51 protein-coding genes and 1 riboswitch (1 of these 52 running past the window's edge) are annotated in these 57,671 nt (G+C 52.6%); of the genes, 25 read left to right on the top strand and 26 right to left on the bottom strand.

Annotated features, from left to right (window positions below; all coding sequences use genetic code 11):
- The 4 genes from EC840_RS23235 to gpmM form a co-directional block, all read right to left on the bottom strand.
- On the bottom strand, window positions 1–1,192 hold the 5' portion of the coding sequence (locus EC840_RS23235; RefSeq protein ID WP_132967216.1) for a glycosyltransferase. It extends 32 nt beyond the left edge of the window; only the first 1,192 of its 1,224 coding nucleotides appear in the window; its start codon is at window positions 1,190–1,192; the stop codon falls past the left edge of the window.
- A 180-nt stretch (window positions 1,193–1,372) separates the two neighbouring features.
- Complete coding sequence (locus EC840_RS23230) at window positions 1,373–2,305, bottom strand: divergent polysaccharide deacetylase family protein (protein WP_113877626.1); 933 nt, start codon at window positions 2,303–2,305, stop codon at window positions 1,373–1,375.
- 2 nt (window positions 2,306–2,307) lie between these two features.
- The gene (gene envC / locus EC840_RS23225) at window positions 2,308–3,573 is read right to left on the bottom strand and encodes a murein hydrolase activator EnvC (RefSeq protein WP_243701117.1); all 1,266 of its coding nucleotides are present in this window, start codon (window positions 3,571–3,573) and stop codon (window positions 2,308–2,310) included.
- 172 nt (window positions 3,574–3,745) lie between these two features.
- The gene (gene gpmM / locus EC840_RS23220; RefSeq protein ID WP_132967212.1) at window positions 3,746–5,290 is read right to left on the bottom strand and encodes a 2,3-bisphosphoglycerate-independent phosphoglycerate mutase; all 1,545 of its coding nucleotides are present in this window, start codon (window positions 5,288–5,290) and stop codon (window positions 3,746–3,748) included.
- Between the two features lie 304 nt (window positions 5,291–5,594).
- On the opposite strand from gpmM, the gene EC840_RS23215 reads away from it, so the two are divergent.
- The 5 genes from EC840_RS23215 to cysE all read left to right on the top strand — a co-directional run bounded on the left by EC840_RS23215 (window position 5,595) and on the right by cysE (window position 8,808).
- Window positions 5,595–6,026 (top strand): rhodanese-like domain-containing protein, encoded by a 432-nt coding sequence (locus EC840_RS23215; RefSeq protein WP_015699203.1) that lies wholly within the window; start codon window positions 5,595–5,597, stop codon window positions 6,024–6,026.
- A 67-nt stretch (window positions 6,027–6,093) separates the two neighbouring features.
- A complete protein-coding gene (gene grxC / locus EC840_RS23210; RefSeq protein WP_013577603.1) occupies window positions 6,094–6,345 on the top strand; it encodes a glutaredoxin 3 in 252 nt (83 codons plus the stop codon).
- Window positions 6,346–6,409: 64 nt separating this feature from the next.
- Window positions 6,410–6,880: a protein-export chaperone SecB gene (gene secB / locus EC840_RS23205; RefSeq protein ID WP_013577602.1), complete on the top strand. Its 471-nt coding sequence runs from the start codon at window positions 6,410–6,412 to the stop codon at window positions 6,878–6,880.
- Complete coding sequence (gene gpsA / locus EC840_RS23200) at window positions 6,880–7,899, top strand: NAD(P)H-dependent glycerol-3-phosphate dehydrogenase (protein WP_113877623.1); 1,020 nt, start codon at window positions 6,880–6,882, stop codon at window positions 7,897–7,899. Before secB ends, gpsA begins: the two co-directional genes overlap by 1 nt.
- Before the next feature lie 87 nt (window positions 7,900–7,986).
- A complete protein-coding gene (gene cysE / locus EC840_RS23195; RefSeq protein WP_013577600.1) occupies window positions 7,987–8,808 on the top strand; it encodes a serine O-acetyltransferase in 822 nt (273 codons plus the stop codon).
- Between the two features lie 53 nt (window positions 8,809–8,861).
- On the opposite strand, the gene trmL is transcribed toward cysE, so the two are convergent.
- Genes trmL through cpxR form a run of 3 tightly spaced genes read right to left on the bottom strand, consistent with a single transcriptional unit; the run spans window position 8,862 to window position 11,441 of the window.
- Window positions 8,862–9,335: a tRNA (uridine(34)/cytosine(34)/5-carboxymethylaminomethyluridine(34)-2'-O)-methyltransferase TrmL gene (gene trmL, locus EC840_RS23190; RefSeq protein WP_112289331.1), complete on the bottom strand. Its 474-nt coding sequence runs from the start codon at window positions 9,333–9,335 to the stop codon at window positions 8,862–8,864.
- A 37-nt stretch (window positions 9,336–9,372) separates the two neighbouring features.
- Window positions 9,373–10,743, bottom strand: coding sequence for an envelope stress sensor histidine kinase CpxA (gene cpxA / locus EC840_RS23185; RefSeq protein ID WP_120509356.1), 1,371 nt, complete (start codon window positions 10,741–10,743; stop codon window positions 9,373–9,375).
- A complete protein-coding gene (cpxR, locus tag EC840_RS23180; protein WP_013577597.1) occupies window positions 10,740–11,441 on the bottom strand; it encodes an envelope stress response regulator transcription factor CpxR in 702 nt (233 codons plus the stop codon). Before cpxR ends, cpxA begins: the two co-directional genes overlap by 4 nt.
- Before the next feature lie 152 nt (window positions 11,442–11,593).
- On the opposite strand from cpxR, the gene cpxP reads away from it, so the two are divergent.
- The 3 genes from cpxP to EC840_RS23165 all read left to right on the top strand — a co-directional run bounded on the left by cpxP (window position 11,594) and on the right by EC840_RS23165 (window position 14,610).
- Window positions 11,594–12,103: a cell-envelope stress modulator CpxP gene (cpxP, locus tag EC840_RS23175; RefSeq protein WP_112289333.1), complete on the top strand. Its 510-nt coding sequence runs from the start codon at window positions 11,594–11,596 to the stop codon at window positions 12,101–12,103.
- Between the two features lie 347 nt (window positions 12,104–12,450).
- Window positions 12,451–13,437, top strand: a complete 987-nt coding sequence (gene pfkA, locus EC840_RS23170; RefSeq protein ID WP_112289334.1) for a 6-phosphofructokinase — start codon at window positions 12,451–12,453, stop codon at window positions 13,435–13,437.
- Between the two features lie 183 nt (window positions 13,438–13,620).
- Entirely contained in the window at window positions 13,621–14,610 is a 990-nt protein-coding gene (locus tag EC840_RS23165; protein ID WP_113877622.1) for a sulfate ABC transporter substrate-binding protein, read from the top strand.
- A 102-nt stretch (window positions 14,611–14,712) separates the two neighbouring features.
- On the opposite strand, the gene tpiA is transcribed toward EC840_RS23165, so the two are convergent.
- Both tpiA and EC840_RS23155 read right to left on the bottom strand, forming a co-directional pair.
- Entirely contained in the window at window positions 14,713–15,480 is a 768-nt protein-coding gene (gene tpiA, locus EC840_RS23160) for a triose-phosphate isomerase (RefSeq protein ID WP_112289336.1), read from the bottom strand.
- 127 nt (window positions 15,481–15,607) lie between these two features.
- Window positions 15,608–16,216: a DUF1454 family protein gene (locus tag EC840_RS23155; RefSeq protein ID WP_112289337.1), complete on the bottom strand. Its 609-nt coding sequence runs from the start codon at window positions 16,214–16,216 to the stop codon at window positions 15,608–15,610.
- Between the two features lie 158 nt (window positions 16,217–16,374).
- Here EC840_RS23155 and EC840_RS23150 point away from each other — a divergent pair, with 158 nt between their 5' ends.
- Window positions 16,375–16,797 carry a DUF805 domain-containing protein gene (locus EC840_RS23150; RefSeq protein ID WP_129637822.1) on the top strand — a complete coding sequence of 141 codons (423 nt, stop codon included), beginning with the start codon at window positions 16,375–16,377 and terminating at the stop codon, window positions 16,795–16,797.
- A 16-nt stretch (window positions 16,798–16,813) separates the two neighbouring features.
- On the opposite strand, the gene fpr is transcribed toward EC840_RS23150, so the two are convergent.
- Window positions 16,814–17,560, bottom strand: a complete 747-nt coding sequence (gene fpr, locus EC840_RS23145) for a ferredoxin--NADP(+) reductase (RefSeq protein ID WP_132967210.1) — start codon at window positions 17,558–17,560, stop codon at window positions 16,814–16,816.
- A gap of 308 nt (window positions 17,561–17,868) precedes the next feature.
- On the opposite strand from fpr, the gene emrD reads away from it, so the two are divergent.
- A complete protein-coding gene (emrD, locus tag EC840_RS23140; RefSeq protein WP_112289340.1) occupies window positions 17,869–19,062 on the top strand; it encodes a multidrug efflux MFS transporter EmrD in 1,194 nt (397 codons plus the stop codon).
- 64 nt (window positions 19,063–19,126) lie between these two features.
- Here emrD and glpX read toward each other — a convergent pair whose 3' ends face one another.
- From glpX to EC840_RS23125, 3 genes are all read right to left on the bottom strand, one after another.
- Window positions 19,127–20,137 (bottom strand): class II fructose-bisphosphatase, encoded by a 1,011-nt coding sequence (gene glpX / locus EC840_RS23135; RefSeq protein WP_132967208.1) that lies wholly within the window; start codon window positions 20,135–20,137, stop codon window positions 19,127–19,129.
- A 140-nt stretch (window positions 20,138–20,277) separates the two neighbouring features.
- Entirely contained in the window at window positions 20,278–21,801 is a 1,524-nt protein-coding gene (gene glpK, locus EC840_RS23130) for a glycerol kinase GlpK (RefSeq protein WP_112289342.1), read from the bottom strand.
- 45 nt (window positions 21,802–21,846) lie between these two features.
- Window positions 21,847–22,695, bottom strand: coding sequence for an MIP/aquaporin family protein (locus EC840_RS23125; RefSeq protein WP_112289343.1), 849 nt, complete (start codon window positions 22,693–22,695; stop codon window positions 21,847–21,849).
- A 577-nt stretch (window positions 22,696–23,272) separates the two neighbouring features.
- Between EC840_RS23125 and zapB the strand changes: the two genes are divergently transcribed.
- Window positions 23,273–23,512, top strand: a complete 240-nt coding sequence (gene zapB, locus EC840_RS23120) for a septal ring assembly protein ZapB (protein WP_013577585.1) — start codon at window positions 23,273–23,275, stop codon at window positions 23,510–23,512.
- Window positions 23,513–23,576: 64 nt separating this feature from the next.
- On the opposite strand, the gene rraA is transcribed toward zapB, so the two are convergent.
- The 7 genes from rraA to priA form a co-directional block, all read right to left on the bottom strand.
- Window positions 23,577–24,062, bottom strand: coding sequence for a ribonuclease E activity regulator RraA (gene rraA / locus EC840_RS23115; protein WP_104923992.1), 486 nt, complete (start codon window positions 24,060–24,062; stop codon window positions 23,577–23,579).
- A 120-nt stretch (window positions 24,063–24,182) separates the two neighbouring features.
- Complete coding sequence (locus EC840_RS23110; protein WP_132967206.1) at window positions 24,183–25,109, bottom strand: 1,4-dihydroxy-2-naphthoate polyprenyltransferase; 927 nt, start codon at window positions 25,107–25,109, stop codon at window positions 24,183–24,185.
- A gap of 98 nt (window positions 25,110–25,207) precedes the next feature.
- A complete protein-coding gene (hslU, locus tag EC840_RS23105; RefSeq protein WP_112289345.1) occupies window positions 25,208–26,542 on the bottom strand; it encodes an HslU--HslV peptidase ATPase subunit in 1,335 nt (444 codons plus the stop codon).
- A gap of 12 nt (window positions 26,543–26,554) precedes the next feature.
- Window positions 26,555–27,085 carry an ATP-dependent protease subunit HslV gene (gene hslV / locus EC840_RS23100; protein WP_015690599.1) on the bottom strand — a complete coding sequence of 177 codons (531 nt, stop codon included), beginning with the start codon at window positions 27,083–27,085 and terminating at the stop codon, window positions 26,555–26,557.
- A 115-nt stretch (window positions 27,086–27,200) separates the two neighbouring features.
- Window positions 27,201–28,151 carry a cell division protein FtsN gene (gene ftsN / locus EC840_RS23095; RefSeq protein WP_132967204.1) on the bottom strand — a complete coding sequence of 317 codons (951 nt, stop codon included), beginning with the start codon at window positions 28,149–28,151 and terminating at the stop codon, window positions 27,201–27,203.
- 100 nt (window positions 28,152–28,251) lie between these two features.
- Window positions 28,252–29,280, bottom strand: a complete 1,029-nt coding sequence (gene cytR / locus EC840_RS23090; RefSeq protein ID WP_112289347.1) for a DNA-binding transcriptional regulator CytR — start codon at window positions 29,278–29,280, stop codon at window positions 28,252–28,254.
- Window positions 29,281–29,483: 203 nt separating this feature from the next.
- Window positions 29,484–31,679, bottom strand: coding sequence for a primosomal protein N' (priA, locus tag EC840_RS23085; protein WP_120163789.1), 2,196 nt, complete (start codon window positions 31,677–31,679; stop codon window positions 29,484–29,486).
- Window positions 31,680–31,880: 201 nt separating this feature from the next.
- Between priA and rpmE the strand changes: the two genes are divergently transcribed.
- Window positions 31,881–32,093: a 50S ribosomal protein L31 gene (gene rpmE, locus EC840_RS23080; protein ID WP_112289349.1), complete on the top strand. Its 213-nt coding sequence runs from the start codon at window positions 31,881–31,883 to the stop codon at window positions 32,091–32,093.
- Between the two features lie 153 nt (window positions 32,094–32,246).
- Here rpmE and metJ read toward each other — a convergent pair whose 3' ends face one another.
- Window positions 32,247–32,564 (bottom strand): met regulon transcriptional regulator MetJ, encoded by a 318-nt coding sequence (gene metJ, locus EC840_RS23075; RefSeq protein ID WP_004392248.1) that lies wholly within the window; start codon window positions 32,562–32,564, stop codon window positions 32,247–32,249.
- 330 nt (window positions 32,565–32,894) lie between these two features.
- Between metJ and metB the strand changes: the two genes are divergently transcribed.
- The 3 genes from metB to metF all read left to right on the top strand — a co-directional run bounded on the left by metB (window position 32,895) and on the right by metF (window position 37,644).
- Window positions 32,895–34,055 carry a cystathionine gamma-synthase gene (metB, locus tag EC840_RS23065; RefSeq protein ID WP_112289351.1) on the top strand — a complete coding sequence of 387 codons (1,161 nt, stop codon included), beginning with the start codon at window positions 32,895–32,897 and terminating at the stop codon, window positions 34,053–34,055.
- A 2-nt stretch (window positions 34,056–34,057) separates the two neighbouring features.
- Window positions 34,058–36,493, top strand: a complete 2,436-nt coding sequence (locus EC840_RS23060; protein ID WP_132967202.1) for a bifunctional aspartate kinase/homoserine dehydrogenase II — start codon at window positions 34,058–34,060, stop codon at window positions 36,491–36,493.
- 242 nt (window positions 36,494–36,735) lie between these two features.
- Entirely contained in the window at window positions 36,736–37,644 is a 909-nt protein-coding gene (metF, locus tag EC840_RS23055; RefSeq protein WP_132967200.1) for a methylenetetrahydrofolate reductase, read from the top strand.
- 75 nt (window positions 37,645–37,719) lie between these two features.
- Here metF and ppc read toward each other — a convergent pair whose 3' ends face one another.
- Window positions 37,720–40,365, bottom strand: coding sequence for a phosphoenolpyruvate carboxylase (gene ppc / locus EC840_RS23050; protein ID WP_112289354.1), 2,646 nt, complete (start codon window positions 40,363–40,365; stop codon window positions 37,720–37,722).
- A gap of 290 nt (window positions 40,366–40,655) precedes the next feature.
- Complete coding sequence (gene argE / locus EC840_RS23045; RefSeq protein ID WP_041673179.1) at window positions 40,656–41,807, bottom strand: acetylornithine deacetylase; 1,152 nt, start codon at window positions 41,805–41,807, stop codon at window positions 40,656–40,658.
- A gap of 138 nt (window positions 41,808–41,945) precedes the next feature.
- Here argE and argC point away from each other — a divergent pair, with 138 nt between their 5' ends.
- The 3 genes from argC to argH all read left to right on the top strand — a co-directional run bounded on the left by argC (window position 41,946) and on the right by argH (window position 45,312).
- Complete coding sequence (gene argC / locus EC840_RS23040) at window positions 41,946–42,950, top strand: N-acetyl-gamma-glutamyl-phosphate reductase (RefSeq protein WP_132967198.1); 1,005 nt, start codon at window positions 41,946–41,948, stop codon at window positions 42,948–42,950.
- Window positions 42,951–43,081: 131 nt separating this feature from the next.
- Window positions 43,082–43,855 (top strand): acetylglutamate kinase, encoded by a 774-nt coding sequence (argB, locus tag EC840_RS23035; protein WP_112289356.1) that lies wholly within the window; start codon window positions 43,082–43,084, stop codon window positions 43,853–43,855.
- A gap of 83 nt (window positions 43,856–43,938) precedes the next feature.
- Window positions 43,939–45,312, top strand: a complete 1,374-nt coding sequence (argH, locus tag EC840_RS23030; protein WP_132967196.1) for an argininosuccinate lyase — start codon at window positions 43,939–43,941, stop codon at window positions 45,310–45,312.
- Window positions 45,313–45,429: 117 nt separating this feature from the next.
- Here the strand turns inward: argH and EC840_RS23025 are convergent, their stop codons facing one another.
- Entirely contained in the window at window positions 45,430–46,191 is a 762-nt protein-coding gene (locus tag EC840_RS23025; RefSeq protein WP_113877609.1) for a glutathione peroxidase, read from the bottom strand.
- Window positions 46,192–46,352: 161 nt separating this feature from the next.
- Between EC840_RS23025 and oxyR the strand changes: the two genes are divergently transcribed.
- Window positions 46,353–47,276, top strand: coding sequence for a DNA-binding transcriptional regulator OxyR (oxyR, locus tag EC840_RS23020; protein ID WP_112289359.1), 924 nt, complete (start codon window positions 46,353–46,355; stop codon window positions 47,274–47,276).
- Here oxyR and sthA read toward each other — a convergent pair.
- Window positions 47,259–48,659: a Si-specific NAD(P)(+) transhydrogenase gene (gene sthA, locus EC840_RS23015; RefSeq protein ID WP_113877608.1), complete on the bottom strand. Its 1,401-nt coding sequence runs from the start codon at window positions 48,657–48,659 to the stop codon at window positions 47,259–47,261. The two genes, oxyR and sthA, sit on opposite strands and share 18 nt — an antisense overlap.
- Before the next feature lie 212 nt (window positions 48,660–48,871).
- Between sthA and fabR the strand changes: the two genes are divergently transcribed.
- The 4 genes from fabR (at window position 48,872) to EC840_RS22995 (ending at window position 52,923) form a co-directional block, all read left to right on the top strand.
- Window positions 48,872–49,552, top strand: a complete 681-nt coding sequence (gene fabR, locus EC840_RS23010; RefSeq protein ID WP_112289361.1) for an HTH-type transcriptional repressor FabR — start codon at window positions 48,872–48,874, stop codon at window positions 49,550–49,552.
- Window positions 49,527–49,886, top strand: coding sequence for a YijD family membrane protein (locus EC840_RS23005; RefSeq protein ID WP_129637829.1), 360 nt, complete (start codon window positions 49,527–49,529; stop codon window positions 49,884–49,886). Before fabR ends, EC840_RS23005 begins: the two co-directional genes overlap by 26 nt.
- Before the next feature lie 286 nt (window positions 49,887–50,172).
- Entirely contained in the window at window positions 50,173–51,759 is a 1,587-nt protein-coding gene (locus tag EC840_RS23000; RefSeq protein ID WP_112289363.1) for an MFS transporter, read from the top strand.
- A 24-nt stretch (window positions 51,760–51,783) separates the two neighbouring features.
- On the top strand, window positions 51,784–52,923 hold the full coding sequence (locus tag EC840_RS22995) for a glycoside hydrolase family 88 protein (protein WP_113877605.1): 1,140 nt from the start codon (window positions 51,784–51,786) through the stop codon (window positions 52,921–52,923).
- Between the two features lie 83 nt (window positions 52,924–53,006).
- On the opposite strand, the gene trmA is transcribed toward EC840_RS22995, so the two are convergent.
- Window positions 53,007–54,107, bottom strand: a complete 1,101-nt coding sequence (trmA, locus tag EC840_RS22990; protein WP_132967194.1) for a tRNA (uridine(54)-C5)-methyltransferase TrmA — start codon at window positions 54,105–54,107, stop codon at window positions 53,007–53,009.
- Window positions 54,108–54,248: 141 nt separating this feature from the next.
- Window positions 54,249–54,515, top strand: a riboswitch (cobalamin riboswitch).
- Between the two features lie 70 nt (window positions 54,516–54,585).
- Here trmA and btuB point away from each other — a divergent pair.
- Together btuB and murI are read left to right on the top strand one after the other, a co-directional pair.
- Complete coding sequence (gene btuB / locus EC840_RS22985) at window positions 54,586–56,448, top strand: TonB-dependent vitamin B12 receptor BtuB (RefSeq protein ID WP_132967192.1); 1,863 nt, start codon at window positions 54,586–54,588, stop codon at window positions 56,446–56,448.
- Window positions 56,393–57,274: a glutamate racemase gene (murI, locus tag EC840_RS22980; RefSeq protein ID WP_113877603.1), complete on the top strand. Its 882-nt coding sequence runs from the start codon at window positions 56,393–56,395 to the stop codon at window positions 57,272–57,274. The genes btuB and murI overlap by 56 nt, the downstream gene beginning before the upstream one ends.
- The last annotated feature ends 397 nt before the right edge of the window (window positions 57,275–57,671 follow it).

The raw sequence follows: 57,671 nt of genomic DNA, 5'->3' as shown, positions 1-57,671 counted from the left end.
CGGTTTCCACGCCAGAGACATATTTTTCAATCGCAAATTTTTCGCGGACAGTGAGGTTTGCCTGCGTAGCGATTTCACTTCGCAAATGGGCGTTGAGATACAGCGTTTTCATATGGTTGAAGAGCATCTCAATATCGCCATACTCGAAAAGCATTCCGGTTTCTGCATTTTTAATCAGTTCGGCAGTTCCCGTGACATTGGATCCAATCACCGGCGTTTTCAGTAACATGGATTCCAGAACGACCCGCGGTAAACCTTCACTTTTTGAGCCTAATATAAAGGCATCAAAAGCCGCCAGATATTCCAGAGGATTGCTTTGAAAACCGGTGAAGATGACTTTATCCATTATATTCAGTGCGGCAGCCTGCTGGATCAGGCGGCGTAAATTCGGGCCTTCACCGACAAAGACCATTTTCCATTTTGCTTCCGGGAAAGCTCGGTTAAATTTATCGAGTGCCAGCAGGGTGAAGTGGTGGGCTTTACGATTAATCAGAGAACCGATACTGCCAAAGATGAAAGTATCTTCTGTTGCGCCGAGTTCTGCGCGGATCCTGATGCCATCAGGTAACGGCTGATTAATATCAATGCCGTTGAAGACGGTAAAACACAGTTCTTTCCGCACGCCGCGTTTGAGCAACTGTTCCTGAACACCCTGAGAAACAGAAATGATGCTGTGGCAAAAACGGTTAACAATGCCCACGACGTCTTTGTTCAGAACCGGTTCGATGCGGCAATGCTGCACGATTTCTGTTGGTAAGCCTGCGGTCGAATAATAGCCTTCCACGTTAGAACTTGGCTGATTATTCATATATAAAATATCAAACTGACCGAGCTCAAGCAGGGAATGGATTTTGCGGATATTGGGGTTTATACGCCAGATTTTATCGACAGAATAAATCGCTTTCTGGCGTAAATTGCCGCTAAAGAAAAACAGCGTTCGCAGGACTTCTTTGCTGATTTTTGCCCAGGAGGGCTGTCTGACCTGGGGAATGAAAAATACCGGCACATTGAGCGAGTTCAATATCTGACTGATGGTTTCCCCGTTATCCCGGGCGTAGTCATTGTAAAAGCAGCAACTGATTTCAAACTTTTCACGATCGATTCTTTTCAGTAACTCCAACATGCTGTTGGTGCCACCTCCCCATTCTTTGCCGCTGTCGAGCAGCAGAATTTTAGATCGATCTAGTCCCATCGGTTAGCGCCCTTGCTCAGCCCGGTTAAAAAAATATGCTACCCATTATAAGAGGCAAATTCTATAAGCTCTACTTATTTGATTCTGATACTAAAATCACTCATATCAATATGTTGTATGAATATTTCGAATCCATTTTTTAGAAAATGGGAACCTGGCACCCGTCAATGTCCGTGAATCCTATTTTTTAGGAAATGCGGTCCATGCTAGATATTGGCGTTCAACAAACTGTATTGCCGGCAATGCAGACAGGCTTTCGCCCAGCACTGTAAACATGCTGTCGGCATACACTTGCGGAACCGGTTGTTTCACGCGGCAGACGCTGATGCCTTTACGTGATGGTTTAGACGCCGTGATACTGGTCGCTTTCCCCGCCGGGGCGCTGCGCTGGGGTTCGTTGAGCAGATCGCTTGGCCGCACCAGAACGATATCGGAAGGCAAATTCGGCAGCATTTGTTGCAGCACTTTCACCGTGGTCGGATGGGGATGACCGATGGCGATGGCATAACCGTTCTTGCGGGCGAGCTGAATAGCCCGTTCAAACTGATGGCGGATTTCCGCTTCGTTCTGCACATCATCTAAAAAGACGTTGCGCTTAATCACTTTCACCCGGGTTCCCTGAGCGGCCTGAACCGATTTGGTATTGCCGATGGTCATACTGTCGAGGAAGAATAAGTTGTGAGCATTCATGGCCTGCATGACGTTTTCCATGCCGGTCAGGCTGGAGGTCATGGCGCTGCCCATATGATTGTTGATACCAATCGCATACGGGATATTGCTGATGGCCTGATCGACAATACGCTTCACTTCTGCGGCACTCATCGAAGGTGTCAGCGTATCTTTTTCCAGCGGTTGTTTGCTGAGCGGCGCCATCGGCAGGTGGATCAATATTTCACGGCCCTGCTGATGTGCCTTGTTCATCATCATCTGCGAATCTGGAGCATTAGGGAAAATCGCAACGGATACCGCTTTTGGCATCTGAAGTACCTGGTTTTCCTCATGCTGGCGATAACCAAAGTCATCAATCAGGATGGATAATTTCGCTGCCTGAACCTGACAAACGAAAAACGCAGTACCACAAAGGGCAGCTAAAACGGACTTTTTATATCGCAATGCTATCTTCCCAACCACGGCTGTGGATTTACTGCCTGGCCCTGACGACGAATTTCAAAATACAGCGATGGCTGGCCCTGTCCGCCGCTGTTCCCAACTTTAGCAATGGCCTGACCGGTTCTGACCTGATCGCCAACGCTGACCAGTGCATCCTGGTTGTAACCATATAGACTCATATCGCCTTTACCATGGTCGATAACCACAACCAGCCCGTAGCCCTGTAACCAGTCCGCCAGAATGACGCGTCCGTCGGCAATAGCCCGGACATCACTGCCTTCGCGTGCTGAAATGACGATGCCTTTCCAGCGTAGTTCACCCTGTAGTTGTTCGCCGAAGCGATGTATCAACGAACCGTTAACCGGCCACATATTTTGACCCGAAGGACGTCCCAGACCGCCGGTTCGGGCCATCAGTGACTGTTCGCTTTGGGTTGGTTTATAGGTTGAACCTTTTTTCTTCGCTTGCTGTTCTTTCGCTCGCACGGCGGCGGCTTCCCGCGCTTCTTTTTCCGCACGGGCTTTGGCGGCACGTTCAGCAGCGGCAATTTTGTTTTGCAGGCTGGATTCGTTGGCGCGCAGTTCCGTCAGGCTCTGCTCATCTTTTTGCAATGAGGATTCCAGCGCCGTGAGCGTTTGCTTACGGGCGGCACGCGCCTGTTCGAGTTTTTGTTGCTGTGATTGTTGTTCACTCAGCAGGCTTTTTTGTTGTGTTTGCTTTGATTGCAACGAAACACGTTGTTCAGCCAGCGTGGTGCGGGTCTGTTTCAGCTCTTCGATGGTTTTCTGTCGTTCGGTATTCAGATAGCCGAAATACGCCAGGATCCGCTCATTACGTTCGCTCTCTTCACCGCTGAGCAGCAGTTGCAAGCCTTTATGCTGGCCGATACGGAATGCCGCATCGAGCTGTTTTGCCAGGATCTCTTCCTGTGTCTTTTGCTGTTTTTGCAACTTATCGATAGAGGCGTTAAGCCCGGCAATGTCTTTGCTGAGTGTGGCGAGGGTTGACTGAGTTCCGCGCAGCTGGCTGCTGGCGGAGGCAATGGTTTTTTCCTGCGCCTGCAATTGCTGTAATAAAGTGCCGCGCTGTTGTTTCTGCTGCTTAACGCTTTTTTCTTTTTCCGCGATGTTTTGCTGAATGGTTTTTAGCTGATCTTTATTGTCGTCAGCATGCACACTCACGGAAAGAGAGAATAAAGAAGCACAAAGTAATAAGGCTGAAGATGGGAAAACAGATACGGCCTTGTCCTGAGCGGAAAGGCGGGTTCTCATCAGGCTGAAATGAATGAATTTGCTCAAACTTTTTTCCGCTTGTCGACCGTGGATGATAGACAATATGGCTGTCCCTTCTCGTATCGTAACACTAATCAACCGGCTGATGCACAAACAAAAAAGGCGTACCAACGGGTGTCAGTACGCCTTTGTAACAGAGCTTTAAGAGAAATTAGCGTGCGATAAACAGCGGTTTGCCGCTCATTTCTGCCGGAATTTCCATGCCCATCAGTGAAAGCATTGTTGGTGCGATATCAGACAATTTACCGCCTTCAACCGCTTGTGCATTTCCGCCAATGTAGATTAATGGCACCGGCAGACTGGTATGCGCGGTGTGTGCCTGACCTGTCGCCGGGTCGCGCATTTGTTCTGCGTTACCGTGGTCGGCGGTGATCAGCAACTGGCCACCGGCTGCTTTCACGGCATCCACAACCTGAGCAACACAATTATCCAGTGCTTCAACGGCGCTCACCGCAGCGTCGTAAACGCCGGTATGACCGACCATATCGCCATTCGGATAGTTACAAATGATGGTGTCATATTTTCCGCTGGCAATTGCGCCGAGCAGTTTTTCCGTCAGTTCAACCGAGCTCATTTCCGGTTGCAGGTCATAAGTTGCGACGTTCGGGGATTTCACCAGAATGCGGTCTTCGCCTTCAAATGAGTCTTCCATGCCGCCGTTAAAGAAGAAGGTAACGTGTGCATATTTCTCAGTTTCGGAAATACGCAGTTGAGTTTTGCCATGTGCCATCAGCCACTCGCCGAGGGTATTTTTCAGTGATGCTGGCGGATAGGCGCAGGCGGCGTTGATGTCCGCGGCATATTCGGTCAGCATGATGAAATCGCCGAAGTTGATGACTTTTTCGCGGGCAAAACCATCGAAGTCCGGACTGATAAAGGCGCGGGTGATTTCGCGGGCCCGGTCTGCGCGGAAGTTCATGAAGATCAGTGCATCGCCGTCATTGATGGCCGCGGATTCTTCGCCTGCTGCCTGCAATACAGTTGGCTTCACGAATTCATCATTTTCATCACGGGCATAAGCGGCCTGCAGGCCAGCCAGTGCATTATCGGCAGTGAACGCGCCTTTTGCCTGCGACATCAAATCGTAAGCCAGTTGTACGCGATCCCAACGGTTATCGCGATCCATCGCGTAATAGCGGCCTACGATAGAGGCGATACGGCCAGTACCGATTTGTGCGAATTTCTCAGAGAAGCGTTTCAGTGCCGCTTCAGCGCTGCGCGGCGGTGTATCACGGCCATCCAGGAAGGCGTGCAGATAAATGGCTTTCGCGCCACGACGGTGCGCCAGTTCCACCATCGCCATAATGTGGTCTTCGTGACTGTGAACGCCGCCCGCAGACAACAGACCCATAATGTGAACCGCTTTGCCTGCGGCAATGGCACGATCAACCGCACCGGTCAGTACGCTATTATTAAAGAAGTCGCCTTCTTTGATTTCTTTGTCCAGACGGGTGAGATCCTGATACACGATGCGGCCCGCACCTAAATTGACATGGCCGACTTCGGAGTTGCCCATCTGACCGTCGGGCAGACCGACGTCCAGTCCGGAGGCAGCGATAAGTGTGTGAGGATGAGTGGCCCACAGATTATCCATCACCGGCGTTTTGGCGTTCAGGATCGCGTTATCTTGTTGCTCTTCGCGATGTCCATAGCCGTCCAGAATCACCAGAACCATCGGTTTTTTGTTGCTCGACATGTCAATTGACCTCAGTTTAAAAGATGAAATGCTCAATAGGCTCGCCCGCTGAAACGGGATAAACAGGCGCGACTAAAGGCATTTAAGCCGGCTGATTTTACCCCAGTGCAGGAAGTGAATAGCCGGAGGAGATCAAAGATGAGGTGAGGTGAGGGTTAACTTTCAGCATAAAGGCGTGTTAATTTTCCGAGACGTGCCGCAGATTGTGGCATTCGCCCGCGCTTACTGGCTGTATTTGCTCCGGCGCGCAGGTATACTCTGAAGCCTTGAATTTTCCCCCAACTGACGGGAGTTGCTACACCCCATGCAAGATATTATGCCGTTCATCAGTGCGCATCCGGTTCTCAGCCTGGCGTGGGTTGCGTTACTGATTGCAGTAATTGTGACCACCTTTAAAACACGTTTCTCTAAAGTGAAAGAGATCACCCGTGGCGAAGCAACACGCCTGATTAATAAAGAAGATGCCATCGTTGTCGATGTTCGCGCGCGTGAAGAATTCCGCAAAGGCCACATCGCTGAATCACAGAATGTGTTGTCTGCTGACATCAAAAACAACAATCTGGGTGAACTGACCAAACACAAAGCACAGCCAGTAATCGTGGTATGTGCCACCGGACAAACTTCCCGTACTGCGGCTGAAGGCCTGATTGCTGCTGGTTTTGAGCGTGTGTTCACACTCAAAGAAGGCATCAGCGGCTGGAGCGGTGAAAACCTGCCTTTAGTTCGCGGTAAATGATTCGCGGTAAATAAGACGTTCAGATAACCGCTACAGCATTAAATTCTACGACTCTGAGGTGGAACCCATGGCTAAAATTGAAATCTATACCAAGGCAACCTGCCCTTACTGCCATCGTGCGAAAGCCCTGCTCAACAGCAAAGGTGCTTCATTCGATGAAATCGCTATCGATGGTGACGCAGATAAGCGTGAAAAAATGATCGCCCGCAGCGGTCGTTCAACCGTGCCTCAGATCTTTATCGACGGACAGCACGTTGGCGGTTGTGATGATTTACATGCACTTGATGCACGCGGTGGCCTTGACCCAATGCTGGGTTAATCAGGGCGGCGGTGGTTTCGCATTACGTGTTTAAAAGGACTATTAACTTAAGGGTACTACTCACATGTCAGAACAAAATAACACCGAGATGGCTTTCCAGATCCAACGTATTTATACAAAAGACATCTCTTTTGAAGCGCCAAATGCGCCTCAGGTTTTCCAGCAAGACTGGCAGCCAGAAGTTAAACTGGATCTTGATACCGCTTCCAGCCAGCTGGCCGAAGGCGTATACGAAGTTGTCTTGCGTGTGACCGTAACGTCTTCTCTTGGCGACGAAACTGCGTTCCTGTGTGAAGTTCAGCAAGGTGGTATCTTCACTATCTCCGGTATCGATGGCAACCAGATGGCGCATTGCCTGGGTGCATATTGCCCGAACATTCTGTTCCCGTATGCTCGTGAGTGCATCACCAGCCTGGTCTCCCGCGGTACTTTCCCGCAACTGAATCTGGCACCTGTTAACTTTGACGCTCTGTTCATGAACTATCTGCAACAGCAAGCTGAAGGCGAAGGTGCAGAACCGCATCAGGATGCCTGATGAAAACCGTCAATGCGTCAATGACAGTGATCGGTGCCGGCTCGTACGGCACCGCTTTAGCGATTACTCTCGCCAGAAATGGCCATCCCGTTGTGCTGTGGGGACATAATCCCGACCACATCAACGCCTTACAACGTGCCCGTTGTAATCAGGAATTCCTTCCTGATGTTCCGTTCCCCGATAATCTGTTGCTCGAAACCAATCTGTCTGTCGCCTTAGCCGCCAGCCGTAATGTGCTGGTTGTGGTACCCAGCCATGTATTTGGTGACGTATTGCGCCAGCTTAAACCCCACTTGCGTCCTGATGCGCGTGTGGTGTGGGCGACGAAGGGGCTGGAGGCGGAAACCGGCCGTCTGTTGCAGGATGTCGCACGCGAAGAACTCGGCGATGCCATTCCGTTAGCTGTGGTTTCCGGGCCGACATTCGCCAAAGAACTCGCGGCAGGCATGCCGACGGCAATCTCTCTGGCCGCAACCGATGCGACGTTTGCCGACGATTTGCAGCAGTTACTGCACTGTGGCAAAAGTTTCCGTGTCTACAGCAACCCGGATTTTATCGGCGTTCAGCTGGGTGGTGCGATTAAAAACGTTATCGCCATTGGTGCCGGAATGTCAGATGGTATTGGCTTTGGCGCTAATGCCCGAACCGCGCTGATTACCCGCGGACTGGCTGAAATGACGCGTCTGGGTGCCGCTTTGGGCGCTGACCCTGCGACATTTATGGGCATGGCAGGGCTGGGTGATTTGGTGTTAACCTGCACAGACAACCAGTCCCGCAACCGTCGTTTCGGCATTATGCTGGGACAAGGCAAGGATGTTCAGACCGCTCAGGACACCATCGGCCAGGTTGTAGAAGGCTATCGCAATACGAAAGAAGTGCGGGCTCTGGCGCAGCGTAACAACGTTGAAATGCCAATCACAGAACAGATTTACCAGGTGTTGTACTGCGGTAAAGATGCGCGTGAAGCAGCGATCAGTTTACTTGCCCGTGCGAGCAAGGACGAAAAACACAGCCACTGAAAGGCGTATAAAGTATAGCCACCTTGTTGGTGTTCCCGACAGGGCGGCTTTTTATTACCCGAACTTGCAAAGTCGTAAGGAAAAGTGATGTCGCTAGAAGAATTAGAGCTGGTCTGGAATAACATTAAATCAGAAGCGAGAGCACTGGCTGAGTGTGAACCGATGCTGGCGAGTTTTTTCCATGCGACGTTACTTAAACATGAAACGTTGGGCGGCGCGCTGAGCTACATTCTGGCCAATAAGCTGGGCAATCCGATTATGCCCGCGATGGCTATCCGTGAAGTGGTTGAAGAAGCCTATCGCAACGACGAACAAATGATCTTGTCCGCTGCCCGCGACATTCTGGCTGTGCATCAGCGCGATGCGGCGGTCGATAAATATTCGACTCCGCTGCTCTATCTGAAAGGTTTCCACGCACTTCAGGCATACCGTATCGGTAACTGGCTGTGGAAGCAGGATCGTAAAGCGCTGGCGATTTATTTCCAGAATCAGATTTCAGTGTCCTTTGGCGTAGATATTCATCCGGCAGCACGCATTGGTTGCGGCATCATGTTTGACCATGCGACCGGAATTGTCATCGGTGAAACGGCTGTTGTTGAGAACGACGTGTCGATTTTGCAATCCGTTACCCTCGGCGGTACCGGTAAAACCTGCGGCGACCGTCACCCTAAAATTCGTGAAGGCGTCATGATTGGTGCCGGTGCGAAAATACTCGGTAATATCGAAGTGGGTGCTGGCGCAAAAATCGGGGCGGGCTCGGTCGTGTTGCAATCCGTTCCTCCGCATACCACCGCTGCGGGCGTGCCGGCGCGTATTGTCGGGCGTCCGGAAAGCGAGCGTCCTTCCATGGATATGGATCAGCATTTCAACGGTATTGCGCAGGGTTTTGAATTCGGCGACGGTATCTGACAGGCATTTCCGATGGCATCATTCTGCATGCCATCGTATTCATTTCCACAACGCTATTCTTTCAGCAGTGCGCCCGGATATCCCAGCTGGCGCCAGGCTTCGTACACCACCACCGAAACAGCATTCGACAAGTTCATGCTGCGGCTTTCTGCGAGCATCGGAATACGGATTTTGTGCTGTGCGGGCAGATTATCCAGAATGGATGCCGGCAGACCACGTGTTTCAGGGCCGAACAGCAGGAAATCATTATCCTGATAGCTGACGGCACTGTGCGCGGGCGTACCTTTGGTCGTCAGTGCAAAAAGACGTTGTGGATTTTCGCTGCTGAGGAACGCGTCATAATTGGCGTGATGCTTAATATGGGCGAATTCATGGTAATCGAGCCCGGCGCGGCGCAGACGTTTATCGTCCCAGCCGAAACCTAACGGTTCGATGAGGTGAAGCTGACATCCGGTGTTGGCACACAGGCGGATAATATTGCCGGTATTTGGCGGGATTTCTGGTTCAAATAAAACGATGTTAAGCATGCGTCCCCCTGATAGAGGGACGCAGAATAGCAGAAACTTAGCGCTGGTGCAGCGGCAGCCAGATAATCAAACGGAGGCCGCCCAGCGGGCTGTCCTCGGCTTTGACTTTGCCTCTGTGCTGCTGAACCGCAGTATCCACGATAGCCAGCCCAAGGCCGGTACCGCCGGATTCACGGTCACGCGCTTCATCAGTCCGGTAGAACGGACGGAAAATCTGCTCACGATCTTCTTCACTCACGCCCGGACCGTCGTCATCAACGGTGATGGTGATCCCTTCACTGTCGTGGGCGAAGTTCAGCGCAATGTGATGATGTGAATAACGCAGGGCATTACGCACAATATTTTCCAGAGCGCTGTCGAGTGCCGCGGCATTCCCGATCAGTTTCCACGGACCAGGCGGCGACGTGACCTCCAGCGTTTTGCCCATCTGCTCGGCTTCAAACTGCGCATCGTCAATCACGCCCTCCCACAGTTCATTGGCTTTCAAGGTCTCGCGCGACAGCTCATTTTTATGCTGGCTGCGTGATAACACCAGTAAGTCATTGATCATACCATCAAGACGTTGCGCTTCATTTTCAATGCGTTGCAGCTCTTTACCTTCGCCATGACGACGACGCATCAGCGCAGTAGCCAGTTGCAGACGTGTCAGCGGGGTACGAAGTTCATGTGAGATATCAGATATCAGCCGTTGTTGCGCCGTCACCATTCGTTCGAGAGCGCTGACCATCTGGTTGAAACTGGCACCGGTCGCAAGGAATTCCTGCGGGCCGGCTTCGAGTTCCGGATGCTGCTTGAGATTGCCGCGTGCAACGTCATCTGCGGCGTTTTTCAACTTACGCGCAGGTTTCGCCAGGCTCCACGCCAGCCACAGCAACAGCGGGGCGCTGATGAGCATCGTGACGATAAGCAGAAGCAGAGGGCGGTCGAACATCAGGTTGATAAAATCAGACTGAGAACTGCTGGCTGGGCGCATCAGGTAAAGCTGGTAATTGTCTTCACCATCACGAACCGAGAAGGGCCCGACCATTTCCACTCGGCCATATTTTTTCTTTTTCGGACGATCTGAGTTATCAGACTGGCCGATAAAGTTACGCACAATCTGCATTTCATTACGCTGAGCGCCAATCACGCGCCCTTCGCTGGTGACCAGCAACAAACGCTGACCCGGCGGTGCCCATTTGTCGATAGCGCGGAACAGCCTGCGCCACCACATCAGATCATTGGCAGGGTCGGTCGCCAGCTCAGCTTCGACGTGCTGTTCAATCATCAGGCCCTGCCGTTGTTCGTTATCGAGCAACGGCGTAATCTGGCGTGAATCGAGTTTCGGCACCATCAATACCAGCATTAGCACCAGGGCTAACGTAAACCAGAAAATGGCAAAAATACGTGCCGTAAGGCTGTTTATCATGAAGCAGAAACCATCAGATAACCGCGTCCGCGCAGGGTTTTAAACCACGGATGTCCGTCCTGACGATCGGGCAATTTACGGCGTAAATTAGAGATGTGCATATCAATCGCACGGTCAAACGGTGTCAGACGTTTACCCAATACTTCCTGGCTCAGATGTTCGCGGGAAACGACCTGTCCGAGATGTTTTGCCAGTAAATACAGCAGGGTAAATTCGGTACCGGTTAGATCCAGCGCTTCGCCATTAAAGCTGGCTTCCTGACGGCCTGGATTCAGCTGTAAGCCATCGACTTCCAGCGTCGGTGAACCGTTGTTCTCATTGGTTTGCTGCTGCTCGCTCCAGTTGGAGCGGCGCAACATCGCCCTGATACGGGCAACCAGTTCGCGGTCATTAAACGGTTTTGGCAGATAGTCATCGGCACCCAGTTCGAGGCCAAGAACACGGTCTAATTCACTGCCGCGAGCGGTTAACATAATCACTGGCGTCTGGTGGCGCTGGCGTAATTCTTTAAGGGTTTCAATGCCGTTTTTCTTCGGCATCATCACGTCAAGTAACAGAAGATCGATGGTATTATCGATTTTCTCTAATGCCTGCTCACCGTCGTAAGCCACCACAACATTAAAGCCTTCCATTTCGAGCAATTCTTTCAAAAGTGAAGTCAGTTCACGGTCGTCATCAACTAACAAAATTTTATTCATTGTATTTACCTCTAGACGCAAAATACGTCATCAATTGCCGCTATTCCATGACTTTACGTACTTTTACAAGCACTGACGCTTGTTTGCAGCAGCAGGTTTAGACTGCTTTTCAATGATTCGCGATGAAGCGATAAAGACTTTAGGAGTATGTGATGTTTAAGGCAGCTTCATTCGGTTTGGCCACGCTTCTGACGCTGAGTTCAGGTGTCGTTTTAGCAGATGGCGCAAAACCAGTGTCGGCGATGCCAGCAGAACATGATAGCACGATGTTGGATAAGCCTCAGGAACGCAACACCATGTTTGATGGTGTAAATCTCACTGAGCAGCAGCGCCAGCAAATGCGTGACCTGATGCACCAGGCTCGTAAAGATCTGCCTCATGTAAATGTAGAACAGATAGAAACGATGCACAGATTGGTTACCGCCGAAAAGTTTGATCAGGCCGCAGTCCGGTCACAAGCCGAATTAATGGCTCAGGAACAGGTGGATCGCCAGGTCGAAATGGCCCGCATCCGCAACCAGATGTTTAATCTGCTGACGCCTGAGCAAAAAGACGTATTGAACCAGAAACACGAGCAGCGCATGCAACAGATGCGTAAGCAGTTATCTGGATTACAGCCCTCTTCTGCCCAGAAGACGAGTAGTACCAGCACGACCGAGTAAGATCCCTGTTTTTCCTTGCCATAGACACCATCCCTGTCTTCCCCCGCCGAAAGGTGGGGTTTTTTTTGCCTGCAATTCCGCATGGGTTCACAAAAGCGTAAATTAACAAGGTGGAAATCTGCGCGTAACGAACTGGAAATATCTTGTAAAAGCCGTATGAATCAGTAAATTGCGAAGTACAGAGCAGTGTATGCGTATTCTTGCTGACTTGAATCAATTCAGCACCGGTGTTTTGTTATACTATAGGCTCAAACGCTAGTAAGCCCTTTTGGCTGCACAAGAAAAATTCGCCCAACAGGCTGGCTCAAGATTCTTAAGAAATTGCATCTACAAGTTCAGAGGTAGTCATGATCAAAAAAATTGGTGTACTGACAAGTGGTGGCGATGCCCCAGGCATGAATGCTGCGATCCGTGGCGTTGTCCGCTCCGCTTTATCTGCAGATTTAGAAGTCTACGGTATTGAAGATGGCTACCTCGGCATGTACGAAAACCGCATGCGCAAACTGGATCGCTACAGCGTTTCAGACATGATTAACCGCGGCGGTACTTTCCTGGGTTCAGCTCGTTTCCCGGAATTCCGTGACCCGGAAATGCGTAAAGTGGCGCTGCAGAATATGAAAGACCGCGGTATTGATGGCCTGGTGGTTATCGGTGGTGACGGTTCTTATGCAGGTGCAGACTTGCTGACCAAAGAAGGCGGCATCCGTTGTATCGGCCTGCCAGGCACTATCGATAACGATGTTGCCGGTACTGACTACACCATCGGTTTCTTCACGGCGCTGGGCACTGTGGTAGAAGCGATTGACCGTCTGCGTGATACCTCCTCTTCACACCAGCGTATCTCCATCGTTGAAGTGATGGGCCGTTATTGCGGCGACCTGACTCTGGCGGCTGCGATTGCCGGTGGTTGCGAATTTATCGCTATCCCGGAAGTTGAATTCAAACGTGATGATCTGGTTGCTGAAATCAAAGCAGGCATCGCGAAAGGTAAAAAACACGCGATCGTCGCCATCACGGAGAAGTTAGATAACATCGAAGAGCTGGCCAAATACATTGAGAAAGAAACCTGCCGCGAAACGCGTGGCACGGTATTAGGTCACATTCAGCGTGGTGGTGCGCCAGTCGCTTACGACCGCATCTTAGCTTCCCGCATGGGCGCTTATGCTGTTGACCTGCTGCTGGAAGAAGGCCGCGACTATTCTCAAGGTGGTTTCTGTGTCGGCGTAGAAAACGAGAAAATGGTTCACGAGCTCATCTCGGTTTGTATCGCACCAGAGAACAAGAAAAGCAAATTCAAAGAAGACTGGTACGACACTGCGAAAAAACTGTTCTGATACAGTTAATTACGCAATCGAAAGAACCTCCTTTACGGGAGGTTTTTTTTCGCCCGTCCTTTGTTTATTCCAGAAAGTAATAGAAAAAAACCTTTTATTCTTTATGCGTTTCATTTTTATCTGGCACGCTCTCCTTAACGAACAAATAAATGAAATCCATAGAAACTATCTCGGGAGAGTGCGATGCGTAAATGGGCAGTAGGTTTGGGATTACTGTTGGTGGCAACCGGAGCAATTGCCAAAGATATTCAGATTCTGAACGTGTCATACGATCCAACGCGTGAGTTCTATGAACAATACAACAAAGCGTTCAGCAAATACTGGCAGGCAAAAACTGGCGATACCGTGACCGTGCGTCAGTCGCATGGCGGTTCAGGAAAACAGGCCACGTCTGTTATTAACGGCATTGAAGCGGATGTGGTAACACTGGCGCTGGCGTATGACGTTGATGCTATTGCCGAGCGCGGTCGTATCGATAAAAACTGGATCACCCGTCTGCCGGACAACTCTGCACCTTATACGTCCACCATTGTTTTCCTGGTGCGCAAAGGCAATCCGAAACAAATTCACGACTGGAATGATTTGATCAAGCCGGGCGTGTCGGTTATCACGCCGAACCCTAAAACGTCAGGCGGTGCCCGCTGGAACTATCTCGCAGCATGGGGTTATGCCCTGCATCACAACAACAATGATAAAGCGAAGGCTCAGGATTTCGTGAAAGCATTGTATAAAAACGTCGAAGTGCTGGATTCCGGCGCGCGTGGCGCAACCAATACTTTCGTTGAGCGCGGTATCGGTGATGTGCTGATTGCGTGGGAAAACGAAGCGTTGCTGGCGACCAAAGAAGTCGGCAAAGATAAGTTTGAAATCGTGACGCCAAGCGAATCGATTCTGGCTGAGCCAACGGTTTCTGTGGTCGATAAAGTGGTGGATAAACGTGATACCCGCACTGTGGCGGATGCCTATCTGAAGTATCTGTATTCACCGGAAGGCCAGACTATCGCGGCAGAAAACTATTACCGCCCTCGTGATCCGCAAGTCGAAAAGAAATTCGCTTCTGAATTCCCGAAACTGAAACTGTTCACCATTGATCAGGTTGCAGGTACCTGGGCACAGGCGCAGAAAGACCATTTCGCGACAGACGGTATTTTTGATCAGATCTCTAAGCGTTAATGACGTTTTACATACAGGTCTTTCGCAAATAACTCTCTTTGCCACCAAAAAAGAAAACCCCGGCATGCCGGGGTTTTTTTGCGCAGAAGAAAAGAAACAGGCTTACGCTTGTTTAGCTTCTGCAGCCGCTTTCACGATCACTGCGAAAGCATCCGCTTTCAGTGATGCGCCGCCAACCAGTGCGCCATCGATGTCTGGCTGGGTGAACAGCTCAGCAGCGTTAGCCGCGTTAACGGAACCGCCGTACTGGATGATCACTTGTTCAGCAACCGCAGCATCTTGTTTCGCGATGTGGTCACGGATGAATTTGTGAACTGCCTGAGCTTGTGCAGGAGTTGCCGATTTACCGGTACCGATCGCCCAAACTGGTTCGTAAGCGATAACTGCGCCTTCGAATGCTTTCGCGCCCAGAGTGTTCAGAACCGCATCCAGTTGCTTAGCGCAAACGGCTTCAGTTTTGCCAGCTTCGTTTTCTGCTTCGGTTTCACCGATGCACAGAACCGGGATCAGACCCGCTTCTTTCAGCACGCCGAATTTCTTCGCGATGAACTCGTCGCTTTCTTTGTGGTAAGTGCGGCGTTCTGAGTGACCGATGATGATGTATTGCGCACCGATGTCTTTCAGCATGTCGGCAGAGATTTCGCCGGTGAATGCGCCGGACAGGTTAGCATCAACGTTCTGAGCACCCAGCGCGATACGGCTGCCAGCCAGAGCGTGTTTAGCCTGTGACAGGTAAACTTCTGGTGGAGCAATCGCAACGCCACAACCTACTACTGTGCTCAGTTCAGTACGCAGAGCAGCAATCAGTTCGTTAACCATGTGGGTGCTGCCGTTAAGCTTCCAGTTACCCATCACTAATGGATGTCGCATGTTTTTTCCTCCAAAAGGGGACGCGAGTGTCGATTAAAATTTCTGCCAAATAAGCAGATTACCTGTGCAACAGTATAGAGATCATTGGACGTAAAGGCTTTGCTTTTTGTCATTAAAAGCCGTCATCTCACGGCTCAGCCAGCGCAAGCTTGACCGGCTCCACGGCGAATGTCAGACCTTTTTCGCCATTGTCTGAAATCACAAAACGCACCGCGCCCACTTCCTGCTTATAAAACTGCTGGCCTTTACCTTTCTCAATCATGGACGTCACTTTCGCCACACTTTGTGGCGCAGAAAGTGTGGCGTCAAACTGACGCATCAGGTTCGCCATGTAGCTGATCGCCAGCGTGCGCGCGGCTTTCTCTTCGGCACCCTGAATCGGCAAATAGGTAATTTGCAGCGTTTTGATTTTGCCGGTGCCTTTTTCCAGCGCCGTCGAAGCGTACAGATTTTCGTTAATCTTGCTGGCGGCGCGGGTCAGGGAACTGTTCGCCGATTTGTCGCTGATGGAACGGAACTCGCCAATCTGCTGAGTCGGATTGGCTTCATTATATTTTGCGCGGAAATTGATCAGCGTCGTTTCAAACGTCGGTGCGCCGGCCAGCAGATAAGGTGCCTTTGGCATCTCTTCTGCGCCTGAATGATCGGTCGGTGGATCGGCAAGCGCGACATTCTGGCAGGCCAGTATCAACAGCGCTGGCAGCGCCAGGCGTAATAAAGATTGAGCAACAGTCATAGGGCATTTCTTATTTTGTTTCAACAGACCGATTAAAGCGGGGAACGGGGGGTAATGTCAAAAGGAGAGCGTAAAGATTCTCGCCGCCGCTGCCTGTGGGTTACACTCCGCCTGATTTAACAATTTACTCCCATTGGACTTTACGGAACGGACTGTCAATGACGTTACAGCATGCACTGTTTTCTTTTAACGGCCGCCTGGGTCGCCGCGATTTCTGGATCTGGATGGTCAGCTGGCTGATTCTGATGGTGGCTGATTTCTTTTTCGCCGCACAGGAATGGATTACCTATCAGACAGCCGGTTTTGCGCTGGTCGTATTACTGTGGCCGACTGCGGCGGTGCTGGTGAAAAGATTGCATGATCGCAATAAATCCGCCTGGTGGGCATTGCTGTTTGTGCTGGCGTGGATGCTGGTGGCCGGTAACTGGGCTGCGGCGATGCCGCAAACCTGGAGCTGGGTATTAGGCCGTCTGGCGCCATCCGTGATTTTCATCATGCTGATTATCGACTGCGGCGCGTTTGTCGGTACGCCGGGCACAAATCGTTTTGGCCCGGAACCGGATGACGTTAGATTCCGCTAGTTTTGCGGACATAGATTTACCAGTAATGCTCGCTGGTCATATGGCCCGGCTTGCGTTTGAGATGCTTGCGCATACCCCGCGTGTCTTTCAGGACTTGCTGGGTATCGCGCACCATCTGCGGGTTTCCGCACAGCATCACATGGCTGTCTTCTGCCAGCATCTTCAGGCCGACAGCCGTTTCCAGCGTGCCGTTTTCAATCAGCGCAGGTACACGACCGCTCAGCGAACCGGCAATCTCTTCGCGGCTGACCACTGTCTGAATATGTAATTTGCCCTCATAGCGACGCTGAAGCTGTTGCATCAGTGGCAGATAACTCAGGTCAGCCGCGAAGCGTGCCGCGTGAACCAGAACAATATTTTTGAACCGCTCCAGCCCGAGCCCTTCCTGCAAAATCGACAGATACGGCCCGATTGCCGTGCCGGTTGCCAGCATCCACAACGTATCGCATTCCGGCACTTCTTCGATGACGAAAAAACCTGCGGCTTCTTTGGTGATATTAATTTCGTCACCCGGCTGCATCACGTGCAAGCGCGGGCTGAGCTTTCCTTCCGGCACATTGACCAGATAGAACTCCAGTTCGTTGCTGGAGGGCGTATTCACATACGAATAGGCACGCTGAACGCGCTCGCCATCGATATCCAGAGAGAGTTTGGCGAACTGGCCTGCGGTAAAAGGATCGACCGGTGCATTGACCGTGATGCTGAACAAATTGTCTGTCCAGTGCTCAACTTTTTTGACTTTTCCCGTCACCCAATCAGCCATAAAAACTCCCGTTGTTCCTGATTTATTCATGAATACCGAAACTGAGGCCTGATTTTATTTCAAATTTTTCGGATCCCTTATCGGTTAAATGTTATCAGCCTGATCAGCTCTGGTTAGCCAGTATCGATTTTTGTACACCCAGCGTTACACCGCTGGCTTATCCTGCTGCCAGTCGGCGGACGGGATAGTTCACTGCGATACTCGCTTATTCATCTTAATTTGTTAACTTATGCGCCGCCGCCCGTGCGGCCGGTTTACTGGTTATTTGTTCTGCACTTTTCCATCACTGTCTGATAATGAACTGAAAAATGAAAAAACTGGAAAACATTCACCTGCTTGTAATGTTGATTTTGCTGGTCGCTGTTGGCCAGATGGCGCAAACCATTTATGTGCCGAATATCGCGGATATGGCGACCAGTCTGGCGGTGAAACCCGGTGCCGTGCAGCGTGTGATGGCGGCCTATCTGCTGACGTACGGCGGTTCGCAGCTGATTTACGGACCGCTCTCCGATAACATCGGGCGCAGACCGGTGATCCTGGCCGGGCTGATGATTTTCCTGATTGGCGCGGCGGGCGCAATGATGTCGACCAGTCTGAATATGCTGATCCTGGCCAGTGCGGTACAGGGGCTGGGTACCGGCGTGGCGGGCGTGATGGCGCGCACCATGCCGCGTGATTTGTACAGCGGTGGTGCATTGCGTCATGCCAACAGCCTGCTGAACATGGGAATTCTGGTGAGTCCGCTGCTGGCACCGGTCATCGGCGGCGCTTTGTCTGCGTGGCTGGGCTGGCGTGCAAGCTTTGGTTTTCTGCTGATCCTGTGCGCGGGCGTGGCGTTTTCTATGTACCGCTGGCTGCCGGAAACCCGTCCGGAATTCACGGCTGATAATCCGCCGCGTAAAATGTTCGCCAGCCTGCGTTTATTGCTGGCAGATGCCAACTTCAGCCGCTATCTGGTGATGCTGGTCGGTGCGCTGGCCGGTGTGGCGGTCTTCGAAGCCAGCTGTGGCGTGCTGATGGGCGGCGTTCTCGGGCTGAGCGGCGTGATGGTCAGCATCCTGTTTATCCTGCCGATCCCCGCGGCATTCTTTGGTGCCTGGTATGCCGGGCGTACCGAAAAAAGTTTCCAGCAGCTGATGTGGCATTCGGTCATCAGTTGTCTGCTGGCCGGGCTGGCGATGTGGATCCCTGGCTGGCTGGGCATCATGAATATCTGGACGCTGATCGTTCCCGCTTCTCTGTTCTTCTTCGGCGCTGGCATGTTGTTCCCATTGGCGACTACCGGCGCGATGGAGCCTTTCCCTTATCTGGCCGGTGCGGCGGGTGCGCTGGTGGGTGGCCTGCAAAATATGGGCTCGGGGCTGGTGGCGTGGATGTCTGCGATGTTGCCGCAAACGGGTCAGTTCAGTCTGGGTTTGCTGATGTTTGCGATGGCGGTACTGATCTTGCTGTGCTGGTGGCCAATGTCGAACCGTCAGCAGGAGCAGGGCCATACGGTCTGATACTGTTTCCGGCGCATAAAAAAAGCAGAGCTGAGCTCTGCTTTTTGTCTTTAAGGGCATCCAGTCAGATAATAAATTCGTGCAACGCGGCGTCTTTACGGTCGAGATAATGCGTCGAGCGGATACGACGGATGGTGCGGGATTTACCGCGGATCAACAGCGTTTCGGTGGTCGCCATATTTCCTTTACGGCTGATACCTTCCAGCAGATCGCCTTTGGTAATGCCGGTTGCGGAGAAAATCACGTTATCGTTACGCGCCATATCATCGAGCAGCAGCACTTTACCCGCCTCAATCCCCATCGCCTGACAACGCGCCAGCTCATCTTCGCCCATGCGGCGGTTTTCCGGCGTATCGCCTTTCACGTGATGACGTGCCAGTAAACGGCCTTGCATATCACCATCCAGCGCGCGGATCACCGCAGCGGAAATCACCCCTTCAGGTGCGCCGCCGATGCCGTACAACACGTCCACTTCGCTTTCCGGCATACAGGTCAGAATAGTTGCCGCCACGTCGCCGTCCGGGAATGCGAACACACGCACGCCGGAGGCCAGCATTTCACGGATAGCGTCGTCATGGCGTGGTTTCGCCAAAACAGCCACAGTCAGTTCTGTCAGGGGTTTATCCAGCGCTCTGGCGATATTCGCCAGATTCTCAGCCAGCGTCAGGTTCAGATCGATAGCGCCTTTGGCTCCCGGCCCGACGGCGATTTTTTCCATGTACATGTCCGGCGCATTGAGGAAAGACCCTTTGTCGCCGACGGCCAGAACGGCCAGTGCGTTGGATTGTCCCATTGCAGTCATGCGCGTACCTTCAATCGGATCGACCGCGATATCCACCGCATCGCCATTCCCGGTTCCGACCTTTTCACCGATATACAGCATCGGCGCTTCATCGATTTCCCCTTCGCCAATGACGATAGTGCCGTCGATATCGACTTTGTTGAGCATGATGCGCATGGACTGAACGGCAGCGTTGTCGGCGAGGTTTTTATCACCCCGGCCCAGCCATTTATAACCGGCGAGCGCGGCAGCTTCGGTCACGCGGGAGAACTCGATTGCTAATTCACGTTTCATTGGAAAGCCTGTAGAAAGAAAAAAAGAGGTCGGTGAGGCAGGGCTCATCTGTGGAGCGATTTTAGCACAACGGGGAATCGGCATAAAAAAACTCCCCGTGCGGGGAGTTTCAGAAAGGTGTTGGCGATAATATCCGGCGATTACTCGTCGTGATCTTCCCACGAGCGAACGCGTGCCACCGCTTTTTGCCAGCCTTTATAGCGGACATTACGTTCCGTCGTTTCAATGCTTGGGCGGAATTCGCGTTCAATAGTGGCTTTGCTGCGCACTTCTTCCAGATCGTTCCAGAAGCCGACGGCCAGACCTGCAAGGAAAGCAGAACCCAGCGCGGTGACTTCCAGCACTTCCGGACGCTCAACGCGGGTGCCCAGAATGTCTGACTGGAATTGCATCAGGAAGTTGTTGGCAACCGCGCCGCCGTCCACACGCAGCGCCTGCAGACGTGTGCCTGAGTCAGCCTGCATCGCATCCAGCACGTCGCGGGTCTGGTAAGCGATAGATTCCAGTGTTGCACGGATGATGTGGTTGCTGTTGGCGCCACGGCTCAGACCGAAGATGGCACCACGGGCATACGGGTCCCAGTAAGGCGCACCGAGTCCGGTGAAAGCCGGTACCACGTAAACGCCGTTGGTGTCTTTCACTTTAGAGGCGAAGTATTCGGAGTCTGTTGCGTCGCTGATCAGTTTCAGTTCGTCGCGCAGCCACTGAATCGAAGCCCCGCCAACAAACACCGCGCCTTCCAGTGCGTAGTTCACTTCGCCGCGCGGACCGCAGGCGATGGTGGTCAGCAGACCGTTTTTAGACGCGACCGCTTCAGTACCGGTGTTCATCAGCAGGAAGCAGCCGGTGCCGTAAGTATTTTTAGCCATACCCGGTTGTACGCAAAGCTGGCCATAAAGCGCCGCCTGCTGGTCACCTGCGATACCGGCGATTGGAATACGCGTACCGCCTTTACCACCGATGTTGGTCTGGCCGTAAATCTCAGAAGAAGGACGCACTTCCGGCAGCATTTCACGCGGAATATCCAGCGCTTCCAGCATACGGTCATCCCACTTCAGGTCGTGGATGTTGAACAGCATGGTACGTGAGGCGTTAGTGTAATCCGTTACGTGAACGCGTCCCTGAGTCATTTTCCAGACTAACCAGGTGTCTACAGTGCCGAACAGCAGTTCGCCACGTTTAGCACGCTCGCGGGAGCCTTCAACGTGATCGAGGATCCATTTCAGTTTGGTGCCGGAGAAATACGGGTCAACCACCAGGCCGGTGTTATGACGGATGTACTCTTCCATGCCATCTTTTTTCAGCTTTTCACAGATGTCAGCAGTACGGCGGCATTGCCACACAATCGCGTTATAGATTGGCTTGCCGGTTTCTTTTTCCCACACGATGGTGGTTTCACGCTGGTTGGTGATACCGATACCGGCGATCTGATCAGAGTTGATGTCGGCTTTCGCCAGCACTTCCACCAGCACCGAGCTTTGCGAAGACCAGATTTCCATCGGGTCATGCTCAACCCAGCCAGATTTAGGGTATATCTGGGTGAATTCGCGCTGTGAAACGCTGACGATGTTGGCATCGTGATCCAGAACCACGGCGCGTGAACTGGTCGTACCCTGGTCGAGTGCGACAATGTATTTTTTTTCGTGAGTCGTATCTGCTGACATAATGTTCATCCTGCGAATAAGTAAGCTGTGGAACAGTTTAGCCGATCAGGCCTTACGCTGTTTGGTTGGCTGCGGTGCTTTATCTTCAACCGGCACATTAATCTGATGTGGCAAATGACGACTAATCAACGCTTTATAACCTGCGGCACCCAGGGCAGCACCCACCAGCGGACCGAAAATAGGCACCAGGAAATAAGGGATATCGCGTGCACCGGTGAAGGCGACTTTGCCCCAGCCAGCGAAGTAGGCGAAAAGCTTAGGACCGAAGTCACGCGCAGGATTCAGGGCGAATCCGGTCAGTGGCCCCATTGATGCGCCGATAACTGCAATCAGAATACCGATCAGCAGCGGTGCCAGCGGGCCACGCGGCAGGCCGTTACCGTCGTCAGTCAGGCCGAGGATCAGCGCCATCAGAACTGCAGTAATCACGGTTTCAACGAAGAATGCCTGTAATACGCTGATGTGCGGGTTTGGATAGGTCGAGAAGATACCGGCCAGATCCAGACTTTCGACACTGCCGCGCACCATGTTGTGGCTTTGCTCGAAATCGAAGAACAGATTGTAATAAAGGCCGTAGACCAGTGCGGCGGCACAGAAGGCGCCTGCAACCTGTGCGATGATGTAAGGCAGAACTTTGCGTCCTTCAAAGTTCGCGAACAAACATAAGGCGACGGTTACAGCCGGGTTCAGGTGTGCGCCTGAAATCGCGGCAGTCAGGTAGATGGCCATTGCCACACCAAATCCCCAGACGATACTGATTTCCCACTGGCCAAAGGATGCTCCGGCAAGTTTCAGCGCAGCAACACAGCCCGCACCGAAGAAAATGATAAGCCCGGTACCCAGAAACTCAGCGATGCACTGACCTTTTAATGTGGAACTCATGGTTTGGCTCATAGTTTGATCCTGCTAAGGATGATGTTAATGGTTAGTTATAGTTTTTCTGTCGTGCGTACGTGAACGTAATCGGATTTTGACGTTCATCATTAAATGAGAACGTAATGTGAATTTATCGTTAACGAGCATAAACGAGAAATAGCGAAATCAAATTTTGTGTGTCGTGTCATAAAAATGAGCGATTTCGCGTATTGGCTTAACTTGATGTAGAGCAAAAAGCACGGGGGTTTAACATTTTATAGGGGCGTTTGAGCCAAACGAACACCCCGCTGCATGGCACTACGGCGGCTAAGGTTATTCGGTATTAACGACGATTTCTGGTAAGAGGTACCGCTTTTTAAGCATTTCCTGATACCCCGCACTGTTAAATTGCAACAGACTGCGTGGATAAAGGGGTTCTGGGTAGACAGGGCAAAGCTGGCTACATACAATCACCCGTTAAGACACCCGACGTTTATACGAAATTTTGAATTGAATTCGTTATGAAAATCGACGGAGTGCAGGAATTTTTGAGCCGTGTCCGGACGATGCGGCAGAACATAAGATGTGCGCCTTGCGAACATAAGGGGACCGAAAAATGTCATTTGAAGTATTTGAGAAATTAGAAGCTAAAGTTCAGCAAGCGATTGATACCATCACTCTGTTGCAGATGGAAATCGAAGAACTGAAAGAACAGAACAACACCTTGTCTCAGGAAGTTCAGCAGGCCAGCGGCAACCACGAGTCTCTGGTGCGTGAAAACGCGCAGCTGAAAGAAGAACAACACGTCTGGCAGGATCGTCTGCGTGCACTGTTGGGAAAAATGGAAGAAGTCTGAGTACTTCCGCCATTCAATGAAAAAGGACGCCTCGGCGTCCTTTTTTGTGGCTGAAAACAGCGGTTTACTCGATATCGAGCGGATCTTCTGACAACACGATGCCGGTATTGTCGGCATACAGATGATCGCCGGAGAAGAAGGTGACGCCGCCAAAATTGACACGAATGTCGCTTTCGCCGATCCCTTCACTGCCTGCGCCCGCAGGAATGGCTGCCATCGCCTGAATGCCGATGTCGAGCTCTTCCAGATCGTCTACCTGACGGACAGCACCGTAAATCACAATGCCTTCCCATTCGTTTTGCAATGCCTGGCGTGCCAGTCCGGCATCCAGCAATGCGCGACGAACAGAGCCGCCGCCATCGACCACTAACACGCGGCCACGGCCGTTTTCTTCCAGCAGGTCATAAAGCAAGCCATTATCTTCAAAGCATTTCACTGTCGTGATTTGCCCGCCAAATGAAGTACGGCCGCCAAAGTTGGAGAACAGGGGTTCGACGACATTCACTTCTTCATGGTAGATGTCGCAAAGTTCGGAAGTATCGTATTTCATAGGATTTCATCTGGTTGCTGCATGAGTGTTCAGTATATCCCTTTCCGGCAGATGTTGGCAAAATCATCAATTGTTAAATGTGAAAAGCAGCCCGATAAACGCACATCAGGCCAACTTTACTCAGTTCAGCAACAGACCTATTGCAAACAAGACGTTAGTCAGTAACGCCGCTTTTACCATATGTTCCAGAAGGGGACGTACTTCGGTGGATGTTTTAGCGCGCATCACACGCAGGACGTGTTTTGCCAGCACCGGAATCGCCAGAATAAACAACCAGCCAGTCCAGTGATGCAGATGCACGGCGGAGAATATCGCCAGACACACGACAGCGGCCGTCAGGATGGTTGCATGATAGCGGCGGGCGTTGACCGGGCCGAGACGTACAGCCAGCGTGTTCTTGCCATTCGCGCTGTCGGTTTCGATATCGCGCAAATTATTGATATTGAGCACCGCGGTCGAGAGCAAACCGGTCGCTGTCGCCGGTAACATCACGATCCAGTCGAAATAACCCGCCTGCAAATAGAATGTGCCCGCGACGCTTATCCAGCCGAAGAAAATCAGCACGGAAATATCACCCAGTCCCATGTAGCCGTAAGGGCGCGTGCCGACGGTATAGGTGATGGCGGCGCCAATCGAGAGCAGACCGAGGATCAGAAAACCTACCACGTCGCTCGGTTTGTGGCAGGCAACGGCAATCAGTGCAATCCCGCAAACGATGGTCAGCGCAATAGTCAGCATGATGGCGCGCTTCATTTGCGCGGCCGTAATCAGGCCTTTTTGCATCCCGCGCAATGGCCCGATGCGATCGGGTGTATCGCTGCCTTTTTCGGCGTCGCCATAGTCATTTGCCAGATTCGACAGAATTTGCAGACATCCGGCAGTCAGAAGTGCCAGAAGCGCGATAAGCGGATGGAAAACGCCTTGCAGGCTGGCAATGGCAGACCCCATGACGATAGAGGCAAAAGCCAGGGGCAACGTTTTTGGACGCAGGCTTTCCAGCCACGCGCGGGCAGGCGTTGTCGGGGTGCAGGGAGTCATTGTGCTCATAGGTGATTTCGCTCAGGTGAAGAATCAGTCCGAAATCTAAAAAAAAATCAGGGAGGCAAACGCCTCCCTGAAGATCACTTTCGGAACGTATGAGCAAATTATAAGATAAAACGGCTCAGATCTTCATCAGCAACCAGCTGGTCAAGGTGGCTTCTAACATAATCTGCATCAATGTTTATAGAGATTCCGTTACTTTCACTCGCGTCATAGGAGATATCCTCCATCAAACGCTCCAGAACGGTATGCAGTCGACGTGCACCAATGTTCTCGGTGGTTTCGTTCACCTGCCATGCTGCTTCGGCAATACGACGGATACCGTCAGCCGTGAAATCAATGGTCACGCCTTCGGTCGCCATCAATGCTTTGTACTGATGAGTCAGCGAAGCACTCGGCTCGGTCAGGATGCGCTCGAAGTCTTCAGTCGACAGCGCCTGCAGTTCCACACGGATTGGCAGACGGCCCTGCAATTCAGGGATCAGGTCTGACGGGCTGGCAGTCTGGAAAGCACCGGAGGCGATAAACAGGATGTGATCCGTTTTCACCATGCCGTGCTTGGTCGAAACCGTGCAGCCTTCTACCAGTGGCAGCAGGTCGCGCTGAACACCTTCACGGGAAACGTCAGGACCGGAGCTTTGGCCGCCGCGTTTACAGATTTTATCGATCTCATCAATAAACACGATACCGTGCTGTTCAACGGCTTCAATCGCCTGTTCTTTCAGCTCTTCCGGGTTCACCAGTTTTGCCGCTTCTTCCTCAATCAGCAGCTTATACGCTTCTTTGATTTTCAGTTTGCGCGGTTTCTGTTTCTGAGCACCCATGCTCTGGAACATCGACTGGAGCTGATTAGTCATTTCTTCCATGCCCGGAGGGGACATGATTTCAACGCCCATCGGACCGGATGCCAGACTGATTTCGATTTCTTTATCGTCGAGCTGGCCTTCACGCAGTTTCTTGCGGAAGTTCTGGCGTGCGGCAGAAGGTTCCTGCGCTTCGTCAGCCTGTCCCCAGTTGTTTTTCGCTGGCGGGATCAGCACGTCGAGAATGCGCTCTTCAGCCATTTCTTCGGCACGGTAACGGTTTTTCTCGATCGATTGCAGGCGCACCATTTTCACGGCGGAATCGGTCAGATCGCGGATAATAGAGTCTACTTCTTTACCGACATAACCCACTTCGGTGAATTTGGTTGCTTCAACTTTGATGAACGGCGCATTAGCCAGTTTGGCCAGGCGACGCGCGATTTCGGTTTTACCGACACCGGTCGGTCCGATCATCAGAATATTTTTCGGGGTGACTTCGTGGCGCAGCGCTTCATCAAGCTGCATACGGCGCCAGCGATTACGCAAAGCAATGGCCACGGCGCGTTTCGCTTTATCCTGGCCAATGATGTAGCTGTCTAACTCGCTGACAATCTCGCGCGGGGTCATCTCAGACATAATTTTCGATCCTTACGCTTTAGAAGACAATTCTTCGATAGTGTGGAATTGGTTGGTGTAGATGCAGATGTCACCGGCGATGCTCAGCGATTTTTCGACGATGTCGCGTGCTTCAAGCTCTGAGTTTTCCAGCAATGCACGGGCTGCCGCTTGCGCGTACGGGCCACCGGAACCAATCGCGATCAGATCGTTTTCAGGCTGGATAACGTCACCGTTACCGCTGATGATAAGGGATGCGTTTTCATCGGCCACGGCCAGAAGGGCTTCCAGACGACGTAACATGCGGTCAGTACGCCAGTCTTTTGCCAGTTCAACGGCGGCTTTCACCAGATGACCCTGGTGCATTTCCAGTTTGCGTTCGAACAGCTCAAACAGCGTGAAGGCATCAGCAGTACCGCCAGCAAAACCGGCGATCACTTTGTCGTTATACAGGCGACGTACTTTTTTGACATTGCCCTTCATGACGGTATTTCCCAATGTGGCCTGGCCATCACCACCAATAACGACCTTGCCGTTGCGGCGTACACTTACAATTGTTGTCACGAGCGGTTCCTCGTTGCAGACGGAAAAGATCCCCGCAGGTTTGCGGGACACTGAGCGTGTCTCACAAACTTACGGGGCATATTGAAAGTATAGATTGGGGAAGGATTACGGGTTTTCAACCCCCGGTTGCGACGGGAATGCAACCGGATATGCCAGCGCCTTTGAGGCGCGATAGTGTGCTGTCAGCACCAGAACGGCTGTTGTACGGGCCGATGACGACGCGACTCCAGCCTCCGCCGGTGGTGATCCGGCCTTCAAAACCTTCGAATGCCAGCTTGGCGCGCTGGGATTCCGCCTGCTCAGACCCTTTGAACGAACCGCACTGAACCACAAAGTGCTGGGTTTTTTCCTGCGCTTTCGGTTTTTCTGGCGCGACCTGCGTGATTGCCGCCGGTTGTTGCGGTTTCTCCACTTCTTTCGGCACCTCTTTCACCGGTTCTTTAACCTGTGGTTTCGGTTTTGGCTGAACGGCCTGTGTTTGCACCTGAGCCTGCGGCGCACGTACCGGCTGCGTTTGCGGCGTATACGTTGGCTGCACCTGACGCGGCTGAGTCTGTACCGGTTGCTGCTGCGCGTACGTCGGCTGTTGTTGCTGAACCTGACGCTGCGTACGTGCGGGTGCCTGTGTCGCCTGATTCGGGTCGTTATACGGCACTTCCGACAATTGTGTCGGCGTCTGGCGCATATCGGCCTGCATCTGCTCGAGCAACTGACGTTGTTCCGGTGTCAGCTGCGTCTTGGATTCTACCTGGCCACCAGCCGTCGGCTCGGTTGGCGTGGTCACGCCCATCTGGCGGTTTTCCAGCTCTTTGATGTAACGCCAGCGTTCTTCTGGCTTAGGTGGCAATCCATTACCCGGACGGACAGGATGCGTCGGCAATACCACCGCTTCTTCATGTTTATTGTGCGCAATAAAATAGAGGCCACCGACAAACACCACCAGCACCGCAACGGCTAACACCACCATGGTTTTGGAGATCGTTGGGGAACTGCGTTTTTTACTCCGGCTGGTACTTTTCCGCCGCGCTCCTGAGCGCCCACGGCTTACATAGTCTCTTTGTGCCACTATCGTTTCGCTGTGTCGTGATGAATGAAGAAGTGCGTCATGTTACTCAACCCTGAACATTTACTGAAATTAAAATCACTGAACAGCCATCAAAACTGACTCACGCTTTGGGAGCGGCGGTGCTTTCACGCACAACCAGTTCGCTGTCGAGCAGCAATGAACCGCTTTGTACCTGATTTCCCTGTAACTGCTCAAGTAATAATAACATGGCCTGACGACCAAGCTGGAATCTTGGCTGCGCGACGGTGGTCAGCGGAGGATCGGTATACTGGCTGGCCTTGATGTCATCGAAGCCGACAACCGAGAGATCCTCCGGGACGCGCAGACCCATTTTTTTCGCCTGAAACATCGCGCCAATCGCCATAATATCGTTATGACAGAAAATCGCCGTTGGCGGCTCCGGCAGCGACATCAGTTCGGTAACGGCCTGTGCGCCGGATTCATAACTAAAATCACCGTCTACCGTCAGCTGCTTTTCGACGCTTAGCCCGTTACGGCGCAGTGCCTGCACATAGCCTTGTGAACGGTACTGGCACAGCGGCATATGTTTCGGCCCGGCGATGCAGGCAATGCGCTGATGTCCCAGTTTGAGAAGATAATGTACGGCTTCAAACGCGGCGGTCAGGTTGTCAATGTGTACCGTTGGCAGTTCCAGTTCCGGCGCAAATTCGTTAGCCATCACCATAGGTGGCAAATTGCGCTGTTCTTCCTTGCTGGCGTCGAAGGGTAAATCGGAGCCGAGCAGCAACATGCCGTCAATTTGCTTGGTAATGATCAGATTGATAAAGGTTTTTTCTTGCTGATTCTGTTGGGCGCAATCGCCGATGAGCACCAGATAACCGCTTTCAGCCGCCGTGCGTTCGATCCCCTGGATCAGGTCGGAAAAAAACGGATCGCAGATGTCCGGGACGATCACCAAAATCGTACGCGATTCGTTACGTTTCAGGTTGCGGGACAGGGCGTGAGGAGAATAACCCACCGCCATGACGGCCTGATCAACCTTCTGACGGGTAGAGGCGGAGACTTTCTCCGGATTCATTAACGCGCGGGATACCGTTGCTGTTGAAACGCCTGCCTGTTCAGCCACATCTTTCATTGTCGCGGCGGGTAATTCTTTCTTGTGCTCCAACGTCTCTCTCCTTGCAACAGCATCAAACTGAGACAACAACATCAACATTCCTCACCTGGCTACCGATGATGTGTAGCACATCACATTCTAAACAGAATGTGAGTAGGATTTGTTACCTAATTTGCATTAAAAGTGTGATGCAGATGCTTTTTTCGATCCATCACGCAGAAATCATGACTAATTATGCGGATTTCCTCCACGGATCAGCTGTCAATCGGGTCCACATCCAGCGTCCATTTCACTTTTTTAGCCTGCGGCAGGCTCGCAATCAATGGCTGAGAACTTTTGATCAGATGCTGTAAAACGCGCCGTGAAGGATGCTGTAACAGCAACTGCCAGCGGAAGCGACCGCTGCGTTTGGGCTGCAAGGCGGGAACCGGCCCTAAAATCCACAGCGAATCATCTTTCAGCGGGCTGGATTCGAGCAAATTCCGTAACTGCTGGAGAAACAGCGCGGACTGCTGATTATCGTGATCTTCAGAGCGGATCAGAATATGGCTGGTAAAAGGAGGAAGAAACACGCTTTTGCGCTCCGCCAGCGTTTGTCTGGCGAACTCGTCATAGCCTTGCTGTAACAGAACCTGCAATAACGGATGTTCCGGATGGTGCGTCTGCAACACGACTTCACCCTGTTTCCCTGCGCGTCCGGCACGACCGGAAACCTGAGTATAAAGCTGGGCAAAGCGCTCGGCAGAACGGAAGTCCGCCGAGAACAGCGCGCCGTCGACGTCTAATAATGACACCAGTGTGACGTCCGGGAAGTGATGCCCTTTCGCCAGCATCTGCGTGCCGATAAGAATGCGTGCGCCGCCGCGATGGACTTCATTCAGATGTTGTTCCAGCGAGCCTTTACGGCTGGTGGTATCGCGGTCAATACGCGTGATGGGCGTATCCGGGAACAACGGCGCGAGTTCATTTTCCAGCTGTTCGGTACCAACACCGACGGAAACCAGTTGTGTCGATCCGCAATGCGGACACTGATGCGGCACAGCGCGCTGGCTGTCGCAATGGTGGCAGCGCAGCTGGCGCTGATTCTGATGCAGGGTGTAATAGTGGTCACAGCGCTGACATTCGGCAATCCAGCCGCATTCGTGGCAAAGCAGGGCAGGTGCATAACCCCGGCGATTCAGGAACAACATCACCTGATTATCGGCTTTCAGATGTTCCTGCATTTTTTGGATCAGCGGCTGAGACAGCCCGACTTTCAGCTGCAACCCTTTTAAATCCAGCAAATTCTGCCGGGCAAGTTTGGCATTCCCGGCGCGCTTGGTCAGTTTGAGCTGGCGATATTTCCCCAGTTCCACGTTGTGCAAGGTTTCCAGCGCCGGGGTCGCAGAGCCCATAATAATCGGGATATTTTCCGCATGAGCGCGGTATACCGCCAGGTCACGCGCGTGATAACGCCAGCCTTCCTGCTGCTTGTAAGAACTGTCGTGTTCTTCATCGATAATAATGACGCCCAGACGCGCGAATGGCGTAAAGAGCGAAGAGCGCGTACCGATCACAATGCCTGCTTCGCCATTACGCGCCCGCAGCCAGACGGCGAGACGCTCACTGTCGTTCAGGCCGGAATGCAGCACATCCACAGGCGCGCTGAAACGTTCGCGAAAACGCGCGATGGTTTGCGGCGTCAGGCCAATTTCAGGCACCATCACCAGCGCCTGACGACCCTGCGCCAGAATGTTTTCCAGTACGCTCAGATACACTTCGGTTTTACCTGAACCGGTCACACCGGCCAGCAGCCAGGCGGAAAACTGCTGATCTTCACTGCGGATTGCGCCAACGGCGGTGGCCTGTTCAGTATTGAGCCGTAAACGCTCGCCGACCACCGAGAAATCTTTGCGCCAGTCGAGCGTGGCGGGCGCGATGCTGCGTAAATCCGTCAGACCTTTGGCGCGTAACGCCTGCAACGCCGTATCCGTGAGATCAAGATCGGCGACCTGATGGCGATACAGTGGCTTTTGCATCAGCGCAGCCATGGCCTGCTGCTGTTTTGGCGCACGTTTGAGGCTGTCGAGCGGCGTAGCGCGCCCCTGTTCAGTGGCGAACCATTGCCATAGCGGCGTCAGTTCGGCGGGTTTCCCCTGGCGCAGTAATACCGGCAGCGCATGAAACAGCACTTCACCAATCGGATAATGATAATAGTCGGCTGCCCAGAACAGAATGCGCCACAAATCAGGGGTAAACAGACTGGAACTGTCGAGCACTTCGCGTACCGGTTTAAGCTTATCCAGGCCAAAATCACTGGATTCACTGACGTTGACGACAATACCGATAGCGTCGCGTTTACCGAAAGGCACACTGACCCGGCAACCCTTTGAAACCGCCATGTCAGGTGGCAACAGATAGTCGAAAGTACGGGCAAGCGGGACAGGTAAAGCAACGTGGGCAACAGGCATTGTGGATCCAGGCTATAAAAAAATGACGAGATAGTGTACACTGTGTCCTTCGAAATGCATGAACATCATTGCGCGGTTCTCAGAGATTCTGTATGATTCGCCGCCTTTGGTGCATTTCGTACTCAAAGCCTATCATCCACTACGCGTGGTGTCTGACAGAACAGGGTTGGATAGCGACGCGGCCTTAAGAAGAGGTTTTCCATGAAAAAAGGTATTCACCCTAAATACGTAGAAGTTACTGCAAACTGCTCATGCGGTAACGTTATCAAAACTCACTCAACTGTGGGTCACGATCTGAACCTGGACGTTTGTGGCGAATGTCACCCGTTCTACACTGGTAAGCAACGTGAAGTGGCTACCGGTGGCCGCGTTGACCGCTTCAACAAGCGTTTCAGCGTTCCAAGCAGCAAATAAGCTACGCTTGAGAGCAAAAAAAGGCGCCTTAGGCGCCTTTTTTGTTGCCTGTCGTTTCACTTCCCGCCAGACAAACCTTCTTTTCTCACAAAGACACTGAAAAAACGCGCGACGGGTCGCACGGTCTTTCAGCATATCTCTGTGCAGCTGCGATCAGTATTCCCAGGTATCAGGATCCACACCCAGTTCACGCATCAGGATCTTCGCCGCTTCCGGGATTTCGTCACTGCGTTCTTTACGCAGGTCTTCGTCATTCGGCAAAGGCTGACCGGTGAAGGCATGAAGGAAAGCTTCGCACAATAATTCACTGTTGGTCGCATGACGCAGGTTGTTCACCTGGCGACGGGTGCGCTCATCAGTCAGAATTTTGAGGACTTTCAGCGGAATGGATACCGTAATTTTCTTAACTTGTTCGCTTTTTTTACCGTGTTCAGCGTAAGGGCTGACATATTCGCCGTTCCACTCAGCCATGGGACACCTTAAATTTATCAAAAAATAAAATTCTGAAAACCGAGTGATTATGCCCGATTTTCACTGTTCTCACTAAATAAATGTCGGAATTTGACAGGGATATCTCACGATTTCTCCCGCGGCATTATTCGTTTTGTCACCTTGCGCTCAATAACCTCAGCGCGACAGATCTGCCTGACATCTTCATTAACGCCATAATTTTAGCGGGTATTGCTCTGTTGCTCAATCTATACGCAAAGAAGTTTAGATGTCCAGATGTATTGACGTCTATAACTCCGGGCGTTACTCTTGACACCCTCATCCTCCGCATTTCGTCAGGAAGAAATGATTATGACGCACAAGCAAGCCACCATTGCCGTAGGCAGTGGCCTGAACAATGATCAGCAATATGGTTGTGTAGTTCCGCCAATCTACCTTTCCAGTACCTACAACTTTGAAGATTTCAATCAGCCAAGAGCCCATGACTATTCGCGTCGCGGTAATCCGTCACGTGATGTTGTCCAGCGTGCGCTGGCTGATCTGGAAGGCGGTGCTGGCGCGGTACTGACCAGCAGCGGTATGTCTGCTATTCATCTGGTGTGTACGGTCTTTCTGAAACCTGGCGATTTACTGCTGGCGCCGCACGATTGTTACGGCGGCAGCTATCGTCTGTTCGACAGCCTGAGCAAACGCGGCGCGTATCGCGTGCTGTTTGTCGATCAGGGCGACCCGCAGGCGCTGGCCGAAGCACTGAAAGAACAACCGAAGCTGGTGCTGATTGAAACCCCGAGCAACCCGTTGCTGCGCGTGGTGGATATTCAGGCGATTTGTGACGCATCCCGCGCCGCCGGTGCGCTGACCGTGGTCGATAACACCTTCCTCAGCCCGGCGTTGCAAAATCCGCTACAACTTGGCGCGGATTTAGTCGTTCATTCGTGTACGAAATATCTTAACGGGCATTCTGATGTGGTCGCCGGTACGGTAATATCTAAGACCGCAGAACACGCGACAGAACTGGCGTGGTGGGCGAACAACATTGGTGTGACCGCTGCAGCTTTTGACAGCTATCTGTTATTGCGTGGTCTGCGCACGCTGACGGTTCGCGTGAAACAGCAGCAGGAAAATGCCCTGGCAATTGTTGCTTATTTACAGAAACAATCGCAGGTCAAAAAGCTGTATCATCCGTCGCTGCCGGAAAACCAGGGGCACGACATTGCCCGCCGTCAGCAACGTGGCTTCGGTGCCATGATCAGTTTTGAATTTAACGGAGATGAAGCGCAGCTGCGTCATTTCCTGAAAGAATTGAAGTTATTTACCCTCGCAGAATCACTGGGGGGCGTCGAAAGCCTGATTTCTCATACCGCGACCATGACGCACGCTGGCATGGCGCCGGAAGCGCGTAAAGCCGCCGGGATTTCTGACAGCTTGCTCCGTATTTCTGTAGGTCTTGAAGACAGCGAAGATTTGATTGCTGATCTGGAACATGCATTCCAGTCAGTGGCAACGAGGTAAGTATGAATGCAATAGCGGTTGCAGCGCCGGCGGGAAGCCGTCAGTTGCACAAATTTGGTGGTAGCAGTCTGGCCGACGTGAAATGTTATCTGCGCGTCGCCGGAATTATGGCCGAGTATGCCAAACCGGGCGACATGATGGTGGTGTCGGCGGCGGGCAGTACAACCAACCAGCTGATCAGCTGGCTGAAGCTCAGCCAGACAGACAGAATTGCCGCGCATCAGGTTCAGCAGGCTTTGCGCCGTTATCAGAGTGATTTGATAACCGGCCTGTTGCCGCCGGAAATGGCGGAACCGCTTATTGCTTCGTTTATTCATGATCTCGAACGTCTGGCGGTTTTGCTCGATGGCAAAATGACTGATGCGATTTACGCCGAAGTCGTCGGGCATGGCGAAGTCTGGTCTGCGCGCCTGATGTCTGCGGTGCTGTGCAAACTGGAATTACCGGCCGCCTGGCTGGATGCCCGTGAATTCCTGCGTGCCGAACGTGCCGCTCAACCTCAGGTCGATGAAGGCCGTTCGTATCCGCTGCTGCAACAACTGCTGGCGCAACATCCTCAGCAATATCTGGTCGTCACCGGCTTTATCGCCCGCAGCGATGCGGGTGAAACCGTACTGTTGGGCCGTAACGGCAGTGACTATTCCGCCACCCAGATTGGCGCACTGGCCGACGCCAGCCGCGTGACGATCTGGAGTGATGTGGCCGGTGTTTACAGCGCTGACCCGCGTAAAGTGAAAGATGCCTGCCTGCTGCCGTTGCTGCGTCTCGATGAAGCCAGTGAACTGGCGCGTCTGGCGGCCCCGGTGCTGCACACCCGCACGCTTCAGCCGGTTTCCGGCAGCGATATCGATTTACAACTGCGTTGCAGCTATCAGCCGGAGCAGGGCTCAACGCGTATTGAACGCGTGCTGGCTTCCGGTACCGGCGCAAAAATTGTTACCAGTCACGATGATATTTGTCTGATCGAAATGGTCATTCCGTCCGGCCACGATTTTGGCCTGGCGCAAAAAGATGTCGAACTGCTGCTCAAACGTGCGCAGATCAAACCGCTGTGTACCGGCATTCACCCGGACCGTAATTTGCTGCAACTGTGCTACACCTCCGAAGTGGCGGGAAGCGCCTTGCAGGTTATTGAAGAAGCGGCACTTCCGGCGCGTCTGACGCTGCGTGAAGGGCTGGCGCTGGTAGCGCTGGTCGGTGCGGGCGTGTGCAAGAATCCGCTTCACAGCCACCGTTTCTATCAGGAAATGAAAGATCAGCCGGTAGAGTTTATCTGGCAGGCGGAAGACGGTATCAGTCTGGTCGCCGTGCTGCGTATCGGCCCGACAGCGCACCTGATTCAGGGGCTGCACAAAACGCTGTTCCGTGCTGAAAAGCAAATCGGTCTGATGCTGTTTGGTAAAGGCAATATCGGTTCACGCTGGCTGGAACTGTTTGCCCGCGAGCAAAAGAACATTTCTGCCCGCAGCGGTTTTGAGTTTGTGCTGGCCGGTGTGGTCGACAGCAAGCGCAGTCTGCTCAATTACGAGGGACTGGATGCCAGCCGTGCTCTGGCCTTCTTTGATGATGAATCGCAGGCGCACGACGAAGAATCGCTGTTCCTGTGGATGCGTGCGCATCCCTATGACGATTTAGTGGTGCTGGACGTCACCGCCAGCGCCGAACTGGCCGATCAGTATCTGGATTTCGCCAGCTACGGTTTCCATGTGATCAGCGCCAACAAACAGGCGGGCGCGTCGGATACCCATAAATACCGTCAGATCCGCGACGCGTTTTCCAAAACCGACAGCCACTGGCTATATAACGCCACGGTCGGCGCCGGTTTACCGGTTAACCATACGGTGCGTGATTTACGCGAAAGCGGCGACAGTATTCTGGCCATCAGCGGGATTTTCTCCGGCACACTGTCCTGGCTGTTCCTGCAATTTGACGGCACGCTGCCGTTCACCGAATTGGTCGATTTGGCGTGGCAGCAGGGGCTGACCGAGCCGGATCCGCGTGATGATTTATCCGGTCAGGATGTGATGCGTAAGCTGGTGATCCTGGCGCGTGAAGCCGGTTATGACATCGAGCCGACGCAGGTTCGTGTGGAATCACTGGTGCCGGAAAGCTGTGCGAACGGTTCTGTCGATCAGTTCTTTGAAGACGGCGAGGCGCTGAACCAGCAAATGCTACAGCGTCTGGAAGCTGCCCGCGAAATGGGCCTGGTGCTGCGCTATGTGGCGCGTTTCGATGCGAACGGCAAAGCACGCGTTGGGGTTGAAGCGGTGCGTGAGGATCATCCTCTGGCTTCCCTGTTGCCATGCGATAACGTGTTTGCCATCGAAAGTCGCTGGTATCGCGATAACCCGCTGGTGATCCGCGGGCCGGGTGCAGGACGTGATGTCACCGCCGGTGCATTGCAGTCTGACCTTAACCGCCTGACGCAACTTCTGTAATTTATCTCAGCCCTTTCGGTACTTACCGTAAGGGCTGTTCTTCACTTTTCCGCACCTTCCCCGCAGCAAAACCTTCCCAAAGTGAAATTCTTTCAGATTGCGTGAAGATTAATCATCCTTTGTCCTCATTTTAACGTTGACACTTTGTCCGCTTTCCGTCATTTTCTATCTATACGTTTAGACGTCCAAACGTCCATCATAACGAATCATAATAAAACGCAGTGATCCATGAGGTAGTGTTTATGAGCTTTTTCCACGCAAACCAGCGCGAAGCGCTGAACCAGAATCTGGCCGAGTTACAGGGTCAGATTAACGTTTCTTTCGAATTTTTCCCGCCGCGTACCAGCGAAATGGAAGACACGTTGTGGAGCTCTATTGACCGTCTCAGCAGCCTGAAGCCTAAGTTTGTCTCTGTGACTTACGGTGCGAACTCAGGCGAGCGCGACCGTACGCACAGTATCATCAAAGGCATTAAAGAACGTACCGGTCTGGAAGCGGCGCCGCATCTGACCTGTATCGATGCCAGCCGGGATGAGCTACGCCAGATTGCAGAGGATTACTGGAACAGCGGCATTCGTCATATCGTGGCTCTGCGCGGTGATTTACCGGCAGGCGGCGGCAAACCGGAAATGTATGCCACCGATCTGGTGCAGTTGCTGAAAGAAGTGGGCGACTTCGATATCTCGGTCGCGGCTTATCCGGAAGTGCATCCTGAAGCCAAAAGCGCGCAGTCTGACCTGATTAACCTGAAGCGTAAAATTGATGCCGGTGCCAACCGCGCCATCACGCAGTTCTTCTTCGATGTGGAAAGCTACCTGCGTTTTCGTGACCGCTGCGCCGGTCAGGGGATTGATGTGGAAATCGTGCCGGGCATTCTGCCGGTCTCCAACTTCAAACAGCTGACGCGTTTTGCCACCATGACTAACGTGCGTGTGCCGAAATGGATGAACAGCCAGTTTGAAGGACTGGATGATGATGCGGAAACCCGCAAAATGGTCGGTGCCAATATCGCGATGGACATGGTGAAAATCCTCAGCCGCGAAGGCGTGAAGGACTTCCACTTCTACACCCTGAATCGTGCAGAAATGAGTTACGCGATTTGCCACACGCTGGGTGTGCGTCCGGAAATTGCCTTGCCGGTTCGCGCGTAATTTTTCCTGCTTAAATCCTGAAAACAAAAAACCCGCGAATTCGCGGGTTTTTCTTTGGCTGCTTTTCAGCGGAAACTAGCCGGTATTGCGCATACCTGCTGCCACGCCGGCGATCGTCACCATCAGCGCCTGCTCTACGTTGGCATCCTGCTTACCGTCTTTTTCCAGCTCGCGGGAACGGTGCAGCAATTCAGCCTGCAACACGTTAAGCGGGTCGGTATAGACATTACGCAGTGCGATGGATTCTGCAATCCACGGCAAATCTTCCATCAGGTGATCGTCGTTAGAAATCGCCAGAATCACTTTGATGTCGCTCGCCAGCTGGTCGCGCAGCTGCTGGCCGAGCGGCCACAGCTCTTCATCCACCAGACGGTGATCGTAGTATTCCGCCAGCCACAGGTCCGCTTTCGCAAACACCATTTCCAGCATGCCGATACGGGTGGAGAAGAATGGCCAGTCACGGCACATGGTTTCCAGCTCGTCGCGTTTACCGCCATCCACCACAGACTGCAAACCGGCACCTGCGCCCAGCCAGGCTGGCAGCATCAGACGGTTTTGCGTCCAGGCGAAAATCCACGGAATAGCACGCAGGCTTTCAACGCCGCCGCTGGCTTTACGTTTCGCCGGGCGTGAACCCAGTGGCAGTTTCGCCAGTTCCTGTTCAGGCGTCGCGGCGCGGAAGTAAGGCACGAAGTCTTTGTTCTCACGCACGTACCCGCGGTACATCTTGCAGGACACATCAGACAGCTGTTCCATGATATCCACCCAGGCTTGTTTCGGCTCAGGCGGTGGCAACAGGTTGGCTTCCAGAATCGCAGAAGTGTAAAGCGCCAGGCTGCTGATGGTGACTTCCGGCAGACCGAATTTGAAGCGGATCATCTCGCCCTGTTCGGTAACGCGCAGACCGCCTTTCAGGCTGCCCGGAGGCTGAGACAACAACGCTGCCTGCGCCGGTGCGCCGCCGCGGCCGATAGAACCGCCGCGTCCGTGGAACAGTGTCAGGGCAATACCCGCTTTCTCGCAGGTTTTGATCAGTGCATCCTGCGCGCGATATTGCGCCCACGATGCCGCCATCACGCCCGCGTCTTTCGCGGAGTCGGAATAGCCAATCATCACCATCTGTTTGCCCTGAATAAAACCGCGATACCAGTCGATGCTCAGCAATTGCTTCATGACATCGTCCGCATTGTTCAGGTCGTCCAGCGTTTCGAACAGCGGCGCGACAGGCATCGGGAACGGGCAACCGGCTTCTTTCAGCAGCAGATGCACGGCCAGCACGTCAGACGGCGTACGCGCCATTGAAATCACGTATGCCGCAATTGAGCCTTCCGGCGCTTCGGCGATAACCTGACAGGTATCGAGCACTTCTTTGGTGTCAGCGCTCGGTTCCCAGTGACGCGGCACCAGCGGACGTTGTGAATTCAGTTCGCGGATCAGGAAAGCTTGTTTGTCGGATTCTGACCAGCTTTCGTAATCGCCTAACCCCAGATAGCGGGTGATTTCGGCGATCGCATCGGTGTGGCGGGTGCTTTCCTGACGGACATCGATACGCACCAGCGGCACGCCGAAGCAGCGCACACGACGCAGCGTATCCAGCAACTGACCGTTGGCGATAATGCCCATATTGCAGGCTTGCAGCGACTGGTAACAGGCGTAAAGCGGTGCCCACAGCTGGTCATTTTTTACCAGCAAATCGTGAGGACGCGCAACGCGTTCGCCTTTCAGACGGGCTTCCAGATACACCTGGGTATTGGTCAGCTGCGAACGCAGCTGTTTCATGATTTCGCGGTAAGGTTCGAGGATGTCCGCACCGCCGGCCAGCTCGCGCAGCTCCGGTGTACATTCGGTCATCGACAATTCTGACACCAGCACTGCGATATCGCGCAGGAACAGGTCAGTGGCTTTCCAGCGGCTCAGCAACAGTACGTGACGGGTGATATCGGCGGTCACGTTCGGGTTACCGTCGCGGTCGCCACCCATCCAGGAGGTGAAGCGCACCGGCACGGCTTCCACTGGCATTTTATAATCCAGTGAGGTTTCCAGCTGTTCGTTCAGTTCACGCAGGAAAGCAGGCACGCCTTCCCACAGGCTGTTCTCAACAACGGCAAAGCCCCATTTGGCTTCATCCACCGGAGAAGGGCGGTTTTTGCGGATTTCATCGGTATGCCATGACTGCGCGATCAGCTGACGCAGACGGCGCATGATTTGTTTGCGCTCGTAATCGGCCAGATCGTTGTGGTCGAGTTGTTTGAGGCAGTTATTCACTTCCACCAGTTTGTGGATCAGCGTACGGCGGGCAATTTCTGTCGGGTGCGCGGTCAGTACCAGTTCGATAGAAAGCTGGTCAACGGCATCACGCAATTGCTGTTCAGAGAGATTTTTGGATTTCAGACGATCGAACAATTGTGCCAGCGCTTCGGGATTGCTGGCCGCTTCGCCGTGCGGCGAAATGCTGTGATATTGTTCCGCCACGTTGGCTAAATTCAGGAACTGGCTAAAGGCACGGGCAACAGGCAGCAACTCATCATTGGAGAGATTTTGCAGCGTTGACAGTAATTCCTGTCGATCCGCGTCGTTTCCGGCACGGGAGGATTTCGACAGCTTACGGATTTTCTCAACACGATCCAGGATATGCTCTCCCAACGTATCTTTGATCGTGTCGCCTAGCAATTTACCTAAGGTACTGACATTACTTCGCATTGCGGAATATTGTTCGTTCATATTACCTCTGACCCGTTCTCTCGTTTAATTTTTATATTCTGTAAATAACTTTCACCCGTCAGGCATTCTTGCCCCGTTCACCCTGCCAACCTGGCCACACTTTTTAAAAGCCACCCCTGTTTTAACCCAAAAACCCCCGATCACTCACGTGAAAAATGGTCTTTTTGGCGATGTCGCTGAAATTTAATTACAACAGCGACGATATCAGTTTGGCTAATCAACGTTTTGTACAGTATCAAAGGGCGCCAGTGAGCGCCCTGATTGTTTCTTCATCAATCCGTCATTCAGTATCAGTGATAACAGAAATGATGAACAACCTGAGAAATCAGCTCGCGAGTCGGTTTAATGAACGCAGTATCAATATATTCATCTGGCTGGTGCGCCTGATCGATAGAACCCGGTCCGAGAACCAGCGTCGGGCACAGTTCCTGAATAAACGGCGCTTCGGTGCAGTAGTTAACGATTTCCGTTTCCACACCGAGCAGTTTCTCGACCACCTGCACCAGCGGATGATCCGGCGGACATTCATAGCCCGGGATCGGCGGATGCAGTTCTTCAATCACGATACGTCCCGGCCAGCGTTCGCTCACCGGTGCCAGAGCCTCGTTCAGCAGACCATCAATGTCGGTCAGCGTCAGACCCGGCAGCGGGCGGATATCCATATGCATTTCGCAGCAGGCACAAATACGGTTCGGCGCGTCGCCGCCGTTAATGTAGCCAAAGTTCATGGTCGGGTACGGAATGACGAAGCCACTGTGGTTGTAACGGCTTTTCAGCGTATTGCGCAGCGTCATTAAATGGGTAATCGATTCGTGCATCAGTTCAATGGCGTTGACGCCACGCGAAGGGTCACTGGAATGACCGGACTGGCCGGTGATACGGATAGCATTCGACAAATGACCTTTATGCGCACGAACAGGCTTCAGGGACGTCGGTTCGCCGATGATCGCGCAGTCAGGGCGAATTTTGGCGTTTTTGGAGAAATAGCTGGCACCGGCCATGGTGGTTTCTTCATCGGCGGTCGCCAAAATATACAGCGGTTTAGTCAGTTTGGTCAGGTCAACATCACGCAGGGAATCGAGGATAAAGGCGAAGAAACCTTTCATGTCGGCAGTGCCCAAACCATAGAGCTTATTTTCATGCTCGGTGAGGGTGAAAGGATCGCGTGTCCAGCGGCCGTCATCAAACGGAACGGTGTCGGTGTGACCGGCCAGCAGTAAGCCGCCTGCGCCTTCGCCGGTACTGGCTAACATATTGAATTTATGGCGCGTTCCTGGAACGGGTTGCACTTCGACTTTGAAGCCTAAATCACCGAACCAGCCTGCCAGTAAATTGATTAACGTCTCATTGCTCTGGTCCAATGCCGCATCGGTTGCGCTGATGGAAGGGGTTGCGATTAACGCCCGGTAGAGCTCAATAAAAGGAGGTAATTTCATCTTCACTGTTGACAGCCTTTAGTTAGGGTAGTATTCATATTCATGCAATAATTGTGAATAAAAATACAATAAGCCAGCGCGTAAGGAAACCGGAAAAAAATTCATCCGGCCCCTACCCAAAAATTGAGAAGGTGAATAAGCCCTATGTTGAATACGCTGATTGTTGGTGCCACAGGTTATGCCGGAGCCGAACTCGCTGCTTACCTGAATCGCCACCCACATATGAACATAACCGGTTTAACGGTTTCAGCGCAAAGTGCAGATGCAGGAAAATTGCTTTCTGATTTGCATCCTCAATTAAAAGGCATCGTCGATTTGCCTGTTTTGCCACTCACTGACGTGGCGGAAGCAGCGAAAGGTGTCGATGTGGTATTTCTGGCGACCGCGCACGAAGTCAGCCATGACCTCGCGCCGCAGTTTCTGGCGGCGGGCTGTGTGGTGTTTGATCTCTCCGGTGCCTTCCGCGTCAGCAAACCTGAGTTTTACACCGAATTCTACGGCTTCGAGCATCAGCATCTCGATTTGCTCGACAAAGCCGTGTACGGCCTGGCCGAGTGGCAGGCTGACAAATTAAAAGACGCGCAGCTGATTGCCGTGCCGGGTTGCTACCCGACCGCTTCACAGCTGGCGCTGAAACCGCTTATCGAAAATGGTCTGCTCAATGACAGCCAGTGGCCGGTCATCAACGCCACCAGCGGTGTCAGTGGTGCAGGGCGTAAAGCCACGCTCGGCAACAGCTTCTGCGAAGTCAGCCTTCAGCCGTACAAACTCTTCAGTCACCGTCATCAGCCGGAAATCGCTGAACACCTTGGCGTGCCGGTGATTTTTACTCCGCATCTGGGCAACTTCCCGCGCGGTATTCTGGCGACCATCACCTGCCGTCTGAATGCGGGTGTGACGGAGCAGGATGTGGCGGAAGCTTTCCATAATACTTATCACGATAAACCGCTGGTGCGTTTGTACACCAAAGGTGTTCCGGCACTGAAAGACGTGGTCGGGCTGCCGTTCTGCGACATTGGTTTTGCGGTGAAAGGCGAACATCTGATTGTGGTAGCGACGGAAGATAATGTGCTGAAAGGCGCGTCTGCACAGGCGGTTCAGTGCATGAATATCCGTTTCGGCTTCCCTGAAACGCAATCGCTGCTTTAACAATCTCTCTGATTTTCAGCAGACAAAAACAACCGTCCCTGAGCGTTTATTCAGACGCGCAGGGATGCTAGATTAAAATGAAACCTATTGTTATTAATTAACATTCTCAACCGGTCGGGGCGCGAACAGCTATGAATCCGTTAGTCATCAAATTAGGTGGTGTGTTGCTGGACAATGAAGAAGCGCTTGAGCGCCTGTTCATGGCGGTAGTGGCTTATCGTCAGGAATATCACCGCCCGCTGGTCATTGTTCACGGTGGCGGCTGCCTGGTTGATGAGCTGATGAAAAAGCTGAATCTGCCTGTGGTGAAAAAGGCCGGTCTGCGTGTTACTCCGGCTGATCAGATTGATATCATCACCGGCGCGCTGGCGGGCAGCGCCAACAAAACCCTGCTGGCGTGGGCGGTTAAAAATCACATCAACGCGGTTGGCCTGTCTCTGGCAGATGGCGGCACGGTCAGCGTGACACAGCTGGATGAATCACTGGGCTTCGTCGGTAAAGCCGAAGCGGGCAATCCGGCGCTGATCAACACGCTGACCGGCGCAGGTTATCTGCCGATTGTCAGCTCTATCGGCATCACTGCTGCTGGCGAGCTGATGAATGTTAACGCGGATCAGGCCGCGACGGCGCTGGCGGCTACACTGGGCGCAGATCTGATCCTGTTGTCGGATGTCAGCGGTATTCTCGATGGCAAAGGCCAGCGCATTCCGGAAATGAGTGCAGAGAAAGCTGAACAGCTTATCGATCAGGGCATCATCACTGACGGTATGATCGTCAAAGTTAACGCCGCGCTGGACGCTGCGCGTTCTCTCGGACGTCCGGTGGATATCGCCAGCTGGCGTCACGCCGAACAATTACCAGCACTCTTTAACGGTGTCGCCATCGGCACACGTATTCTGGCGTAACGCACCGGCGGCGCATTCGGTATACCCTTTTCAAGGGCGCAGCATAGTGCGCCCTTTTGCATAATAAATTCAGGAGCAGGAAAATGGCACTTTGGGGCGGACGTTTTACTCAGGCAGCGGATCAGCGGTTTAAAGAACTCAATGACTCACTGCGTTTCGATTACCGGCTGGCAGAGCAGGACATCGTAGGTTCCGTGGCCTGGTCCAAAGCGCTGGTGACTGTGAACGTATTAACAGCCGATGAGCAAATCCAGCTGGAAGAAGCCCTGACCGTATTGCTGGAAGAAGTCCGTGCCAATCCCCGCGCTATTTTAGCCAGCGATGCCGAAGACATTCACAGCTGGGTCGAAGGCAAGCTTATCGACAAAGTGGGCAACCTCGGTAAAAAACTGCATACCGGCCGCAGCCGTAACGATCAGGTCGCGACCGACATCAAACTGTGGTGTAAAGCGCAGGTGGTTGAACTGGGCGAGGCATTACATCACTTGCAGCAGGCGCTGGTCGCGACGGCTGAAGCCAATCAGGACGCCGTGATGCCGGGTTATACCCACCTGCAACGTGCTCAGCCGGTGACCTTTGCGCACTGGTGCATGGCGTATGTCGAAATGCTGGCGCGTGATGAAAGCCGCCTGAAAGATACCCTGACTCGTCTGGACGTCAGCCCGCTGGGTTGTGGCGCACTGGCTGGTACTGCCTATCCGATGGACCGCGAACAGCTGGCAGGCTGGTTAGGTTTTGCTTCAGCGACCCGTAACAGCCTCGACAGCGTGTCTGACCGCGACCACGTGCTTGAACTGCTGTCCAACGCGGCCATCAGCATGGTTCACCTTTCCCGTTTTGCCGAAGACCTGATCTTCTTCAACACCGGTGAAGCGGCGTTTATCGATTTGTCCGACCGTGTGACTTCAGGTTCTTCCCTGATGCCGCAGAAGAAAAACCCGGACGCGCTGGAACTGATCCGTGGCAAATGTGGTCGTGTGCAGGGCGCACTGACCGGCATGATGATGACCATGAAAGGCCTGCCGCTGGCGTATAACAAAGACATGCAGGAAGACAAAGAAGGGTTGTTCGACGCGCTCGACACCTGGATGGATTGCCTGAACATGGCTTCTCTGGTGCTGGATGGTATTCAGGTGAAACGCCCGCGTGCGAAAGAGGCCGCGCAGCAAGGCTACGCCAACTCTACCGAGCTGGCCGATTATCTGGTTGCCAAAGGTGTGCCGTTCCGTGAAGCGCACCATATTGTTGGTGAAGCGGTTGTCGAAGCCATTAATCAAGGCAAAGCGCTGGAAGAATTGCCGCTGGCGGATTTGCAGAAATTCAGCTCTGTGATTGGCGATGACGTTTACGCCATTCTCGAGCTGCAATCCTGTCTCGACAAACGTGCCGCCAAAGGGGGGGTTTCTCCGCAGCAGGTCGCCCAGGCGATTACCGATGCGAAAGCGCGTTTAGCGTAAAATAAAAAAAAGGCGGATCAGAGATCCGCCAAAGTTCACGTAGTCTTACTTTGCTTCTTTTTGTTGGTAATGCAGGGATTTCTTGTCTTACTTCTTACAGCTGTTTCTTATCGAAGATTATTGTGCGACTTCACACAGGTCTTCTGTTTCTGAATGGAGGTAAACCTCCAGGTCGTCACTTCCCCCGATGTGGCGTCCACCGATAAAGACTTGCGGCACTGTCGCCCGGCCCGTCACGGCGCGCAGACTGACAGTCGTTGCATCTTTACCTAATACAATTTCTTCGTACTGAATGCCGCGTTCCTGCAACATTTGTTTGGCTTTCGCACAGAACGGACAGCCCGGTTTGGTGAACACTGACACGGATTCCTGCACTTTGAATTCAGGTGCCAGGTATTTCAGCATGGTGTCGGCATCAGACACTTCAAACGGGTCGCCTGGTTTGTTTGGCTCGACGAACATTTTCTCGACCACGCCGTTACGCACCAGCATGGAATAACGCCATGAGCGCGGGCCGAAACCTAAATCGGCTTTTTCGACCAGCATGTCCATCCCTTTGGTGAATTCACCGTTACCGTCCGGGATGAAAGTGATGTTGGATGCGTTCTGTTCAGCTTTCCACGCGTTCATCACGAAGGTGTCATTCACGGAAACACACAGAATGCTGTCAACGCCGTGGCTTTTAAATACCGGTGCCAGTTCGTTGTAACGTGGCAGATGGCTCGAAGAACAGGTCGGGGTAAATGCGCCCGGCAGTGAAAAAACAATCACTGTTTTATTTTTAAACAGCTCATCGCTGCTGAGATCTACCCACTGGTCGCCCTGGCGGGTGTGAAAAGTAACGTGCGGTACGTGTTTCCCTTCCTGGCTTGAAAACATGAATAACCTCTTAATTAATCAATCAAATAGAAAGTATTTTCGGCATTGCCGTTTCGTTGGAAGGCATTATTAACGATAAAGGTTGATAGATATAATCGTTGATTGCTATCTTATCTATCGTTACCGGCTATCGCATTGCCTTTTAGGGACTGGAGGAAAAAATGAACATCCGTGATTTAGAGTATCTGGTGGCACTGGCAGAGTTCCGCCATTTTCGTCGCGCCGCAGACTCATGCCATGTCAGCCAGCCAACGTTAAGCGGACAGATCCGCAAACTGGAAGACGAGCTGGGAGTGATGTTGCTGGAAAGAACCAGCCGTAAGGTGCTGTTTACCCAGGCGGGTTTACTGCTGGTCGATCAGGCGCGCACAGTGCTGCGTGAAGTGAAAGTACTTAAAGAGATGGCGAGTCAGCAGGGTGAAGCGATGTCCGGGCCGATGCATATCGGGCTCATCCCGACCGTCGGACCTTATCTGCTGCCGCAAATAATTCCTTCACTGCACAAGACGTTTCCTAAACTGGAAATGTATCTGCACGAAGCGCAAACCCATCAGTTGCTGGCGCAGCTCGACAGCGGAAAGCTCGATTGCGCGATTCTGGCGCTGGTGAAAGAGAGCGAAGCGTTTATTGAAGTGCCGTTATTTGATGAGCCGATGAAACTGGCGATCTATGACGATCATCCGTGGGCATCACGCGATCGCGTGGCGATGGCCGATCTGGCCGGTGAGAAACTGCTGATGCTGGAAGACGGGCACTGTCTGCGCGATCAGGCACTCGGTTTCTGTTTCCAGGCGGGCGCGGATGAAGATACCCATTTCCGCGCAACCAGTCTGGAAACACTGCGTAATATGGTGGCGGCGGGGAGCGGGATCACCTTGCTTCCATCGCTTGCCGTGCCTAATGAGCGCAGCCGTGACGGAGTGACGTACCTGACCTGTGACAAACCGGAACCGCGACGCACCATCGCGCTGGTATATCGTCCCGGTTCGCCACTGCGCGGGCGTTACGAACAACTGGCCGAAGCCATCAAAGAGCACATGCAGCCTTATATGGACCGAACCGCAGTCTTAAAACAGGCGGTTTAATCCGTTCAGTGCCGCAACGCGATAGGCCTCTGCCATGGTCGGATAGTTGAAGGTGGTATTAACGAAATACTCGATAGTATTCCCTTCACCTTTCTGTTCCATGATGGCCTGGCCGATGTGAATAATCTCGGCAGCGCGTTCACCAAAGCAGTGGATCCCCAGAATTTCTTTGGTATCACGGTGGAACAGGAGCTTCAGGCTGCCCACGTTCATTCCGGCAATTTGTGCGCGTGCCAGATGTTTGAACTGCGCGCGACCCACTTCGTATGGCACTTTCATCGCTGTCAGTTCCTGCTCGGTTTTACCGACGGAGCTGATTTCAGGGATGGTGTAGATACCGGTCGGAATATTTTCGATCAGGTGGACTTTGGCTTCCCCCTGAATCATTGCCTGCGCGGCAATACGGCCCTGATCATAAGCGGCGGATGCCAGACTTGGGTAACCAATCACATCGCCGACCGCATAAATATGCGACAGCGCCGTCTGGTACATGCTGTTCACTTTAAGCAGACCGCGGCTGTCCGCTTCAAGACCAATATTCTCCAGACCCAGCTGATCGGTGTTACCGGTGCGTCCATTGGCGTACAACAGCGCGTCGGCTTTCACTTTTTTACCGGATTTGAGGTGCATGATCACACCGTCTTCCACACCTTCGATCATCTCGAATTCTTCGTTGTGGCGGATAACCACACCGTTGTTCCAGAAGTGATAGGAAAGGGCGTCTGACATTTCCTGATCGAGGAAAGACAGCAGGCGGTCACGGGTGTTAATTAAGTCCACTTTGACGTTAAGACCACGGAAGATCGACGCATATTCGCAGCCGATCACACCCGCACCGTAAATAATCACATGGCGCGGTTCATGGCTCAGTTCGAGAATCAGGTCGCTGTCATAAATGCGCGGGTGACCAAAATCGACATTAGCAGGGCGGTAAGGACGCGAACCGCAGGCAATCACGATATTGTCAGCGGTGATTTGTTCGTGTGTGTTATCGGCGTAGCGGATGCTGACGGTGTTGGCATCGACAAAGCTGGCATCGCCGGAGAACAACTGGCACTGGTTTCTTTCATAGAAACCCTGACGCATACGGGTCTGCTGATTAATAACCGAATCGGCGTGACGCAGAATGTCCGGGAAGCTTGAACTCATGGTGCGTGAGTTATCGCTGTAGAGCGGGTTCTGGTTAAATTCGATGATTCTGCTGACGGCGTGGCGCAGTGCTTTGGAAGGGATGGTGCCCCAGTGAGTACATCCGCCACCGACGTTGTTATAGCGTTCGATGACAGCAACCCGGGCGCCTTGTTTAACCAGTCCCATCGCGGCGCCTTCTCCGCCAGGGCCTGAGCCAATGATTATGGCATCAAAATGTGAGTGCTGTTGCATAGTTCGAAACCTATTTTTATACAAAATCACAACGAGAAAGTAACATATTACACCTGTTTACCCCACAAGCGGTTGTCATTTAATGGTAAAGCAGCAACATTCTGACCCACTTTATGCTGTGGTATCTTTGGCTCCGCCCGTCAAAAATTTTGGTATAGTGAATCGGTAACGGGCGAATAATCAAAAAGAAGAATACTATCCGGATGAAGGTTATGGGCGTAAGAGCACAACAAAAAGAGCGCACGCGTCGCACGCTGATTGAGGCGGCTTTTAGCCAGCTCAGCGCCGAGCGCAGCTTTGCCAGTCTGAGTTTGCGTGAAGTTTCCCGCGAGGCAGGTATTGCACCCACATCCTTTTACCGGCATTTTCGCGATGTGGATGAGCTGGGCCTGACCATGGTGGATGAAAGCGGCCTGATGCTGCGCCAGCTGATGCGCCAGGCACGTCAGCGTATTGCCAAAGGCGGCAGCGTGATCCGCACGTCTGTCTCCACCTTTATGGAATTCATCGGTAATAATCCCAACGCATTCCGTTTGCTGCTGCGTGAACGTTCCGGCACGTCTTCGGCATTCCGTGCCGCCGTCGCCCGTGAAATTCAGCATTTTATTGCGGAACTTGCCGACTATCTGCAACTCGAAAACCATATGCCGCGCAGTTTTACCGAAGCGCAGGCTGAAGCCATGGTGATCATCGTTTTCAACGCCGGTGCGGAAGCGCTGGATGTGGATATCGCTCAACGCCGTCAGCTGGAAGAACGGCTGGTGCTGCAACTGCGGATGATTTCCAAAGGCGCGTATTACTGGTATCGCCGTCAACAGGAACGTACGGCTGTGACTCCCATCAATAATAAGACCCGAGGTAAAGAAGATGACCGAACAACCGAACCAGGATAATGGCACTCTGGTTTTGGCTCTGATTGCCGGGCTGTCGATTAATGGCACTTTCGATGCGTTATTCAGTTCTGTCGTAACGTTTTCGATCTTCCCGATTATTTCTCTGGTGTTGGCGGTGTACTGCCTGCACGTTCGCTACCACCGTGGCGAAATGCCTAAAGGATTACCGGTTCTGGCGGCAGCCTGTTTCCTGCTGGGCTTGGTGCTGTACAGCACCATTGTCCGGGCGGAATACCCTGAACTGGGTTCTAATTTCCTGCCGTCGCTGATCAGTGTCGCGCTGGTGTTCTGGATAGGCCTGAAGCTAAAAAAGCGTAAATCCGCGGTACAGTAAGATTTTTCCCCGCCGTGCATAAAGGGCAATCTGTGGATTGCCTTTTTTATTTATTCATCCCCCTCATTCATTTAATGAACTGTCATTTCATTAATATCAAACCCATGTTCAATATTTAGAGATTGATCGCCCACTTCTTCATTTCATTGCCATAAAGTGGCTTTGAGTGGCAAAAACCAAAAGGTTTTCATTCCTGCTCCTCGTTAATTTGAATCATGGCCGGACGATACATTTTCGTTCGCATTCAGCCTACGCCTATAGGTGATTTAACAGAGGCAACACGGCAATGAAAACACGTAAAATTGGATTCTTTAATTACATCGCCTACGGTTCTGGCGATTTTCTGGGGGCAGGCACCACCGCCCTGACGGCAGCATGGCTGCTTTATTTCTACACCACCTTTTGCGGCCTTTCGCCCATCGAAGCGACCTTTATCTTTGCTACCGCGCGCGTCGCCGATGCGGTACTGAGCCCGCTGATGGGGTATCTCACTGATAACTTCGGAAATACCTGGCTCGGCAAACGATTTGGCCGGCGTAAGTTCTTCATTCTGCTCGGTATCCCCTGTGTGTTCAGCTACAGCTTTATGTGGGTGGGTGACATGGGATACGTCTACTACCTGCTGACTTATCTGCTGTTCGATATCGTCTACACCATGATTTTGGTGCCGTATGAAACACTGGTACCGGAAATGACTGATGACTTTAAACAGAAGACCAAGTTCTCTGGCGCACGTATCGCGCTGGCGCAGCTTTCTGCGATTCTGGCGGCGTTCCTGCCGGGCATTTTGTTGCAGCATTTCGGCAAAGATAACGCCATTTCCTTCTTCTACTCGAGTCTGGTCTTTGCGGTGATTTGCGCCTTCGTCCTGACGCTGGTCTATTTCTTTACCTGGGAACGTCCGGAAGAACTCAAATCGGAAGCCACGAAGAAAATTGAACGCGAGCGTCAGCAACTGACGCTGGCACAAAGCCTGAAACGCCTGAAAGTCGAATTATCTTCCACGTTACGTATCAAAATTTTCCGCCAGCATCTGGGTTTGTACCTTGGCGGGTATATCGCGCAGGATGTGTTTAACGCCGTGTTCACCTATTACGTGGTGTTCGTGCTGATGCAGAGCGCAGCGATTGCTTCCAATCTGATGGGCATGATGGCGATTCTGCAATTCGTGGCGGTGATCGGCATGATCCCGTTGTGTATCCGCTTCGGCCCTGCGCCGTCTTATCGTCTGGCCGTTACGCTGTTCGGGCTGGCGACCATTTCCTACGGTGTGCTGTATTTCACCGGCATGAATGATTCGATGTCATTACTGTTGCTGATTTCCGCGCTGGCCGGTCTGGGACGCGGCGGGATCAACTACGTGCCTTGGAATATCTATACCTATATTGCTGATGTCGATGAAACCATCACCGGTCAGCGCCGCGAAGGGATTTTTGCCGGGGTGATGACGCTGACCCGCAAAGCGTCTCAGGCGGGCGCGGTCATGCTGGTGGGGATCATCCTGCAACTCGCCGGATTTGTTTCCGGGCAAAGCCAGCAGGTACCGGCGGTCGGTCATACGATTCTTGGTGTACTGGTGATCGGGTCATTGCTGATGCTCAGCATGGGTTTCATGATTTCTTTATTCTTCCGCCTGAATCAGAAAACGCACGGTGTGCTGACCCGCGAAACGCAAAAAATGCGTGATGCCAACCGCATCGTGCCGGAACAAATTACACCGGAAGACCGCGCAACGGTCGAAATGCTGACAGGGATGAAATACGAATCTCTGTGGGGCAATAACAACATCGGTTATCTGCATCGCAATAATCCGCCACCCGAAAAGCTGACCCGCGAAAATACTGCTGAAATGCCGGTCCAGGGACGTTTATAAATTTTGAATTCACAGGAGAACCCCATGAAAGTTTTTGAAGTTAAACACAGTGCTTTGCTGCGACAGCCGGAACATTTCATTTCACGTAACGAACTGAAATCGCTGATCCACAACGTGACTGACAATCTGGTGAATATCGAAGATAAAACCGGTGAATTCTTGTTACGCCTCGACGATGGCCGCGTGATTGATACCAAAGGCTGGGCGGGCTGGGAATGGACGCACGGCATCGGGCTTTACGGTATCTATCAGTATTATCAGCAGACTGGCGACGAAAAAATGCGGGCGGTGATCGACGACTGGTTTACCGCGCGTCTGGCGGAAGGCACGCCGACCAAAAACGTCAATACCATGAGTCCGTTCCTGACGCTGGCTTATCGTTATGAGGAAACCGGCAATGCGGCATGGCGCCCTTATCTGGAGCGCTGGGCTGAATGGGTGATGTATGAAATGCCGCGCACTGATAAAGGTGCGATGCAGCACATTGTTTATAACAACGAAAATCATCAGCAAATGTGGGACGACACGCTGATGATGAGCGTGCTGCCGCTGGCGAAAATCGGCAAATTGCTGGATCGCCCGGAATTTGTTGAAGAAGCGACGTATCAGTTCCTGATGCACGTGCAGTATCTGATGGATCGCGAAACCGGCCTGTGGTTCCACGGCTGGACGTTTGACGGCCATCATAACTTTGCCCAGGCTCGCTGGGCGCGCGGTAACAGCTGGCTGACGATTGCTATTCCGGAATTCCTTGAACTGGTGGATTTACCGGAGAACAACGCAACACGCCGCTATTTATTGCAGGTGCTGGAAAGTCAGGTCAGTGCGCTGGCGAAATGTCAGGACGACAGCGGTTTATGGCATACGCTGCTCGACGATCCGCACTCTTATCTGGAAAGTTCGGCGACCGCTGGTTTTGCCTACGGCATCCTGAAAGCGGTGCGTAAACGTTATATCGATGCGTCTTATGCGCCGGTGGCGGAGAAAGCCATTCAGGGTGTGATCAAGCATATCAATCCGGCCGGTGAACTGACGCAAACGTCATTCGGTACGGCGATGGGCAATGATCTCGATTTCTACCGTGAAATTGCCCTGACGTCGATGCCTTACGGGCAGGCGATGGCGATCTTGTGTCTGTCAGAATATCTGCGGGTCTATTTGTAATATCGTGTTGTAATATCGTGGACAACGGACTGAAATAAAAACGGGCACTCAAAAGGTGCCCGTTTTTGTTTTTCCATCTGCCGTCAGATTTTTTCCAGCAGCACGCCAGATTCCATATGGTGGGTATACGGAAACTGATCAAACAACGCCAGACGCGTGACGCGGTGCGTTTTGCTCAGGGTTTCCAGATTCGCACACAGCGTTTCCGGATTGCAGGAGATATAAAGAATACGGTCATAGCCTGCCACCATTTTCACCGTTTCATCATCCAGCCCGCTGCGCGGTGGATCGACAAAAATGGTGTTGCACTCGTATCCGCTTAAATCGACATCCTGCAAACGGCGGAATTCACGCACGCCATTCAGCGCCTGTGTGAAATCTTCGGCTGCCATGCGGATAATCTGCACGTTATCAATGTGGTTCGCGGCAATGTTGTATTGCGCGGCGGCGACAGAAGGCTTGGCGATTTCTGTCGCCAGCACGCGGCGGAAGTTACGTGCCAGAGCCAGCGAGAAGTTGCCGTTACCGCAGTAAAGTTCCAGTAAATCTCCGGTCGAGTTTTCCGTGGCCTTCAGTGCCCATTCCAGCATCTGAATATTCATCTCGGCGTTTGGCTGAGTGAAGCTGTTTTCCACCTGACGATAAATCATATCGCGGCCCGCGACCGGCAGAACTTCATCAACATAATCCTGGTCGAGCATGATTTTGGTTTTCGCGGCACGGCCAATCAGCTGGATATCAAAACCATCAGCACGCAGCTGGTCACGCAGGGCGGTTGCGGCCTGCTGCCATTCGTCATCAAGCTTACGATGGTAAAGCAGCGAGGCGATGATTTTGCCGCTGCGGGTCGACAGATAGTCGATCTGGAAGATCTTACGGCGCAATGCCGGATTTTGCTTAATAGCCGAAATCAGCACCGGCATCAGGCGGTTTATCAGTTCGCTGGCGGTCGGGAACTGGTCCACGCGCACGCGGGCTTTGGTCTGCTGATCAAACATGATGTGGTACAGGTCGCCCTCATCGTGCCAGACGCGAAATTCTGCGCGCATACGATAATGGCTGACAGGAGAACGGAAAACGTCAGGCTGCGGCGCATTAAATGGCGACATCATCGCCGTGAGACGTGCGGTCTTTTCCGCCAGCTGGTCGTCGTACTGTTCAATGGGCAGGTTTTCAGGCGTCATCGGTTATCTCGTCTAACAGGGAATGAATGGACAAACTTAGCGGGCGATTGTAGGGAATGTCTCCGTTAAGTCCACCATTGTTACATTTATATCGTGAAAGCTTACTGGCTATTACGGATGTCTGGATTTCCAAATAGGTTGATCGTACGATTGCGCTTCGGCCTCATTGACTGAGTTAAAAGGGAATCCGGTGTGAATCCGGAACTGGCGCGCAGCGGTATGGGGAAATCACGGCGATAGCATTCTTTATTATGCAGACACTGTTTCTTCCTTCTCTCCTTATATAGGAAAGGAGAAAGAGGAGATGGGAAGTCATCGCCCGGTGCGGGTAATTTCAATTAATTACGATGTAATTAATCAGCCTGCAAATCCTAAGTCCGAAGACCTGCCGATGTTACGTCGCATTAATCATCGTCGTCGCGAATTACCGCCGGTGATCCTCTGCGGCATCCGCCAATTAAGTTTGGATGCTCGATTCATGACAATTAAAAAGCACGTGCTGCTGACGGCATTATCCGTCACGGCTTTTTCAGGGTGGGCGCAAGACAGCACTTCCACAAACAGCAGCGATAATATGGTCGTTACCGCTAACCGTTTTCCACAGCCCGTTTCTTCTGTATTAGCGCCGACGGATATCGTCACGCGTGAAGATATCGACCGGTGGCAGTCAAAATCCGTGGCTGATGTCTTGCGTCGTTTACCGGGCGTGGATATCAGCCAGAGCGGCGGCATGGGGCAACTGACCTCTGTTTACGTTCGCGGTACTAGCTCCAGCCACACATTGGTCCTGATGGATGGTGTGCGTCTCAATCAGGCGGGTATTTCCGGATCAGTAGATATCAGCCAGATCCCTCTTTCATTAGTTCAGCGCATTGAATTTATTCGCGGCCCGCGTTCGGCGGTTTATGGCTCGGATGCCATCGGCGGCGTCATTAATATTATTACGACACGCGACAAAGACGGCACAACGCTCGGCGCAGGTATCGGCTCACACGGCTATCAGAACTACAACGGCTCAACGCAGCAGAAATTAGGTGAGAACACCACGCTGACGGCAGCAGGGGATTACACCTACACCCGCGGGATTGATGTGGTCGCTGACGGCAATAACGGCGGCGTTCCTCAGCCCGACCGCGACGGCTTCATGAGCAAGACGCTGTATCTGGCGCTGCAACACCAGTTCAATGAAGAGATCAGCGGCTTTGCGCGCGCCTACGGTTATGACAACCGCACGGCTTATGATGCGTATTACTCGCCGGGCAGCGCGCTGATTGATACCCGCCAGCTTTACAGCCGGACATATGACACAGGTCTTCGTTATCAGAACGGCATTTACGCCACGCAGTTAATCGGCAGCTACAGCCACGTCAAAGACTATAACTACGATCCGAAGTATGGCCCGTATGACGCCTCCGCTTCCCTGGACGATTCCGATCAGTACAACGTGCAATGGGGTAATACGTTCCAGATATGGAAAGGGGAAGTCAGCGCAGGTCTCGACTGGCAGAAACTCACCACCGAGCCGGGTACCAGCTATCTTGCCGATGGCTATGATCAGCACAATACCGGCGTGTATCTGACCACGCAGCAAAAAATCAGCGATTTCACACTGGAAGGCGCGGTGCGTAGCGACGATAACTCCCAGTTTGGTCAGCACACCACCTGGCAGAGCAGCGCCGCATGGGAGTTTATCGATGGCTATCGCCTGATTGCCTCCTACGGTACCGCTTATAAATCGCCGAACCTGAGTCAGCTCTACAGTGATTACTATGGTAATCCTGATCTGAAGCCGGAAGAGAGTAAGCAATGGGAAGGCGGGCTTGAAGGTCTGACGGGTCCGCTGGACTGGCGCTTGTCCGTCTATCGTAATGACATCGATCAGATGATCTCTTACAACGACTCGACCAGCAATTATTACAACATCGGCAAAGCGACCATCAAAGGCGTTGAATGGACGGGTTCCTTTGATACCGGCCCGTTGCAGCACAAGATTACTCTGGAATATCTCGACCCGCGTGATGCGATAACCAACGAAATTCTGACCCGTCGTGCCAAGCAGCAGGCGAAATACCAGATTGACTGGGACATCGCTGATATCGACTGGTCGATCAACTATCAGTATCTGGGACAGCGTTACGATACCGACTACGGAACCTATCCTTATCAGACCGTTAAACTGGGCGGCGTCAGTTTGTGGGATCTCGCTGCATCATATCCTGTGACCTCACACCTGACAGTTCGTGGTAGAATTGCCAACTTGTTTGATAAAGATTACGAGACGGCTTATGGCTATGCCACACCAGGACGTGAGTACTACCTCTCTGGAAGCTATACCTTCTGATACAACACAAGTTCCTGACCGCCCGACGGTGCTGGTTTTCGATTCCGGCGTCGGCGGGTTGTCGGTGTATGATGAGGTCCGGCAGATGTTGCCGGACCTGCACTATATATATGCCTTCGATAATGTGGCTTTCCCCTACGGCGAGAAATCCGAAGAGTTTATCGTTGAGCGCGTGGTGGATATTGTCACCGCTGTCGCGAAACGCCATCCCCTCTCTATTATTGTCATCGCCTGTAACACCGCGAGCACCGTCTCCCTCCCTGCATTACGCGCCAAATTCAGTTGCCCTGTTGTCGGGGTTGTCCCTGCGATCAAGCCCGCTGCTAAATTAACGCGTAATGGTGTGGTCGGATTGCTGGCAACGCGTGCGACGGTACAGCGTCCTTATACGCATGATCTGGTCGCACGCTTTGCGACGGATTGTCAGATTCTGATGCTGGGCTCGGCGGAGCTGGTTGAGCTGGCGGAAGCGAAGCTGCATGGCGAAGAGGTTTCACTGGCTGTATTGAAGAAAATCTTGCACCCGTGGCTGCGTTTACCTGAACCACCGGATACCGTGGTATTAGGTTGCACGCATTTCCCGCTGCTTTCGCAAGAGTTGTCACAGGTTTTGCCCGACGGCACGCGTATGATCGACTCCGGTTCTGCGATTGCCAGACGCGCGCACTGGTTAATTGAGACTTCTCACGTCGATATTCCAGAAAAAAAAGCCGGTGTTGAAATAGAGAGTGTCGCCTACTGCATGGCGATGACCGCAGAGGCGCAAAGTTTGCTGCCTGTTTTACAGTCATATGGCTTCAGAAGTATCCAGGAATTGCCGCTTTAAACACCATTTGATGAAAGATTCAGCGGTCAGTAAATTATTTGTATTTTAGGGGTTGCGGCCTTCTGAGAACTCCCTATAATGCGCCTCCACTGACCGGGAACAACGACTGACAAGTCGCTCGGACAGGAAGAGAAAAAGTAGAAAGTTCGAATGAATAATCTCTTGACTCTTCAGCGGGAAAACGTAATATACGCCTCCCGCGCCGCATAAGATTCCTTGCGAACCGCGGCATGCTCTTTAACAATTTATCAGACAATCTGTGTGGGCACTCACAAGACGATATCAGCCACTTCGGTGGCAAATATTTATTGACAGTAATGTCAAGTCTTAGAGTGACCAAGCAGTAATTCATTTAGTTGAATTATTACGAAGTAATCTCTGAGCACCGCTTAACTTG

It is taken from the genome of Rahnella sp. JUb53 (genome assembly GCF_004346065.1).
Taxonomy (GTDB): domain Bacteria; phylum Pseudomonadota; class Gammaproteobacteria; order Enterobacterales; family Enterobacteriaceae; genus Rahnella; species Rahnella variigena.
This window is presented reverse-complemented; position numbering and strand designations above follow the sequence as displayed.

Excerpts from the sequence above, each read along its gene's own strand:
- envC (WP_243701117.1), bottom strand. The coding sequence starts at position 3,573 with ATGAGAACCCGCCTTTCCGCTCAGGACAAGGCCGTATCTGTTTTCCCA.
- gpmM (WP_132967212.1), bottom strand. The coding sequence starts at position 5,290 with ATGTCGAGCAACAAAAAACCGATGGTTCTGGTGATTCTGGACGGCTAT.
- EC840_RS23215 (WP_015699203.1), top strand. The coding sequence starts at position 5,595 with ATGCAAGATATTATGCCGTTCATCAGTGCGCATCCGGTTCTCAGCCTG.
- grxC (WP_013577603.1), top strand. The coding sequence starts at position 6,094 with ATGGCTAAAATTGAAATCTATACCAAGGCAACCTGCCCTTACTGCCAT.
- secB (WP_013577602.1), top strand. The coding sequence starts at position 6,410 with ATGTCAGAACAAAATAACACCGAGATGGCTTTCCAGATCCAACGTATT.
- gpsA (WP_113877623.1), top strand. The coding sequence starts at position 6,880 with ATGAAAACCGTCAATGCGTCAATGACAGTGATCGGTGCCGGCTCGTAC.
- cysE (WP_013577600.1), top strand. The coding sequence starts at position 7,987 with ATGTCGCTAGAAGAATTAGAGCTGGTCTGGAATAACATTAAATCAGAA.
- trmL (WP_112289331.1), bottom strand. The coding sequence starts at position 9,335 with ATGCTTAACATCGTTTTATTTGAACCAGAAATCCCGCCAAATACCGGC.
- cpxA (WP_120509356.1), bottom strand. The coding sequence starts at position 10,743 with ATGATAAACAGCCTTACGGCACGTATTTTTGCCATTTTCTGGTTTACG.
- cpxR (WP_013577597.1), bottom strand. The coding sequence starts at position 11,441 with ATGAATAAAATTTTGTTAGTTGATGACGACCGTGAACTGACTTCACTT.
- cpxP (WP_112289333.1), top strand. The coding sequence starts at position 11,594 with ATGTTTAAGGCAGCTTCATTCGGTTTGGCCACGCTTCTGACGCTGAGT.
- pfkA (WP_112289334.1), top strand. The coding sequence starts at position 12,451 with ATGATCAAAAAAATTGGTGTACTGACAAGTGGTGGCGATGCCCCAGGC.
- EC840_RS23165 (WP_113877622.1), top strand. The coding sequence starts at position 13,621 with ATGCGTAAATGGGCAGTAGGTTTGGGATTACTGTTGGTGGCAACCGGA.
- tpiA (WP_112289336.1), bottom strand. The coding sequence starts at position 15,480 with ATGCGACATCCATTAGTGATGGGTAACTGGAAGCTTAACGGCAGCACC.
- EC840_RS23155 (WP_112289337.1), bottom strand. The coding sequence starts at position 16,216 with ATGACTGTTGCTCAATCTTTATTACGCCTGGCGCTGCCAGCGCTGTTG.
- EC840_RS23150 (WP_129637822.1), top strand. The coding sequence starts at position 16,375 with ATGACGTTACAGCATGCACTGTTTTCTTTTAACGGCCGCCTGGGTCGC.
- fpr (WP_132967210.1), bottom strand. The coding sequence starts at position 17,560 with ATGGCTGATTGGGTGACGGGAAAAGTCAAAAAAGTTGAGCACTGGACA.
- emrD (WP_112289340.1), top strand. The coding sequence starts at position 17,869 with ATGAAAAAACTGGAAAACATTCACCTGCTTGTAATGTTGATTTTGCTG.
- glpX (WP_132967208.1), bottom strand. The coding sequence starts at position 20,137 with ATGAAACGTGAATTAGCAATCGAGTTCTCCCGCGTGACCGAAGCTGCC.
- glpK (WP_112289342.1), bottom strand. The coding sequence starts at position 21,801 with ATGTCAGCAGATACGACTCACGAAAAAAAATACATTGTCGCACTCGAC.
- EC840_RS23125 (WP_112289343.1), bottom strand. The coding sequence starts at position 22,695 with ATGAGCCAAACCATGAGTTCCACATTAAAAGGTCAGTGCATCGCTGAG.
- zapB (WP_013577585.1), top strand. The coding sequence starts at position 23,273 with ATGTCATTTGAAGTATTTGAGAAATTAGAAGCTAAAGTTCAGCAAGCG.
- rraA (WP_104923992.1), bottom strand. The coding sequence starts at position 24,062 with ATGAAATACGATACTTCCGAACTTTGCGACATCTACCATGAAGAAGTG.
- EC840_RS23110 (WP_132967206.1), bottom strand. The coding sequence starts at position 25,109 with ATGAGCACAATGACTCCCTGCACCCCGACAACGCCTGCCCGCGCGTGG.
- hslU (WP_112289345.1), bottom strand. The coding sequence starts at position 26,542 with ATGTCTGAGATGACCCCGCGCGAGATTGTCAGCGAGTTAGACAGCTAC.
- priA (WP_120163789.1), bottom strand. The coding sequence starts at position 31,679 with ATGCCTGTTGCCCACGTTGCTTTACCTGTCCCGCTTGCCCGTACTTTC.
- rpmE (WP_112289349.1), top strand. The coding sequence starts at position 31,881 with ATGAAAAAAGGTATTCACCCTAAATACGTAGAAGTTACTGCAAACTGC.
- metJ (WP_004392248.1), bottom strand. The coding sequence starts at position 32,564 with ATGGCTGAGTGGAACGGCGAATATGTCAGCCCTTACGCTGAACACGGT.
- metB (WP_112289351.1), top strand. The coding sequence starts at position 32,895 with ATGACGCACAAGCAAGCCACCATTGCCGTAGGCAGTGGCCTGAACAAT.
- EC840_RS23060 (WP_132967202.1), top strand. The coding sequence starts at position 34,058 with ATGAATGCAATAGCGGTTGCAGCGCCGGCGGGAAGCCGTCAGTTGCAC.
- metF (WP_132967200.1), top strand. The coding sequence starts at position 36,736 with ATGAGCTTTTTCCACGCAAACCAGCGCGAAGCGCTGAACCAGAATCTG.
- ppc (WP_112289354.1), bottom strand. The coding sequence starts at position 40,365 with ATGAACGAACAATATTCCGCAATGCGAAGTAATGTCAGTACCTTAGGT.
- argC (WP_132967198.1), top strand. The coding sequence starts at position 41,946 with ATGTTGAATACGCTGATTGTTGGTGCCACAGGTTATGCCGGAGCCGAA.
- argB (WP_112289356.1), top strand. The coding sequence starts at position 43,082 with ATGAATCCGTTAGTCATCAAATTAGGTGGTGTGTTGCTGGACAATGAA.
- argH (WP_132967196.1), top strand. The coding sequence starts at position 43,939 with ATGGCACTTTGGGGCGGACGTTTTACTCAGGCAGCGGATCAGCGGTTT.
- EC840_RS23025 (WP_113877609.1), bottom strand. The coding sequence starts at position 46,191 with ATGTTTTCAAGCCAGGAAGGGAAACACGTACCGCACGTTACTTTTCAC.
- oxyR (WP_112289359.1), top strand. The coding sequence starts at position 46,353 with ATGAACATCCGTGATTTAGAGTATCTGGTGGCACTGGCAGAGTTCCGC.
- sthA (WP_113877608.1), bottom strand. The coding sequence starts at position 48,659 with ATGCAACAGCACTCACATTTTGATGCCATAATCATTGGCTCAGGCCCT.
- fabR (WP_112289361.1), top strand. The coding sequence starts at position 48,872 with ATGGGCGTAAGAGCACAACAAAAAGAGCGCACGCGTCGCACGCTGATT.
- EC840_RS23005 (WP_129637829.1), top strand. The coding sequence starts at position 49,527 with ATGACCGAACAACCGAACCAGGATAATGGCACTCTGGTTTTGGCTCTG.
- EC840_RS23000 (WP_112289363.1), top strand. The coding sequence starts at position 50,173 with ATGAAAACACGTAAAATTGGATTCTTTAATTACATCGCCTACGGTTCT.
- EC840_RS22995 (WP_113877605.1), top strand. The coding sequence starts at position 51,784 with ATGAAAGTTTTTGAAGTTAAACACAGTGCTTTGCTGCGACAGCCGGAA.
- trmA (WP_132967194.1), bottom strand. The coding sequence starts at position 54,107 with ATGACGCCTGAAAACCTGCCCATTGAACAGTACGACGACCAGCTGGCG.
- btuB (WP_132967192.1), top strand. The coding sequence starts at position 54,586 with ATGACAATTAAAAAGCACGTGCTGCTGACGGCATTATCCGTCACGGCT.
- murI (WP_113877603.1), top strand. The coding sequence starts at position 56,393 with ATGGCTATGCCACACCAGGACGTGAGTACTACCTCTCTGGAAGCTATA.